Origin of the sequence: Agrobacterium sp. CGMCC 11546, assembly GCF_013365515.1 — a bacterium.
GTDB lineage: Bacteria > Pseudomonadota > Alphaproteobacteria > Rhizobiales > Rhizobiaceae > Agrobacterium > Agrobacterium fabrum.
The window spans coordinates 339930-397246 of sequence record NZ_CP047387.1 but is presented as its reverse complement, the minus strand read 5'-3'; the positions used below and the strand labels follow the sequence as shown (position 1 = coordinate 397246).

Sequence of the window (57317 nt, the reverse complement as noted above, 5' to 3'; positions counted from 1 at the left end):
ATCGGCATAGGCGATCTCCTCGCCCTTGTCGTGGGCGAGCGTGCCGAGCATCCAGCGCACCGTGTTACGCAGCTTGCGGTAGGCATCGATGTTGGTCTGGATGATGGCCTTACCCAGACGCTGGTCTTCCCAGTAGTCGGTCGTCATGACCCACAGGCGCAGGATATCCGCGCCAGATTCCTTCATCACGTCCTGTGGTGCAACCACGTTGCCGAGAGACTTGGACTGCTTGCGGCCCTGCTCGTCCATGGTGAAACCATGGGTGACGACGGCATTGTAAGGCGCGCGGCCACGCGTCGCGCAGCTTTCGAGCAGCGACGAATGGAACCAGCCGCGATGCTGGTCGGAGCCTTCCAGATAGACATCCGCCGGCCACTTCATGTCCGGGCGGTCTTCCAGCGTGAAGGTATGGGTGCAGCCGCTGTCGAACCACACATCGAGGATGTCCATGACCTGCTGCCATTTGGCATGGTCGTGGTCGTTGCCGAGGAAACGTTCCTTGGCACCTTCGGCAAACCAGGCATCCGCACCTTCAGCCTCGAAGGCCTCGAGGATGCGGGCGTTGACGGCTTCGTCCACCAGAACCTCGCCCTGCTCGTCGGCAAAAACGGCGATCGGCACGCCCCAGCTGCGCTGGCGCGACAGAACCCAGTCGGGCCGGCCTTCGATCATGGCGCGCAGACGGTTCTGGCCGGAAGCCGGAACGAAGCGGGTCTGGTCGATGGCATCGAGCGAACGCGAACGCAACGTCGTGCCGTCGCCGAGTTCCTTGTCCATATAGACGAACCACTGCGGCGTGTTGCGGAAGATCACCGGCTTCTTGGAGCGCCAGCTATGCGGATAGCTGTGCTTCAGACGGCCGCGCGCAAACAGGTTGTTGGCCGCGATCAGCGCCTTGATGACGCGCTCGTTGGCATCGCCCTTCTTGCCGTTGTCGTCCATGACGCGGGCCGCACCGCCTTCGGCCGACGGGCCGAAACCGGGGGCGTCTTCGGTGTAGAAACCGGCGTCATCGACCGGGAACGGGATTTTGGTATCGATCCCGCGTGCTTCAAGGGTGCGAACGCTGTTCGTCCAGGCATCAAAGTCCTCGCGGCCATGGCTTGGCGCGGTGTGCACGAAACCCGTACCGGCATCGTCGGTGACGTGATCGCCATCGAGAAGCGGAACCGGGAAATCGTAACCGAGCGATGCCAAAGGATGGGCGCAGGTGATGGCCGCCAGTTCTTCGCTTTTCACATCGCGAACGAACTTGAAGGTCAGCTTCGCCTTGGCTGCAGCCTCGTCAGCAAGTTTCCTGGCGAAGATCAGCTTTTCGCCCGGCTGCGGGCCAAAATCATTCTGCGCGCTTTCGACTTCGAAAAGGCCATATTCGACCCGCGAAGAGAACGCGATGGCGCGATTGCCGGGGATGGTCCACGGCGTGGTCGTCCAGATGACGACGGAGACGCCGGAAAGAGCGGGCGCAGCATCCTTCACCGGGAATTTCACCCAGATCATGTCGCTCTCGACATCGTGGTATTCGACTTCGGCTTCCGCCAGCGCCGTGCGCTCGACGACCGACCACATGATCGGCTTGGAACCGCGATAAAGCTGGCCGCTCCGGGCGATCTTCAGCAGCTCGCCGGCGATGCGGGCTTCGGCGTGGAAGTTCATCGTCGTATAGGGGTTTTCGAAGTCGCCCTCGATGCCGAGACGCTTGAACTCTTCCGACTGGACCTTGATCCAGCCGGCCGCGAAGTCACGGCATTCCTTACGGAATTCGTTGACCGGAACCTCGTCCTTGTTCTTGCCCCGGGCGCGATAGGCTTCCTCGATCTTCCATTCGATCGGAAGGCCGTGGCAATCCCAGCCGGGCACGTAATTGGCGTCGAAACCGCGCATCTGGAACGAGCGGGTGATGACATCCTTCAGGATCTTGTTCAGCGCATGGCCGATGTGGATGTTGCCGTTGGCATAGGGCGGGCCGTCGTGCAGCACGAATTTCTCGCGGCCGGCGGCGGAAGCGCGGAGCTTTTTGTAGAGGCCCATATCCTGCCAGCGCTTCACCGTTTCCGGTTCTTTTTGCGGCAGGCCGGCACGCATCGGGAAATCCGTCTGCGGTAAGTAGAGGGTGGTGGAATAGTCCAGTTTTTCTGCGGTGTCGCTCATAATCGTACCGTTGTTGCGCGCCGTATCAGTCGCGCCATCTCAATTACAAAGAGGGCAAATTCGGAAAGCGCCATGCCATATGTCACATGTCATGTAAGCGCCAAAATCCCGGACCTTCCGGCTCTCTCAGAGCGGGCGGAAGGCCGGGCCAATAATTCGGCCAATCTGAATTGCAAATTTCAACCGGTATTGGGACATGAACGGTTGTTTATGCGGTTTCCCAGCAAAAAGGAAGAGAAAAGCGACGGCAAGGCGCAGCCGGCCGAAGACGATCAGAACGCGATCTTCGCGTCCAATTGGCTGAGCGGACGCACGCCTGACAGCATCGCCCTTGCCTCTTCTTCATCACGCCTGATCTGGGCGACAAGCGGATCGAGCCCGTCGAACTTCAGCTCGTCGCGCAGGTGGCCGAAGAAGGACACCGAACAGACTTCCCCATAAAGATCGCCCGAAAAATCGAACAGGAAGGTTTCTAGCAGCGCCGCGCCGTTCTCCGTCACCGTCGGGCGGTAACCGAAGCTCGCGACGCCATCGTGGATCGAACCATCGGGGCGACGGAACCGCACGGCATAGATGCCCGCCTTCAGCTCGGTTTCCGGCGCCAGCGCCATATTGGCGGTGGGGTATCCCAATGTTCGGCCGAGCTTCTGGCCACCGATGACCTCGCTCTCCACGGTAAAGCGATAACCGAGCAGACCGGCGGCACCCGCCACATCGCCCTCACACAGAAGCGAGCGGATACGGCTGGAGGAAACGACATCCGACCCCTCGTCGCGGAAGGCGTCCACCAACGTCACGTCGAAGCCGTGACGTTTGCCGGCTGCCATCAGGAATGCCGGGCCGCCCTCGCGGCCCTTGCCGAAATGGAAATCAAAACCGGTAACGACAGCGCTGGCACCCAGCCAGTCGACCAATATGGACTGGACGAATTCGTCCGCCGAACGCTGCGAGAACTCCCGGTCGAAGGGATATTCGATGACGGAGCGGAAACCGATCGCCTCGAGAATGCGGGCTTTCAACGGCGCGGGCGTCAGACGAAAGACAGGTGTATCAGGACGGAAGACGGACCGGGGATGCGGCTCGAAGGTCAGGACCAGGGCGGGAACACCGCGGGCTTCCGCCAGTTCCAGAGCACGGTCCAGCACGGCGCGGTGGCCACGATGCACACCATCGAAATTGCCGATCGCGATAACGCCACCGCGAAGAGCTTCCGGCAACGGCTCTTTTTTTTCATTGCGATGAAAGACGGTCATGGCAGTCGATCCAATTTTTACGCCAGCTTAGGCCAGACGTTCTTAGGCGAGACGTTCTTAGGCAAGACTTTCTTAGGCAAGACGGGGCATCCACCAGCCGGGAGCAGCACCCTGCCCCTTCAGATAGGCATTCAGAAGCGCCTCGTCCGTCTGGCCGTTCAGCGTATATTCAGCGGCGTGAATGCCGCCGCTGATATAAAGAAGGTTGAGGCCACTCGCGATCGCACCCTTCACATCCGTCGGCATGCCGTCGCCGATGGCCAGCACACGATCCTTGGCGAAGGCGCCGCGCACGTCTTTGGCCGCCGCAAGGCAGGCTTCATAGATCGGCGCATGCGGCTTGCCGGCAATGCGGACTTCGCCGCCCAGCTGTTCGTAATAGGCCGCCATTGCGCCGGCGCAGGGGATGATGCGCTCGCCGCGCTCCACCACCAGGTCGGGGTTGGCGCAGATCATCGGCACCTTGCGGGCGATGAAGCCCTTCAGCATTTCCGTATAATCTTCGGGCGTTTCCGTCTCGTCATCAAAGAAGCCGGTGCAGACCACGGATTGCGCCTCAGCCTCGCCGACCCGCTCGACATCGAGACCTTCCAGCAGCGGCATGTCCCGCTCGGGACCGAGCAGGAAGACTTTTTTCGGGCCTTCGGCGATCAGGCCGCGGGTGACATCACCTGAGGTGATGATACGGTCATAGGCCTCGTCAGGCACGCCGAGAACACGCAGCTGGGCGATGACGCCTGGGGCCGGGCGCGGCGAATTGGTGATGAGCACCACCGTCTTGCCCGCCTTGCGCGCTTCATGCAGCGCAACAGCCGCATCCGGAAAGGCGCTGACGCCATTGTGCAGCACGCCCCAGACATCCGAAAGAACAACGTCGAACCCATCAGTGATTTCGCCGAGGGTGAGAATGCGATGGGCCATGATGTGCTTTCCGGGTGCGAAAAAAGAGTGTGCGTCACATCGCAAAGCGGGACGCCGATGGCAAGGAAAAAAGCGGTGCCGGGCCTGCCTGCGGCCTACCGGCCACCATCCGACCATAAAACCCCGCTATGCCGAAAACGAAGACTGCCCGCAAAAGAGCGGTTTGCCCGCACCTCGTCAGCGCGTGGAAATTTTCTGTCATGGAACGCTGGTAACCATAGGCCGTGAAATTTTTCCGGCAGCGCGTTCTTGACTCCGGGAGAGCGCCTCCTTATCTCGGCTCTGCTGGCACTCCAACAAGGGGAGTGCTAACACCCATCACGGGGACCTCCAAAAGGTTCCTGAAGTCATTTGATCGAGGGATTAGGCAATGACAAGCACCAATTTCCGTCCGCTTCATGATCGCGTCGTCGTTCGTCGCGTTGAGTCCGAAGCAAAGACCAAGGGCGGCATCATCATTCCCGATACCGCCAAGGAAAAGCCGCAGGAAGGCGAAATCGTCGCCGTCGGTTCCGGCGCGCGCGATGAGGCCGGCAAGGTCGTCGCTCTCGACGTCAAGGTTGGCGATCGCGTCCTGTTCGGCAAGTGGTCGGGCACCGAAGTCAAGCTCGACGGCGAAGACCTTCTGATCATGAAGGAAGCCGACATCATGGGTATCATCGGCTGATTTTGCCGAACCCATCGTTTCCTTAAATTTCAAGCCGGATCAGTTCCGGCCGTTCGAAACCAGGAGTTTTGAAAATGGCAGCTAAAGAAGTCAAATTCGGCCGCTCAGCGCGCGAAAAGATGCTCAAGGGCGTCGACATTCTTGCCGATGCAGTGAAGGTAACCCTCGGCCCGAAGGGTCGTAACGTCGTTATCGACAAGTCCTTCGGCGCTCCGCGCATCACCAAGGACGGCGTTTCCGTCGCCAAGGAAATCGAACTGGAAGACAAGTTCGAGAACATGGGCGCACAGCTCGTTCGCGAAGTTGCCTCCAAGACCAACGACATCGCCGGTGACGGCACCACCACCGCAACGGTTCTGGCCCAGGCCATCGTTCGCGAAGGTGCAAAGGCAGTTGCTGCCGGCATGAACCCGATGGACCTCAAGCGAGGTATCGATCTGGCCGTTGCTGAAGTCGTCAAGGACCTTCAGGCCAAGGCCAAGAAGATCAACACGTCTGAAGAAGTTGCACAGGTCGGCACGATCTCTGCAAACGGCGAGCGTCAGATCGGTCTCGACATCGCTGAAGCAATGCAGCGCGTCGGCAACGAAGGCGTCATCACCGTTGAAGAAGCCAAGACCGCCGAAACCGAACTCGAAGTCGTCGAAGGCATGCAGTTCGACCGCGGCTACCTGTCGCCTTACTTCGTAACCAACCCGGAAAAGATGGTTGCGGACCTCGAAGACGCTTACATCCTTCTGCACGAAAAGAAGCTCTCGAACCTTCAGGCCATGCTGCCTGTTCTCGAAGCCGTCGTTCAGACCGGCAAGCCGCTCGTCATCATCGCTGAAGACGTCGAAGGCGAAGCTCTTGCAACGCTCGTCGTCAACAAGCTGCGTGGCGGCCTCAAGATCGCTGCCGTCAAGGCTCCTGGCTTCGGCGATCGCCGCAAGGCCATGCTGGAAGACATCGCCATCCTGACCGGTGGTACCGTCATTTCCGAAGACCTCGGCATCAAGCTCGAAAGCGTTACCCTCGACATGCTCGGCAAGTCGAAGAAGGTTTCGATCTCCAAGGAAAACACCACGATCGTTGACGGTGCCGGCCAGAAGTCCGACATCGAAGGCCGCGTTGCCCAGATCAAGGCGCAGATCGAGGAAACCACTTCCGACTACGACCGCGAAAAGCTGCAGGAACGTCTTGCCAAGCTCGCTGGCGGCGTTGCTGTGATCCGCGTTGGCGGTTCGACGGAAGTTGAAGTGAAGGAAAAGAAGGACCGCATCGACGACGCTCTCAACGCGACGCGCGCTGCTGTTCAGGAAGGCATCGTACCGGGCGGCGGCGTTGCCCTGCTGCGTTCTTCCACGAAGATCACCGTCAAGGGTGTGAACGACGATCAGGAAGCCGGCATCAACATCGTGCGCAAGGCTCTGCAGTCTCTGGTTCGCCAGATCGCAGAAAACGCTGGTGATGAAGCTTCCATCGTTGTTGGCAAGATCCTCGACAAGAACGAAGACAACTACGGCTACAACGCCCAGACCGGCGAATATGGCGATCTGATCGCTCTCGGCATCGTTGACCCGGTCAAGGTTGTACGTACGGCTCTGCAGAACGCAGCTTCGGTTGCTTCGCTGCTGATCACCACCGAAGCGATGATCGCCGAGCTTCCTAAGAAGGAATCGGCAATGCCGCAGATGCCCGGCGGCGGCATGGGCGGCATGGACTTCTAATCAGTCCTGTCACTGGAATACGAGAGGGCGGTCTTCGGATCGCCCTTTTTTCGTTGCCGCCCACACCTTTTGAGTGGTCTGGCGTCGCAAGCGCACCAGACGGGCGGCATGGACTCCAATCAGTCCTGCCTCTGGAATACGAAAGGGCGGTCTTCGGATCGCCCTTTTTTCGTTGCCTCCCATGCAATCCCGGCGGCCCTGCACCGAAACCAACGGCCCAAATATTGTTTCTTTTTGGGACACCGATAACTTTACCCGGCTTGTGCTGGGCAAACCGTGCAATAATGACATCACGATAGGCGAATCACAGCGCCGCGAGACGGTCGATTCCCATTTTTCCTTACTTATAAGTGCGCTATTTAGTTGTGCTTTTTCATATCTCTCGCGATTTTGAAGAAGGAATACATAATATTTTTGATTTTCTCCCCGACTGGTTGTTGTCGGTAGGAAAAAATAAACTATAAGTCAGCCCCCGTAAGGGTTCCGCGACGGGACGGCGAGCATTGAAGGGGTTCGATGCTGGGCAAACACGTTCGACTGCGGATGGCGGTAAAGGTTAAACCTGGCAGGGTCGCTAGAAATGGTGGCACTGGCATGTGTTCATGCGGGGGCGCGATTTGTTTGAAATATCAAGACGCAACGATGCTCTGCCGGCGGCGGTGACGACCACGCCCGATCCCCGCACCCTGTCTCATTTCTTTATTTCGGAGGAATGGAGCAGCGAACTTTCCAGCGGTGTCATCCGGCTCGGCGAACACACTTCCTTCATGCACGGCCTGCCACCGGGCGAATGCGGGCTGCTCAGCCTTGTCCGCTGTTACGACCGTTGTGACCATGCCCGCGTGCTGGAGCTTTTCGAGCAGGTCTCTACCGAACCCTCACGGTTCTGTTTCTCGACAAGCGTCTCCATCTTGCCGGCGATGCGGCAACCGGTCATCTGCATGGGTGAATCGTCCGGTTTTGAAGATGGGCAGCAGGGGCGTATATCCGGGCTTTTCCTGTTCCCGCGTTTCGAAGATATTCGCTTCGCCGCCTAAGATTACGCACCGACACTCGCTTATCGTTCACAAAATGAAGACAATTTGTCGTCTGCCGTTCATCTTTCTGGATGAGTGATTTTCAGCCATTAGTATCTCCAGACATTGCCATGCAGCTCATCGGCGACACGCCGATCACTTACCGGAGATACTCCATGTCCAGCAGCCAGAACGCTCTCGTTCTCATCGCCCGCATTCTGCTTTCCTTCATCTTCATCTATTCCGGCTTCGGCAAACTCACCGATCCGGCCGGCACCGCCGGCATGATCGCGGGCGCCGGCATGCCTGCCGCAACTGCGCTTGCCTATCTCGCTGGTCTCTTCGAGCTGGTGGCCGGTCTTGCCATCCTCGCCGGTTTCCAGACCAAAATTGCCGCCTGGGCGCTTGCCGTCTTTTGCGTCTTTACCGGGCTCGTTTTCCACAGCGGCACCGTTGCCGTTCCCGGCTGGCCTGAGCCTGCTCTCGGCTGGATCAACACGCTGAACGGCATCATGATGATGAAGAACATCACCCTTGCCGGCGCCTATATCCTGCTCGCAACCTTCGGCGCAGGTGCCTACTCGGTCGACGCGAAGCGCGGCTTTGTTGCCGCTCGCGCCTGAGTAAACAGGCTGTCCGACAAAAAAGCCGCCGGAGCGATCCGGCGGCTTTTTTCTTTTGTGCTTTCAGACAGCCGCTTTTATCCGCGACGCTATTTCCTGAACCGCTGCATCGCCTTCATGCTCCGGTTTGCGGGCGCGCACGAAGCAGGCTTCCGAGCGAACGATGATGCCGTCGGAGAGGATTTTCAGGTGATTGGCCTTCAGCGTCGAGCCGGTGGAGGTGATATCGACGATGATATCCGCCTGCCCTGCCGCCGGCGCACCTTCGGTGGCGCCAAGGCTTTCGACGATGCGGTAAAGCTGAATGCCGTGCTGGCGTGAAAAGAACTGCTGCGTCAGCCGCCAATATTTGGTGGCGATCGCCAGTCTGCGGCCATGGCGGGCGCGGAATTCGGAGGCCACATCGCCCAGATCGGCCATGCTGTCCACATCGAGCCAGATTTCGGGCACCGCGACCACGACATCGGCATGGCCGAAACCGAGGCGGGCGCAGAACTCCACCTGCGCGTCGGCATTGGTCAACCCCTCGCGCACCAGATCTTCCCCGGTCACGCCGAAATCCACCGTGCCGGCGCCAATCTCGCGGGCGATCTCGGAGGCCGACAGATAGGCGATCTCGATATCGTCACGTCCTTCGATACGGCCGCGATAGGAGCGGTCGTTACCGACTGACGCAACCTTCAGCCCGGCGCGTTCCAGAACGGCGGAGGCGTCTTCCTTCATCCGGCCTTTTGAGGGCAATGCGATGGTGATCATGGTTTGTCGCTCCCACGCACCGCTTCGATGCGATCCAGCCAGAGCGAGAAGCCCACGGCCGGTATTTTTTCCTGTGCGCCGAGAAGCGTAAGCAGCCGGTCGTAACGGCCGCCGCCAGCCAGAACGCTGTCGCTACCCGCCTCCACCACCTCGAAAACGAGGCCGGTATAATAATCGAGCGGGCGGCCAAAGGCGGCGCCATAGGTGACGGTTTCAAGATCGACACCCGCATTGGCAAGGGCCGCAACGCGTTTATCGAAAGCGGAAAGCGCGCCGTCCAGCTTCAGCTTCGCCCTTGCGGCGAAATCGCCAAGAACCTGCGAGGCCTGCGGCAGGGGCGCCTGCAAGGCCAGGAATTGTTTGAGCAGTTCGAAGCTCTCATCCGGCAGGCGCGTCGCCGCGAGCGCGAGCTTCTCCCGCAGACGGCGGGCGATTTCGAGCGGTGAGCGGCTGGCATTGGTGGAATAGCCGGTTTCCTGCATCACCGTATCGAGATAATCGACCAGCACCGCCTCGTCGCCCGTCGCCAGAAGGCCGGCGACCCGGGCGTCCAGCCCCGTCATCGGCTTGGGATGCACGAGGCTTTCCAGCAGCGCGTCGAGCTGCGCCATGTCGCCGAAAGCCTGCACCAGCCGTTTCTGCCAGCCGAGCGGCAGGCCAAGCGCTGCGACAACGGCTTCAAACACCTGCTGGTCGCCCAGCGTGACGGCAAGCGAGCGGCCGGGCAGCAGGCGCTGCAGAATGGCGGTCGCGTCGATGACGACACGGGCATCGGCGGCGGCAATATCGGTATCGCCGAGGTCTTCGATGCCGGCCTGATAAAACTCGCTCGCGCCCTCACGGCGCTGGCGGAAGACTTCACCGAGATAGGAATAACGCTTCGGCGTGCCGGTCGCGGTCTCGATATGGCGCAGGCAGACGGGGATGGTGAATTCGGGGCGGAGGCAGAGGCTCTCACCCGTTTCGCTCTCCGTCATGAAGATACGGCGGCGCAAATCCTCGCCGGCCATATCCAGAAACGGTTCGGCGGGCTGGATCACAGGCGTGTTCACGCGGCTTGTGCGGCGCGCGGCGAATTCTTCCAGTAGCTCTCCGGCAAATTCCGGCATGTCGATCAGGGGCATGGAACGTTACTTTTCGTCACGGTTCGAGCGGCTGCATCATTTCGATGCGGTTTCCGAAGGGATCATGGACATAAAACCGGCGATATCCTTCAAGCGGCTCATCCTCAACCACATGGCAGCCCGCTGTTTCAAGTGTTTTTCGCAGGCACACCAGATCATCGACCAGAAAGGCCGGATGGGCTTTCCGCGCCGGGCGGAAATTCTGCTCGACGCCAAGATGCAGTTTCATCAGGCCGCAGATGAACCAGCAGCCGCCGCGCATGGCCAGATTTTCGGGTTTTGCCTGCTCCACGAAACCGAGCAGGTCACCGTAAAACCGGCGCGCTTCTTCTTCGCGGCCCGCCGGCATCGCCAGTTGAACGTGATCGAGCGCGAGGATCGCCATGGCTTCAGCGCCCTTCGGCGGCGCGGCGAACGTCCTCTGCCTGGTGCTCCAGAATCTCGCGGACCTTCGCCACCAGCTCGGCCTCCGGCACGCTGACCTGCGCCACACGGGCCTCGCGCCAGCTGGCATTGTCCTCGATCTCGCCGGAGAGGCGCTTGCCTTCGATCAGATCCTTGATCTGCACGATGCCTTCGGCGCGCTCGTCACCGCCCTGGATGATGGCGATGGGAGCGCCGAGACGGTCGGCATATTTCAGCTGGTTGCCGAATTTCTTCCAGTTGCCCTGGTACATTTCGGCGCGGATGCCCTCGGCGCGCAGCGCCTGGGTGAAGCGCTGGTAACGGCCCATGCTCTCCACATCGCCGTCCATGACGGTGATGAGGACGGGTGCGAGCGGCTTGACCTGCCCAAGCTTGCCGAGGTTCTTCAGCGCCGTCATCAGGCGCGAGACACCGATGGAGAAGCCCGTGGCTGGAACCGGCTGACCCATGAAGCGCGAGACGAGACCATCGTAACGACCGCCACCGCCGACCGAGCCGAACACGACCTTTTCGCCCTTTTCATTGGTGACGTCGAAGGTCAGCTCAGCCTCATAGACCGGGCCGGTGTAATATTCGAGACCGCGAACGACAGAGGGATCGATCTTGATGCGTGTTGCGTCATAACCGGCACCGGAAACCAGAGCGCCTATGGTGTTCAGTTCATCAACGCCTTCCGCGCCTTTGGATGTGCCCGCAACCAGTTTTGCGAGATCATCAGCGCTTGCCGCATAATCCTTGATACCAACGAAGAACAGCACTTTTTCGATCTGTTCATCGCCAAGACCCGCACCCTTGGTGAAATCACCGGATTCATCCTTGCGGCCAGGCCCGAGCAACAGCTTCACGCCTTCGGGGCCGAACTTGTCGAGCTTGTCGATAGCGCGCAGCACATTCAGGCGGCGGCCGGCATTGTCTTCTCCGCCGAGACCGATGGCTTCCATGACGCCGTCCAGCACCTTGCGATTATTGACGCGGATGACATAGTCGCCGCGCGCGATACCGAGCGCTTCCATGGTATCGGCCATCATCATGCACATTTCGGCATCGGCCTGCACACCAGCAGCACCCACCGTATCGGCATCGAACTGCATGAATTGCCGGAAGCGGCCAGGGCCGGGCTTTTCATTGCGGAAGACGTAACCGGCGCGATAGGTGCGGTAGGGCAGCTGTATTTCGTTGAAATTTTCCGCAACATGACGGGCAAGCGGCGCGGTCAGATCGTACCGCAGGCTCATCCATTGGTCGTCGTCGTCCTGCAGCGAAAACACGCCTTCGTTCGGACGGTCGCTATCGGGCAGGAACTTGCCGAGCGCATCGGTATATTCGAACAGAGGGGTCTCGATCGGATCGAAGCCGTAAAGCTCGTAGACCCTACGGATCTTGTCGACCATCTCATTGGTGGCATGGATATCGGCAGCCGAACGATCCACAAAGCCGCGCGGCAGGCGGGCTTTCAGTTTCTGAGGCTTTTTTGCTTTTTCGCTCATGATGCCGATCCGATATTTTCCTGAAATTATGCCGGTGTATTAGAGGATGAAGCCCGGTGCGGCAAGCCGCAAAGGCTTTGGTTCTACTGGCAGCGCAGGGCAAGCCATGCTATATGGGATGCATGTATCCCATTTTAGTCGGAAAGGACGCAAGCAATGAGCAAACAGACGGCCATCCGCCTGCCGGACGAGACCTATGAGCGGCTGAAGGCGCTGTCTGAGCGGACCGGCCGCACATCCGCCTATTACATCCGCGAGGCGATCGAGAAGCATATCGAGGATATGGAAGACCTCTATCTTGCCGAAGAGGCGATGCGGAAGCACATCGCCAATAAGGAGCGCACCTATACTCTGGAAGAAGTGATGCGTGATCTTGATCTGGAGAATTGAATTCCAGCGAAATGCCGTCAAGCAACTGGGCAAGCTGACGAAGAGCGATGCCAATCGCATCGTTTCATTTCTGACGGACCGCGTTGCCCAGGACGACAATCCGCGCAGAGCCGGCGCAGCGCTGCAAGGTTCCGAGCTCGGAAATTTCTGGCGTTACCGGGTGGGCGATTACCGCATCATCTGCGATATACAGGACCACAAGCTGGTCGTTCTGGTGGTCGAAATCGGCCATCGCCGTGAAATTTACCGTTAGGCATTCATGATCCTCGAAGCCCTGCAATATGCCGCCACCCATGCGGTCACGCCGAAAGAATTCCGGCCGCATGTCCGTTATTCCGTCAACCTCTGGGCGCGCGCCAATCGGTGCGCGAAAGCCTGGGCGGAGCATGAGAACAACAGCCGGCAATTCGTGCTGCAATCGGCGAGAAAGCTGAAGCAGCGACGGACGGCCGTCGTGCTGGGGTCCGGCCTGTTGCGGGACGTGCCCCATAATGCGCTGGTGGCGATGTTCGATACCGTCGTTATGGTCGATCTGGTGCACCTTGCCAGCGTGCAGGCGAAGCTGCGGGTCAATGCCAAAAAGAACGTCCGCATCGCCAATCGCGACCTTTCCGGCTTCGATGACCTTTTGGCCGGCCGCCCCGCGGAACCGCTCGATTTCCTGCGGCGCGTGCCCTATCTCGATTTCGTTGTCTCGGCCAACCTCCTGTCGCAGATCGGCACCGGGGCACAGCATCGGCTGGAACGGGAGAAAATTGCGAATGTGCCTGATGATCTTTTGCCAAAGCTCATTCAGACACATCTCGACGCACTGGCCGGCCTGCCCTGCAAGGTCTGTCTGGTGACGGACACCGCCTTCGACGTCATTGGCAAGGATGGTAGCGTGCAGCAGCATGAAGACCTGCTGCATGGCATCGAGATTGCGTCGCCTGCTGCCGCATGGGACTGGCCGCTCGCGCCCTTCGGGGAGGAAAGCAGGGATTATCGCATCGTGCATCATGTCATTGCGCGTGAAATGACCTGATGCACGATTGATGGTCAGGGTCATTCCTGCGGCTTACAACCCCGCAAGACCCGCCTTATAATCCTCCGACGCCGCCCGGCTGAGACGCTCCAGCTCCATCGCAGCGCGGCTGGTATGGCGCTCCTTATGGCGCAACAGAGCGAAATTGCGTGCAGGCAGATCTATGCCGGCGCGGACCAGCAGGCCCTGCCGCAAAAAAAGCGACGCAACGGAAGCGGAGACGGCGGTAGCAGCGCCGCCGGAGCGGGCCGCCATCACCACCGCCTCATTGGATGGCAATTCGAGCATGACGGACAGGTCAGCCGGATCCACCCCCATCTGCCGTACCGCCGCCTCGAAGGCGGAACGCGTGCCGGAGCCCTGTTCGCGCAGAACCCAGGAGGTGCCGTAAAGCATATCGAGCGCGGTGAGATAACGGCCGTCAGCGAAAGGATGGGCCGAACCGGTGACGACCAGAAGCTTGTCGGATACGACGGACTGCACCATCAATGCCGGCTCGTCAATCTTGCCTTCGATAAAACCAACCTCCGCCAGACCATCCAGCACCGCCTGTGTCACCGTCTTGGTATTGCCGATATCCAGCCGGACCGTCACGCCGGGATAGAGTTTCTTGAACTGCATCAGGATCGGCGGCAGCCAGTAGCTTGCAATGGTCTGGCTGGCGCAGACGGTAATTTCGCCGCGCGTCAGGCCGCCCATCTCAGAGAGAATCAATTCGGCATTGCGCACACGCGCCAGCGTCGCCTTGGCCTCGCCCAGAAAGGCCCGGCCGCTTTCGGTCAACTCGATGTTGCGGCCGACGCGGTGGAACAGCTCGACATTATAAAAGGCCTCGAGATTCTTGATGGCGGAACTGACGGCGGAAGCCGTGAGGCCGATGGCTTCGGCGGCGCGGGTCAGATGTTCGCGTTCGGCGACGGCGATGAAAATACGGAGTTGTTCGAAGGTCATTGCGTTTCATTCGATTTTATCGAACGATATATGCCATATTATTTGATAGAATAAAACAGGCGGCTACGGCATTGTCGGCCCATGGCACACCATCGCACCCTCGCTCATCCGTTTCAGTTTTCGCTCCGCTGGCTCAGCCCGCTTCTGCCGGGCATTCTCATCTGCGCGGCAGTTAGCTGCGCCGCCATTCTGGCAGAGCGTTTTCAGGTGCGGATTGCGGGTCACGCCTGGCTTGGCGATCTGGTGCTTGCCATCCTGATCGGTACGCTTTTGCGTTCGTTGGTGTCGCTGCCTGTAGTCGCGTCGGCGGGTATAAAGTTCAGTGCCAAGACCCTGCTTGAAATCGCGGTGGCGCTTCTCGGCGCATCCTTGAGCCTTTCCATTCTCAAGGGCGCTGGCGGGTTACTGATTGGCGGCATCGCGCTGATCGTGGCGCTGTCGCTGGTCTTCAGCTATGCCGCCGGGCGGATGCTCGGCCTGCCGCCCAAGCTTGCGACGCTGATCGCCTGCGGCAATTCCATCTGCGGCAATTCCGCCATTGCTGCTGCTGCGCCCGCCATCGGCGCCAAGCCGGAAGATGTCGCCGCCTCGATCGCCTTCACCGCGGTTCTCGGCGTTGTCGCCGTGTTGCTGATGCCTTTTCTGCCGCAGCTGCTTGGCCTTGATGCGACCCAATATGGCATCTTCGCCGGCCTCACGGTCTATGCCGTGCCGCAGGTTCTGGCCGCCACCGCACCGCTTGGAGCCGTGGCCGTGCAGACGGGCACCATCGTCAAGCTCATCCGCGTGCTGATGCTGGGTCCGGTCATCGCCACTCTCTCCGTCATCCACGGTCAGTCCGGCAAGGGACGCTTGAAGCTGCAACAGATGGTTCCGTGGTTCATCATCGGTTTCGTGCTGATGATCATGGCGCGCTCCTTCGGCCTCATCCCCGAGGCGCTGCTTTCCCCCGTCGCCTCGCTCTCCAACATCCTCACCATCATGTCGATGGCGGCTCTCGGACTATCGGTCGATATTCGCAGCCTTCGCCATGCCGGTGGCAAGGTCATCATTGCCGCCAGCCTGTCGCTCGTGCTGCTGGGTGTTCTGAGCTTCGGCCTGATCCTGCTGACGCAGGCGGCCTGAGCAGCCTGAACCTTGCTGCTGAGCTTTATTTACCGGTGCTGACCGTCAATACGTAATGCGCGCCGAGCCCACGCCGCGGAGAACCCAGGATCAACGTCGGGCGGATCAGCCACTCCGTATCCGCCTTCGGCGTCAGGGTTGCAACCTTGCCCTGGGAATCGCTGAAGAAGATCGCGTCCTCATCCGGCGTCGAAAAATCGAAGACCGCCATCAGCACAAACTCGCTTGACGCGGCAAGCTCGATCTTCACCGTCTGCCCCGCCTTCACCTTCAGCCGATAGACATCGCCACGCCCGCGCCGCGTCCAGCCATCCAGCGTCAGCGGACCCACCGGAGGCAGGGCCACTTCCTTCAGCCTTTCACCGTCATCGAGCCAGATGCCATCGACATTGCGGCTTTCCGCCAAAGATGGATGCGGTACGGCAGCCACGGCCATGGTGAGCGCCAGAAGAAGGGAGGTTACCTTCATGGACGTACAAACTCCCGCCGCATGACCTCTATCGGCTGGCGGCAATGACAGCCTTCAATATGGTCGTTGACCATACCCATAGCCTGCATGAATGCATAGACGGTCGTCGGGCCGACGAAGGTCCAGCCCCGCTTTTTTAGATCCTTGGAAAGGCGGATGGAGGCGGCGCTGGTCGGGTTTGCCCTTAACGTCGCATAGTCCAGCCTTTGCGGCCTTTCTGCGGCGGCGGGTTCGAAACCCCAGAAATAACGCGCGAGCGAACCGAATTCATCGCGCAGCGCCATGGCACGGCGGGCATTGTTAATGGTGGAAACGATCTTGCCGCGATGGCGGATGATGCCTTTGTCGGCAAGGCAGCGCTCGATATCGGCATCATCAAACTCCGCCACTTTTTCGAATTCGAAATTGGCAAAGGCAAGCCGGAACGCCTCGCGCTTGCGCAGGACGGTGAGCCAGGAAAGCCCGGACTGGAAACCTTCGAGGCAGATTTTCTCGAACAGGCGGCGATCGTCGGTCACTGGATAACCCCATTCCTCGTCGTGATAACGGCTGTAATCCGCAAGCCCCTGCTGCCAGAAACACCGCACGCGGCCATCCGAACCCGTCTCAAGTCCCGCTTCAATCATTCCCGCGACCACCCTTTTCCACTTCCGCCCGCAACCGGTTTGAACAACGCGCTTACCACTCATTCACCACGTTTCAAAACCGGGCGCTAACCTTAAATCCAGCTTTGCTTAATGAAGCGCTTTTTAATGAACAGCCATTTACGATTCGCTGGCGTGGAGGTGCGAACGTATCCGGCAAAGCGGGTGAATGCTCCCGCGATTTCCATTGTTGCGACATCCCGCAGAGAGAGTCCACCCGATGCCGATGAAGTCCGTTTTTCTGGCGCTGAGCCTCGTTTCCACCCTCGCCGTCCCGGCCGCGATGGCCAATGAGCGGTATCGCGAGCGCCCGCCCGTCGTCGTCAGCCCGGACCTTTCCGCCCCCTGGGTTACCCAGCTTGGCGGCCGCGGCAATGTGCGCCCCGTGGTTTATCCGCGCGCGCCTGCCGCCCGCCAGCCGCTGTTCCAGCAGCGTCAGGTCGCCATGCCGCAGCGCCCCAGTTCCGGCGTCACATCGCAGCGTCCGGCACGGGTGCAGAATGCCGCCGTGCGCCCCAACGCACCGATGCGCACGCAGATAGCGCCGCAATTCCTGCCGCAGATCGTGAGCTATCAGACCGCCGAAAAACCCGGCACCATCGTCATCGATACGCCGAACCGCTTTCTCTATCTCGTCCTCGCCGATGGCAAGGCCCGGCGTTACGGCGTCGGCGTCGGCAAGCCCGGCTTTGAATGGGCCGGAACCCACAAGGTGACCCGCAAGGCGGAATGGCCGAGCTGGACCCCGCCGAAGGAAATGATCACCCGCGAGGCGACCAAGGGACATTACCTGCCGGCCTTCATGGAAGGCGGCCCGGCCAACCCCATGGGCGCGCGCGCCATGTATCTCGGCTCGACGCTTTACCGCATCCACGGCACCAACCAACCCTGGACGATCGGCAGCAACAATTCCTCCGGCTGCATCCGCATGCGCAACGAGGATGTCACTGATCTTTACGAGCGCGTCAACGTCGGAACCAGGGTCATAGTGATATGATAGCAACGGTTCGGCCATTCCGGACGTCGTAAGGCCGGCATAAGGGCTTATCCGCTTGAATTGCTGTCTCGCAGCGGTACAATCCTCACTTGAATTAAACGAACTTGGCGGGGGACGCCAGGCGCCGGACCTCTCCGGGGGGATGATGGAACGGCCTTAAGACGGGTGGTCAGCTGACCGCCCGTTTTTCGTTTCTGTCATTCAGCTGTTATCAAAAAACGGTTTGGTGCATTTCTGATATCAATTCGGATTCTCTTAAATGTCGCGCCATACTTTACTTGTTTGCGCCCTGCTCTTCAGCGGCGTCTCCTTCTCCGCCGCAACCGCAGGCGAATTTGAAATTTCCGGTTATGGCGGCTGGCAAAGCGCGCCACACAGCGATGTGACGGTGTCCGACGGGCCGGATTTCCGCGCCGGTTGGGAAGGGAAGTCCTTCTCCAACCCGCCCTATTGGGGCGTGCGTGGCACCTACTGGTTTGATGAGGGCCAGCTGCGGAATTTCGGTATCTCGCTCGATTTCACCCATGACAAGGTCTATGCCGACGACGAGACGCTTGCCCGTTCCGGCTGGTCGCATTTCGAATTTACCGACGGCCTGAACCTTTTGACGCTGAATGCGCTCTATCGCTTTCCGCTGGAATCTCTGCCGATCACCCCTTATGTGGGCGCTGGCGTCGGCATAAACGTGCCGCATGTGGAAGTGTACCGCCCGTCAGGCAAGACCTTCGAATACCAGTTCGGCGGCGCCACCCTACAGGCACAGGCCGGGCTCAGCTACCGCATCACCGACAGCTGGTCGACCTTCGTGGAATATAAGGGCACCTATTCCTTTATCGACGTGGATATCGACAATGGCGGCTCGTTGAAGACCGACGTCATCACCAATGCGGTGAATTTCGGCGTAGCGTATAAGTTTTAAACCGAAAGCCTCGCCGGCTTCGGCCCGCCATAGGCCCAGTCCAGCAGTTCCACCGTGTGCAGGATCGGCATATCAGTGCCGGTTCCGATCTGCGTGATGCAGCCGATATTGCCCGTGGCGATGACATCCGCCCTTGTGGCTTCGATATTTTTCACCTTACGCGCCTTGAGCTTGCTGGAAATTTCCGGCTGGAGGATGTTGTAGGTTCCGGCCGAACCGCAGCACAGATGCCCTTCTGCCGGATCACGCACGGTAAAACCCGCCGATTTCAAGAGCTGTTTCGGCGCCAGCGTGATTTTCTGGCCATGCTGCATGGAGCAGGCGGAATGATAGGCGACCGTCAGCCCCTGGCTCTGCCTTTGTGGCAGATCTAGGCTGGCGAGATATTCGGTGATGTCCTTCGCCAGTGCCGAGACCAGCGCAGCCTTTTCGGCATAGGCTGGATCGAGCCGCAGCATATGGCCATAGTCCTTGATGGTGGTGCCGCAGCCGGAGGCGGTGATGATGATGGCGTCGAGACCGCCCTCTTCGATCTCCCGCATCCAGACATCGACATTCCGCCGGGCGGAGGCAAGCGCCTCTTCCTCGCGGCCCATGTGATGCACCAGCGAACCGCAGCAGCCCTCGCCTCTTGGCACCACGACCTCGATGCCGAGCCGGGCAAGCAGACGCAGCGTCGCCTCGTTGATTCCAGGATCGAGCACCGGTTGGGCGCAGCCGGTGAGGATGGCGACACGCCCGCGCTTTTCGCCTTCCGCTGGCCGTGCGCCCGGACGGGCGGATGCGGAGGCCGGCGGCACCGCAGCGGGGGCGAGAGCGAGCATGGATTGCAGCGGCTTCAGCGCCGGAGACTTGGCAAGCAGACCCGAGAAGGGCCGCGCCAGCCTTGCCAGATGCAGAGCCAGCCGGAAGCGGCCGGGATGCGGCAGGACAGCAACCAGAAGATTGCGGATCAGCCGGTCCATGAATGGGCGCTTATAGGTCTGTTCGATGTGGGCGCGCGCGTGATCCACCAGATGCATATAATCCACACCGGAGGGACAGGTAGTGGTGCAGGCTAGGCAGGAGAGACAGCGGTCGATATGGGTCACGACTTCGCGGTCGGCCGGGCGGCTGTTTTCCAGCATGTCCTTGATGAGGTAGATGCGGCCGCGCGGGCTGTCCAGCTCATTGCCAAGCGTGACATAGGTGGGACAGGTGGCGGTGCAGAAACCGCAATGCACACATTTGCGCAGGATTTTTTCGGATTCCGCCACATGCGGATCGGCCAGCTGTTCTGATGTGAAGGATGTTTGCATGGTTCAGACCGCCCCTTATACCGTTACAGCCATCTTGCCGGGGTTGAAGATGCCCGCCGGATCGAGCTTCTCCCTGATGCGCGCCGAAAGCAGCGCTTCTGCCGCAGGCCGCGGTTCGAAAGCGGCGACCGAGGCGCGCACGGCGTCGCTCGCCCTTAACAAGGTTGCATGGCCACCGCCCAGCGCCCGGATAGCACCGCGCAGCAAATCCGCCTCGGGGTCCGCTTCCATCTGCATCCAGACGAGGCCGCCCTGCCAGTCGTAAAAGGCGTCAATGCCCGCTTCCATGCGCAGCGCCGCGACCAGCCGGTGGCTGGCGGCGGGTGCGACCGAGACTTTCCAGAGCGGTTTGGCACCCTGCCCGGCATAGGGCGCGACATCACGCACCTGCCGCCACAAAAGCCTGCTTTCCTCGCCCTCCAGCAAAGTCCATGGACCGACCCGGTCCATGACCGAAAGAAGTTTGGCCGCACGCGCTTCCACCGACGCGGCGAGCCCTTCCAGCCGCAGAATGGTCGCCGGGCCTTCCGGCAGGGCGCCATCGATGAAGTGGGAACGCACGCTTTCCGGCAGGTGCGCCGCGCCAGAGACCTCGACGCTCATCGCCATCGCCGCCGCCATGATGCGCGTCGCCGCCTCGTCATCCAGCCCGGATACGACGACGGTTTTTTCCGCCGGCGGTTTCGGCAGCACGCGGAAGGTCACTTCGGTGAGGAAACCGAGCGTGCCGAAGGAACCAGCGAGGAACTTCGAAAGGTCGAGACCGGTGACATTCTTCATCACCCGGCCGCCGGCCTTGATGATCTCGCCGCCGCCATTGACGAAACGGATACCGAGCAGGCTGTCGCGCGCCGCACCGGCGACATAACGGCGCGGGCCGGAAACATTGGCGGCAAAAACACCGCCGATGGTCGACTCGCCTTCGGTTGCCATGATCGGACGGTGATCCATCGGCTCGAACGCCATCATCTGCCGGTTTTCCGCCAGCGCCGCCTCTACGGTGGCAAGCGGGGTGCCGGCCCTGACGGTCATGACCATTTCGGCGGCGTTGTAGGCGACGATACCGGCCATTGCGCGGGAGGAGAGCGTTTCAGCTGTGGCCACCGCATTGCCGAAACCGGAGCGGGTGTTGCCGCCGATGATTTTCAGCGGGGTTTTTCTGGTCGCGTGGTCGCGGATGATGTCGGCGACCTGGATTTCTGCGTAGGGGGTCAGCATGGGGTGCGCTCCGAGCAAGAGATAGCGAGGTTTGCGCAAGCGATACCCCCCTCTGCCCTGCCGGGCATCTCCCCCACAGGTGGGGAGATCGGCAAGGCGCATCTGCGTCGCTCTATCTCCACCGATAAGAAAGGCGAGACCTTGCCGCAAGTCGATCTCCCCACCTGTGGGGGAGATGCCCGGCAGGGCAGAGGGGGGTAAGCCACATCCTCCAAGGCAAGAAAGCTTGAGTATCTCAATTCCTCCCCTCCAGCGGAAACACCTTGGAAGGGTTCATTAGCCAGCCCTCGTCAAAGGCCGCCCGCACCGCCATCTGCTGGGCAAGATCGGCCTCGCCATATTGGTGACGCATCAAATCCCGTTTTTCGATGCCGACACCGTGTTCACCGGTGAGACAGCCGCCGGCATCGACGCAGAGTTTCAATATTTCATTGCCCGCCTCTTCCGCACGGGCCGCATCGTCAGGGTCATTGGCGTTGAACAGGATGAGCGGGTGCATGTTGCCATCGCCGGCATGGAAGACATTGGCAACGCGCAGGCCGAGACGGTCGGTAATTTCGCTGGTCTTTTTCAGTACATGGGAAAGCTGGGAAAGCGGCACCGTGCCATCCATGCAGATGTAATCCGCGATACGGCCGGTTGCGCCGAAGGCGGATTTGCGGCCCTTCCAGATAGCCGCAGCCTCCATGGCCGACTGACATTCCTTCACCGTCTTCACGCCGTGTTTTCTGGCAATGGTGACGATATCGGCCAGCATGGCGTCCATTTCCGCCTCGGAGCCTTCGACCTCGACGATCAGAAGAGCACCGACGTCAAGCGGATAGCCCGCCTTGGCGAAGGCCTCGCAAATCTCGATGGCCGGTTTGTCCATGAATTCGATTGCAACAGGGATGATGCCGGCGCCGATGATATCGGCTACGCAGGAGCCCGCTTCTTCAGAGGTCTCGAAACCGAACAGCACGGGCCGCGCCCCTTCCGGCCTGGCGATCAGCCGCACCGTCGCTTCCGTGACGATGCCGAGCTGGCCTTCCGAACCGCAGACGAGAGCGAGAAGATCGTAACCGGCGGCATCGAGGTGATTGCCGCCCAGTTCCAGCACCGTGCCATCCACCAGCACCATTTTCACGCCAAGCAGATTATTGGTGGTGACACCATATTTCAGACAATGCGCACCACCGGAATTCATGCCGATATTGCCGCCAATGGTGCAGGCGAGCTGCGAGCTGGGATCGGGCGCATAAAAAAAACCCTCAGCCCCGGCCGCATCGGAAATGGAAAGATTGGTGACACCCGCCTGCACCCGCGCCGTGCGATTGTAAAAATCGAGATCGAGGATCGCGCTCATCTTCGAGAGGCCGATCACGACAGCATCCTCTTGCGGAATAGCGCCACCGGACAGCGAGGTGCCGGCGCCGCGCGGCACGACGGGAATGCCGTAACGGTGGCAATATCTCATCACTGCCGCCACTTCTTCCGTCGTTTTCGGCAGTGCTACGGCCAGCGGCAGGCGGCGATAGGAGACGAAGGCATCGGTTTCGAAAGGCACGAGCTCGCGCGGCTCGTGCACAAGACAGTCCTCCGGCAGGATATCCTTAAGGTCGGCGATGATGCGGTCGCGGCTCGCGACGACCTTGGCGCGCGGCTCCAGAAACTTGATCGGCTGAGTCACCGCCCCTCCTCCATGCACGTTCCTCCAACTGGTATTCTTTCTTTACCACTTTGAAACGGCGCAATCAAATGTTATGGATTTTTTCCATTCTGGAAATAATCGGAGGCAACTGTGGCAAATCTGGGTGATCTGGAAGTCTTCGCAAGCGTTGCCGCCTCCGGCAGCATGTCGCTGGCCGCCAAGGAGCTTGGCTATTCGCCCGCCGTGATTTCCAAACGCATCAAGCGGCTGGAAGAAAAGCTCGGCGCACGGCTTTTCCAGCGCACAACGCGGCAAATCTCTTTGACCGAAGCCGGGCAGGGATTTTACGAGCGGGTGCTGGCCGTGCTGGCGGGGCTTGAAGAAGCCGAGGACTTTGTGTCCGGCCGGGCCAACACCGTCAACGGCACGCTGAAGGTTTCCGCCCCCACCTCCTTCGGGCGCATGCATATCGCGCCACATCTGAAGGGTTTCATGGAGCGGCATCCTGACCTCTCGGTCAATCTGGTGCTCAGCGACGAGTTCATCGATATTATCGAAGGCGGTTACGATCTGGCGATCCGCATTGCCGATCTCAATTCCTCAAGCCTCGTCGCCCGCAGGCTGGCGCCGGTGCGGCGTGTGCTCTGCGCCTCGGCTGATTATGTTGTCGCGCACGGTATGCCCGCGACAATCGAGGATCTGAAGAAACACCGCTGCCTGCCGGCGCACAATAATGACATCTGGCGACTGGAGGGACCGGGCGGCGCGCTCAGCATTCGCCCGGAGGGCATGCTGGTCACCAATTCGAGCGAGGTGATCCGCGAGGCGGTGATATCGGGGCTTGGTATCGCGCTGCGTTCGACATGGGATATCGGCCATGAATTGCGCAGCGGGAAACTGGTACAGGTGCTGCCCGGTTATGAGGGGTCGCGCAACGTGACGCTGTCTGCGGTCTATCCGAGCCGGCAGTTCCTGCCTGCCAAGGTGCGGTTGTTCATCGATTATCTCGCCGGGCTTTATGGGCCGTCGCCCTACTGGGAACAGGGCTAAGGCGGTTAAGTCGCGCCGTCACCACCAATCTTCCCTCATCCCTGTGCTCGTCACAGGGATCCAGCCAGCCCAAGTCCTTGGGCTGAAAAGAGTCTTCCCTCTGCGCAGACGCGCGTCGACTGGTTTCCTGTGACAAGCACAGGAATGAGGGAGGTAGGGCGTCGTTCAATGTCCACCTTCCGCATGGGAGCGGCGGATGCGGCGCACGACCCACCAGACACCAAGTACCGCGAAGGGAACGGAAATGCCGGTGACGACGGCCGGATCGACCGGCAGCACGTCATGGCTGATCGCCTTGGTGAGATAACCGATGAGCCCGACGACATAATAGGAGATCGCCGCGACCGACAGGCCTTCCACCGTCTGTTGCAGGCGAAGCTGCATGGCGGCGCGCTTGTTCATGGTGTTGAGCAGCACGGTATTCTGCCGCTCCAGTTCCACGTCGATCCAGCTTCGGACCAGCGCGGTGGCGCGATAGAGCTTGCGCGACAGGTTGGCCTGCCGTTCCTCCACCGACTGGCAGGTGCGCATGGCCGGCGCCATACGCCGTTCCAGAAAGCTGCCCATGGTCTCATGGCCCTGAACGGGCGTTTCCGCGAGCGCCCGGATGCGTTCGCGCACGATGCCGTCATAGGCGCGGCTGGCGCCGAAACGATAAAGGCTGAGCGCGGCATTGGCCTCCAGCTCGGCGGCGAGCCGGGTCATTTCGGCCAGCAGCGCATCGGCCTCGTCGCGCGCGTCGCTTTTCATGCGCTGGGTGATGCCGGTGAGGCCATCTTCGATGCGGCGAATTTCCGGCGACAGCGTCTGCGCCATCGGCAGGCCGAGCATGGCGAGCGTGCGATAGGTCTCGATATCGAGCAGCCGCTGCACCAGCGCGCCGCGGCTGTAATCACTCAAGCCCCGGTCGATCACCAATATCTGCGTCAGCCCGTCACGATCCTGACGGAAATCGGTGAGGATCGCCGCCTGCCCATCGCGCACATCGCTATGACAGAGGCTGGTCGGCTCGAACATCGCCTGCGCCTGGGAGGTGACACCGTTTTCCGGGCGGATTTCCAGTCGTACCCCCGAGATCAGCGAGCCCGGCGGCGAAAAGCTGTCGCCGAAAGGGTCGCCGGCAATCTCGCCGCCAAACTTTTCCGGCGCGGGGCCGTCCCAGAACCAGGTGGAGAATTCCGTGTGCCGCTCCCAGCGCAGCGTCCCCTGCCCCCAGGGCATGGCGTGGTGGCGGGCATCACGTTCCGGCGGCGCGACACCGCGGCTGCGCGACATTTCCGCAATGACCGAATGGTGCACGGCCGAGCCGCCATCCATCATGAAGGCAAGCTGGACGATGATGCGCGACGGGGCAAGCAACACGGTCGGCCGCGCATGAACCTCGCCCAGAGCCAGCGCTCTCTCCGGCGCGCTCGCGAATGCAAATCTACCCTTGGCCATTGCGATACCGTCCCCGCTTTTGTCGCCGGATTTCTAAAACATCGATTGCAATGAAAACACCGCAATCGACGCCGCTGTCATTGTTTTGATCCATCTGGCGGAAAAATCCACCATCATCACCCTGTCCGAGTGCTGCTTTAACAAAAGCCAATTCGAAAAGGCAGATGCCGCGTTGCCGCAGGCATTGATACAGCTGAACAGGGAACTGGATAGAATAATTGACCAGTACGATGCTTCGCTGATAATTTACCGCTCATCACATACGGGGCGGCATTTCGCCGGAGAGTTCTGCGATGGACGAAACGCTTTTTGCGCGCATCGAACACAGCCGCACATCGCAGGAGGTGATCTTACGTTTCGAGGAACTGATCCTCGACGGCATATTGCGCGACGGCGACCGGCTGCCCGGCGAGCGGGAACTGGCGCAGAAGCTGGATGTATCACGCCCGATCCTTCGGGAAGCGCTGAAGGAACTGGAAAACCGCGGTCTCCTCACCAGCCGGCATGGCGGCGGCACCTATGTGGCCGATATTGTCGGCCCGGTGTTTTCAGACCCGTTAAGTGCACTGATCACCCGCCACAGCCGGGCGACCCGGGATTTTCTCGAATACCGCCGCTACATTGAAGGCATGACCGCCGAACTTGCCGCGCAGCGGGCAACGGAACCGGACAGGCGCAACCTTGCCGCCATCGTCGAAAAAATGCGGGAGGCCCATGAGGCGGGCCGTTTCGAAGAAGAGCTCTCGGGCGATGTGGAATTCCACAATGCCATTGGCGAGGCGGCGCATAATATCGTGCTGATGCATACGCTACGATCCTGCTACCGGCTCCTGAGTGACGACATCTTCTATAATCGTCACCTCATCTTCACCATCGCCGGCGCCCATGACGAGGTGTTACGGCAGCACGTCGCCATCCATGACGCCATCGCTGCTGGCGATCCGGCAGCGGCAAGGGCGGCGGCGGAAGCCCATATCGGCTTCATCATGGAGACGACATCGAGAGCGCATCAGGCGCGCGAATGGGACCGGATTTCCCGCCTGCGACAGCAGCAGCGCAGCAGCTGAAAACGCCCTCCGGCGAAATCTGCCATCCGTTTTATTCCGGTTTTGATGGAACCTTTTGTGCTCTTCGGTCTTTTTCTCGGGTTAATTGGAAAAATTTACCAAGATGGGACCCATGACAACCACGAGCGAAACTGAACGTTATCCGCGGATAGCTCTCATATCGACGCATGGCTATGTCGCCGCACACCCGCCCCTGGGCGCTGCCGATACCGGGGGGCAGGTGGTTTATGTGCTTGAGCTTGCACGAAAACTCGGCCAACTCGGTTATACCGTCGATCTTTACACCCGACGCTTCGAAGACCAGCCGGAATTCGACGAGGTCGATGAGCGCGTCCGTGTGGTGCGCATTCCCTGCGGCGGGCGCGATTTCATTCCCAAGGAATATCTGCACCGGCACCTGATGGAATGGTGCGAGAACGCGCTACGCTTCATCAAAAAAAACGACCTCAATTACTCCTTCATCAACAGCCACTACTGGGATGCCGGCGTGGCCGGGCAGCGGCTCTCCGAAGCACTGAAAATCCCCCATCTGCACACGCCGCACTCGCTCGGCATCTGGAAGAAGCGCCAGATGGAGACCGATTATCCGGAAAAGACCGATACGTTCGAGCTTGAGTTCAACTTCAAGGAGCGTATCCAGCACGAGCTGATCATCTATCGCAGCTGCGACATGGTGATCGCCACCACGCCGGTACAGCTGGACGTGCTGATCGAAGATTATGGCCTGAAGCGCAAACATATCCACATGATCCCGCCGGGTTATGACGACAACCGCTTCTTCCCCGTCTCGGATGCGACGCGTCAGATGATCCGGCAGCGTTTCGGTTTTGAAGGCAAAGTGGTGCTGGCGCTTGGGCGGCTCGCCACCAACAAGGGTTACGACCTGCTGATCGACGGCTTTTCTGTGCTTGCCGAGCGCGAGCCGGAAGCCCGCCTGCATCTGGCCGTCGGCGGCGAGAATATGGACGAGCAGGAAACCACGATCCTCAACCAACTGAAGGAGCGGGTGAAATCGCTCGGGCTGGAAGACAAGGTGGCTTTCTCCGGTTATGTCGCGGACGAGGATTTGCCGGATATCTATCGGGCGGCCGATCTTTTCGTGCTTTCCAGCCGCTACGAACCCTTTGGAATGACCGCCATCGAGGCCATGGCGAGTGGCACGCCGACCGTCGTCACCATCCATGGCGGGCTGTTCCGCGCCATCAGTTATGGCCGACACGCGCTGTTTGCCGATCCTTTCGACAAGGAAGATCTCGGCATTACCATGATGAAGCCGTTCAAGCATGAACGGCTCTACGGGCGGCTTTCGCGCATGGGAGCCCACAAGGCACGCAGCCTGTTCACATGGACCGGCATTGCCCAGCAACTTCTCGCGCTCGTGGAAGGCAGGACCATGATGCCGGTTCTGGAAGAAGCCGACTGGGCCGAACCATGGAATGACGGCGATTGAAACCGCTTCGTCTTCTTTCCACCGATCTTGACGGAACCGTCGTCGGCGATAATGAGGCCACGCGGCGGTTCCGCGATTTCTGGCACGCCCTGCCGGATGATCTTCGCCCGGTTCTGGTCTTCAACAGCGGCCGGTTGATCAACGATCAGCTTGCCCTTTTGGAAGAGGTGCCGCTGCCGCAGCCGGACTACATCATCGGCGGTGTCGGCACCATGCTGCATGCAAAAAAACGCAGCGAACTGGAAACCGCCTATACACAGTCGCTCGGCACCGGTTTTGACCCGCGGAAGATCGCCGATGTCATGAACCGCATTGCGGGCGTGACGATGCAGGAGGAGCGTTACCAGCACGGCCTGAAATCGAGCTGGTTCCTGCATGACGCCGATGCCGCCGCGCTCGGCGAGATCGAGGCCGCGCTTCTGGCCGCCGATATTGACGCTCGTATCGTTTATTCCAGCGATCGCGACCTCGACATATTGCCGAAGGCCGCCGACAAGGGCGCGGCACTTGCATGGTTATGTGGACAATTGCGCATCGGCCTCGACGAATCAGTGGTCTCGGGTGATACTGGCAATGACCGTGCGATGTTTGAGTTGAAGACTATCCGCGGCGTGATCGTGGGCAATGCCCTGCCTGAGCTTGTCTCGCTGGCGCATCAGGACAATCGCTTTTTTCACTCGACCGCGAAAGAAGCGGATGGCGTGATCGAAGGCCTGCGGCACTGGGGACTGAACCCCCGCTAAAGCAGTACCGGCCATAATTCATAGCGGATTTGCATTCCGAATGGCTTGAAGGCAGGCAGAGAGCGCGTTACCGCATCGGCTGGCCGGCCGGGGAACCACCCGGTCGCAACTTTGTTCGCAAATCGCCCACATCCTTTGCCCAAATGCTTCATCAGCATGAAGACAGTAGTGGGTTACGGGTAAAGGGGGATTGGCGTAACTTGCAGCGTCTCTATATTAGCAATTATCACTACCCGACGAAGAGGATTTATTCGGATTGAAGATTTTGAATCGATTGGCGACAGATGTTGGCTTGATGTTGCGCAGACCGCCGCGACAGCAATATGCGGCGCTGTGCTATCGATTGTCCAAGAGCAATCCGGAGCCGGAAGTGCTGCTGCTGACCAGCCGTGACACCGGACGGTGGGTCATTCCCAAGGGCTGGCCGATGGCCAACAAAAAGGCCCATGCGGTGGCCGAACAGGAAGCCTATGAAGAAGCCGGTGTCAAAGGCACGGTTGAAAAGGCGCCTTTCGGTTATTACGAATATGAGAAGAAGCTGAACAGCGGCATCAACGTGCCATGCAAGGTTCAGGTGCATCTGCTCGAAGTTTCGGAAATGCGCGACAGCTTTCCGGAAAAGGACTCGCGACGGCTGGAATGGGTCAGTCCCAGAGAAGCTGGAAAACGCGTCAACGAGCCGGAACTGAAAGCGCTTATGCTCGCTTTCGACAAGCGGATGGCGCATTCACAATAGCGCCGTCGCCCGAAGAGTGGCAATGTGGAGTTTGGTTCTCCGACATCTGCTCTTCCCGTCTTTTCTTTTGGAAAGATGTGCGCGATGTAACAGTCTTTCTGTAAATTGCCTTCAACCTGCGACGCTGCCGGACGAAAGGGAATGCTGGCAAACGAGGTGTGAATGGCAACGAAGCCGCCATCGAACATGAAGCCGACGCTCGACAAGGATCTCGACAAGATTACCCGTGTCGAAGAAGCGACGCTGCATGTCACGCAGCAGCTTGCCGGCCTTGGCGCGGGGTTCATGTTCGTTGTGCTCGCGGCCGTCTTCGCCGGTGCTTTCGTCACCGGCACCGCGGGCTCGGTGATCATCATCGCGGCCGTTGCCCTTGGCGCCTATATGGCCATCAACATCGGCGCAAATGACGTGACGAACAATGTCGGCCCTGCGGTCGGCGCCAAGGCGATGCCGCTAGCGGTCGCGCTCATCGTCGCCGCCATCTGCGAGATCGCCGGCGCGCTGATCACCGGCGGCAATGTCGTCGAGACGATTTCGAGCGGCATCATCAACGTTGAGACTATTCCCGACAGGACTGCATTTTCCTGGGCGATGCTTTCGGCGCTTCTTGCTGCCGGCCTTCTCGTCAACATATCGACCTGGACCCGGGCGCCGATTTCCACCACGCACACGGTGGTCGGCGGGGTTGCCGGGGCGGGCATGGCCGCCTATGGGGCAAAAGCGGTCGAATGGCTATCGCTGGGCAGTATCGCCTTTGCCTGGGTGCTCGCGCCCTTCATCAGTGCCGCCATCGCCATCGCCATCCTTGCTTTCATCAAGGAATTCATCGTTTACCGCGACGACAAGATCGACGCCGCGCGACGGTGGGTTCCGGTTCTCATTGGCCTGATGGCTGGCGTTTTCATGGCCTATCTCATCTGGGTCGGATTGCGCCAGCTGATGCATGTCTCGCTTGGCCATGCCAGTATCATAGGGCTAGTGACCGGCCTTCTCGCCTGGCGGCTTTGCGTGCCGATCATCCGCAAACAGTCGGAGGGACTGGAAAACCGCAACCAGTCGCTTCGGATACTGTTCCAGTGGCCGCTCGTTCTCGCCGCCGGCCTGATGTCCTTTGCCCATGGGGCAAATGACGTGTCGAACGCCATCGGTCCTGTCGTCGCCATCGTGCGGGCCCTGCACGATGAAGCGGTGCAGACATCCGCACGCGCGCCGCTTTGGGTGATGCTGGTCGGCGCTTTCGGGCTGTCCTGCGGTATTCTTCTCTATGGCCCGCGCCTCATCCGCCTTGTCGGTGAACAGATCACCAAGCTCAATCCGATGCGCGCCTTCTGCGTTTCCGTGGCCACGGCGCTGACCGTTCTCGTCGCCTCGCGTTTTGGTCTGCCTGTTAGTACCACCCATACGGCAATCGGCGCGGTGTTCGGCGTCGGCTTCTTCCGCGAATGGTACACACAGGCGTCAAGGCGGCGGCAGGAACTCGTCCAGTCAGGCACGGGCGAACCCCGACGCACCCCTAGATATCTGGACAATCCTTCCGAGGTGCGTCGCCGTTATCTCGTTCGGCGCTCGCATTTCATGACGATCATCGCCGCCTGGGTGGTCACCGTTCCCGCGAGTGCAACACTTGCGGCGCTGCTCTACTGGCTCCTGTCCTCCCTTTTCCTCCGACCCTGAAACCGAAATCCCATGCGCGCAAATTTCCGGATGCAACGCCTGTTCATCGAAGCCTCCCTTTCCGAGGGTGTGGCGCAGGAGGCGACGGGCGAACAGTTCAACTATCTCGCCAATGTGCTGCGCATGACCGACGGCGCGGAAATCCTGCTGTTCAACGGCCGCGACGGCGAATGGAAAGCGAAGCTCTCCTTTCCGAGCCGCAAGAAGATTAGCCTCGTTCCGCTCGAACAGACGCGGCCGCAGCCGAAGGCCGCGGAGCTGCATTATCTCTTCGCCCCGCTGAAAGTCGGGCGCATGGATTATCTGGTGCAGAAGGCGGTGGAGATGGGTGCTGGCCTGTTGCAGCCGGTGATGACGCAGCATGTTCAGGGCAAGATCCACAATAGCGAAAAACTGCGCGCCAATGCCATCGAGGCCGCCGAACAATGCGGCATTCTGTTCCTGCCCGAAGTGGCAGAGCCGGTGAAGCTGAAAGAGATGCTGGAGACCTGGCCGGAAGACTGTCGCATCATCTATTGCGACGAAGGCGATGCGGGCCAAAATCCGCTGCCGATCCTGCAGGCCGTCAAGGAACGCAAAATCGCGCTGCTGGTCGGCCCGGAAGGCGGTTTTTCCGAGGAGGAACGGGCGTTGCTGCGCAGCCTTGCCTTCGTCACCCCGATCCCGCTCGGGCCGCGCATATTGCGGGCCGATACGGCCGCCGTCGCCGCACTCGCCGTCATTCAGGCTGTTATCGGCGACTGGAACTGAGGGGCACCATTGCGCTTCATGCATCTTTAAAAGAAATTCATTTGCCACCGGATACTATCCGGCCCTATCTGCCAATCATATGCCTCGCCGCAACATTGACGTCATAACAAGGTAAGCCATGGCACGCGACACGACCGACCAGACACCCCTCTCCTCCGTCACGGAGCTTACCGACTATCTGGCGGCCGGTTGCAGGGCTGAAGCGGATTTCCGCATCGGAACCGAACATGAGAAATTCGCCTTTTTCCGCAAGGATAACAGCCCGGTTCCCTATTTCGGCGAGGCCAGCATTTCGGCCCTTTTGAAGGGCATGCAGGAAAAGCTCGGCTGGGAGCCGATCATGGACGGTGAAAACATCATCGGCCTTGGCGAACAGCACGGCATGGGCGCCATCTCCATCGAGCCCGGCGGCCAGTTCGAACTGTCGGGCGCGCCGCTCGAAAACCTGCACCAGACCTGCAAGGAATCCAACCAGCATCTGGCGACGCTGCGGGAAGTGGCCGAGCCGATGGGCATCCGTTTCCTCGGCATCGGCGGCAGCCCGCTGTGGACTTCCGACGAGACCCCGCGCATGCCGAAATCGCGCTACGCGATCATGACGCGCTACATGCCGAAAGTCGGGACCAAGGGTCTCGACATGATGTACCGCACCTGCACCATCCAGGTTAACCTCGACTTCTCCTCCGAAGCGGACATGCGCCAGAAGATGCGCGTTTCCATGAAGCTGCAATCGCTGGCGACGGCGCTCTTCGCCTCTTCGCCCTTTACCGAGGGCAAGCCGAACGGTCTTCTGTCCTGGCGCGGCGATATCTGGCGCGATACCGACAATCGCCGCTCCGGCGTGCTGCCCTTCACCTTCAACGACGATTTCGGCTTCAAGGATTATGTCGAATGGGCGCTCGACGTGCCGATGTATTTCATCGTGCGCGACGGCAAATATCACGATTGCACCCATGTCACCTTCCGCCAGTTCATGAACGGGGCGCTAAAGGGCGAAATCGCCGCATGGGAACCGACCATGGGCGACTGGACGAACCATCTCTCCACGCTCTTCCCCGATGTGCGCCTGAAGCGTTTCCTCGAAATGCGCGGCGCCGATGGCGGCCCGTGGAGGCGCATCTGCGCCCTGCCCGCCTTCTGGGTCGGCCTTCTCTATAATCAAGAGGCCCTCAATGCTGCCGATGCGCTGACCGCCGATTGGAGCTTCGATGCGGTGATCGCACTTCGCGATGCCGTGCCGGCGAAGGGGCTGGCGGCCGAGATTGCCGGCAAGCCGCTTCTCGGCATCGCCCGCCAGGTGCTCGACATTTCCCGCACCGGCCTGAAAAACCGTAAGCGGCTGAATGGCGAAGGCCAGGACGAGACCGTGTTCCTGTCATCGCTAGACGAGGTTCTGGCCAAGAAGACCACGCTCGCCGAAGACCTGCTTGCACTTTATAACGGCCGCTGGGGCGGTTCGGTGCTGCCGGTGTTCGAGGAATATCAGTATTGAGGCATTGCCGGTAAGCTGCGCCGGTGAGGTAAAGCCGGGCCATAAAAAAGCCCGGCGCGGCCGAGGGGCCTGACACCGGGCAAAGGCAGGGCTATTGGCAAATCACCCTGCGGGGAAAACCTTGCGGCTGGAAGCCACGTCCGGCAGCTGGAGGTCTGCCGGAGGCGGAATTTCAAAGCGTCTTGAAACGCGTGACCGCGCGTTTGCGCGCAGCGCGGGTGAGATGGGACGTCGGATCTTCCAACAGGCCGGTATTGAGAGCATCGCTGACGTCAGACCGCACCAGACCGATATCGGCAAGAAGGCGGTCATCAAGTTCCGTGAGACCATTGGCCACGATACGATTGTAGATGCGCTGCACGAACGTTTTAACGCCGGATACACCCAGCACAGCGGCGCGACGCCAGGCGTCCCCCGGCCGTGCGGTTACAAGTTCCAGTTCCATTCTCCGTTCTGCCGTGCGCATGATACTTATCCTTCCGTAACGGCACGATGCGGCACCGCCCCCGACGCACCGCGCGCGAGAAGCTGCCTTGGGTTGGTGGCCCGACGTCTCGTCGGCCCAGGTTGATACTGATTTGCTTGGTGTCAAAATGTCGCAAGACTATTGATCAGTCCAACGAATGTTTCTAATGTGAGACATCAATCATTCTGATGGATGACACTCCATGTCCGCACCTCTCGACATCGACCAGCTGCATACCTTCATCGCCATCATCGATACGGGCAGCTTTACCAAAGCCGCTGACCGCGTTTTCAAGACGCAATCCGCCGTCTCCATGCAGATGCGGCGGCTGGAAGAGCGCATTGGCAAACAGCTTTTCGCCAAGGACGGGCGTGGCAACCGCCTGACCGCGGAGGGCGAAAAGCTGATGAATTATGCCCGCCGCATCATCCGCCTCAACAACGAGGCGATCGCCGCCTTCGATGACAACCGGCTGGAAGGCACGCTGCGCATCGGCACCCCTGATGATTACGCCGACCGCTACATGCCTGAAATCATCGGGCGTTTCGCCAAGACCCATCCGAATGTCGAGCTTTACATCGTCTGCGAACCTTCGGTCAGCCTTGCCGAAAAAATGGCGCGCGGCGAACTGGATATCGCGCTCGTTACCCATAATCCCCGTGCACGCTCCTCCGATGTGGTGCGAACCGAGCCGCTCTGCTGGGTCGCCTCCGCCAACCATCCGCTGAAGGACGACGCGCCGGTGCCGCTCGCCGTCGGGCGACGCGATTGCCACTGGCGCCAGCTTGCCTGTTCGGCGCTCGATGCCGACGGGCGGGATTATCAGGTCCTGTTCACAAGCTGGTCTTCCACCGTGGTCGCCGCCGCGGTGCTGGCGGGCATGGCCGTTTCGGTACTGCCGGAATCGGCGCTGCGCACCGGCATGAAGGTGCTGACCGCCGCCGATGGTTTCCCACCGCTGCCGCCGGTACAGATCGGCCTGATGAAGCGCCCCGGCCTCTCGCCTTCGCTGGTGAACGCCATTACCGACCACATCACCGCCTGCCTCGACAATATCTCGCCGATGAGCGTTGTCGACGAGATGGACAGTGATGTGAAGACCTACCCCAAGATGCCTCGGCTGCGCGCCGGGCATATGCTGCCGGGGTGGTGAAAGTTTCGAAGGCCGGACAAGTCCTGCCTTTCTCTCGTGTGCCTATCGTGCCCTGAGCGTTGCGACCGCCAGCAGCGTGTCGCCGCTGATACCCGCCGAGCCGCTGCCATTAAACAGCGTCATGATCGGATCGGCGACGTTCTGCTTGTTGTCATACATGATGGTGAAACGGGCAATCAGCTTCTTGACCTTATCCGGATCCTGAAAATCCTTGATATCGAAGTATTTCTTCATCATCGCCACCTGCGTATCGACATTGGCATTGCCGAGTTCGTCCGGAATGCCGAAAGTGGTCTTGATGAAGTTCTGGATCGCGGTATCGGCAAGGATCGAATAATAGGACGTCGTCCCGGCCGCCATGCGCTTGAAATAGAGCGCCAGTCGCACACCGGCGTTTTCTTCGCCGGCCTGCGATTCCAGGGTCTGGGTCAGATAATTGTCGAGCGTTTCATAGAGACCGCGCCGGGTCTGGATCGCACTGCGGTCTTCATGAAGGAGCTTGCCTTCCGTGTCGAAATTGAAGGCGGTGACAAGGCGACGGAAGACCGGGTCCATCTCCTTGTTGACGTAGCTGTTCTTGTCATCAAGGTTCGAGGTGAAGATTTTCTGCAGCTGCTCTTTGGTGACGCTCTTGGGGTCGATACCGAGCGATTCCATCGCGAATTTGGTCAGGCGGTCATTGGCCAGAAATTCACTGAGCGTCTTGATCTTCTGCATCTCGCCTGAGAAATACTTCGCCTCAGTCTGGGCGGCTTCTTTGTCCTTTTCGGTACCGAAAGCCGATTTCTTCTTGATGTAGTCGGCCGACATGGTCTGCAGCTCGATTTCCGACTGCGCCAGAATGGGTGAACCTACCGAACCGTCCTTCGTGAAGTTGAAGAGTTCGGCGAGCTTCACGTATCGGTCGTCCTTCAGCGTATAAACATAGCTCTTTTTATCCTGCAGGTCGCTGGTCAGCACTCTCTGGATATCGGAGATGTTGACCTTGGCGGGATCGAGACCGACGGCTCTCAGCGCATAGGTATAGACGGCGTTGGTTCCGAGGAAATCATTGACGCTCGTGACCTTGCCAATACTGCTCTTGAACAGCGAAAGCGCCTTTGCGTCGGCAGCATCGTCCGCATCGTTATAGTGGGTCATGTAACCGCTGGTGGTCGTGGCTGTCTGGCTCGTCGTCTGGGGCGTCGTGCCGGCCGCAAGCGTTCCATCTGGGAGAAAATTAAATGCGTTTTTCAGGGCGAGGTAACGTTTGTCGTTCTTGCCCATGATCGCGATGTAATTGTTCGGATCGCTGAGATCGCTGGTGAGGATGTTCTTGATCGTTGCGGGCACGATAGTGAGGTCATTCAGGTCGAAGGCCGTTCTGACATAATTGAGAAGCCGCGCGTCCGACATCAGTTCCTCTACCGTCGTGATGGAACCAATCTTCGATTCGAAATAATCGCGGTTCAGCGTGGCGACGGTCGGTGTCACACGCGGTGCGCTGCCAATATAGGAGTCCGTGATGGCTTTCAGTTTGTCCGCCGTCTGCGCCCCGCCGGCATCCACCGTACCGTCATTCTTGAATTCGAAAGCATTGGCGATCTGCGCCATCTTGTTATATTGCGTGACGGCGTTCGACAGCGTTGTCTGCTCCGCCTTGATCGCCGCGAGCTTCGCGTCCCATTGATCCTTTGGCGGCAGAACGGCCTCAAGCTGGGTCAGCTGGTCCTGGCGGGTCACCTTTTCCGCCTCGAGCTTCGTGCGCTCCTCGGCCGTCAGACCGGTGCCGGCAAGGTCGGTATCAATCGCCGTAATGCGGGCCGTGACCTGCGCATGCAGTTCGATATTGCCCTTCATCGTCAGCTTTTCGACCGCGTCGTTATAGGCCGCGCCGTAGTTCTGGTTGATGTAGCTATTGGGATCGTTGACGTCACTCGTCATCAATCCCTTGATATGGGCGTAGGAATAGGTCTTCTCATCGATGTTGAAGACCTGGAAGATATAGGCGCGCGTCCGATCGTTGCGCAGCAGCTGATCGGCATTCGTCACCGTTCCAATGATCGCCTTGTAATAACGCGTCTCTTCCGCAAGGCTGCCGTTCAAATTGGTGATCGACGTATCATAAAGACCGATCATCTTGTCGAGCTGCGCATCCGTCTGGACGGTCTTCGTCGACGCCGTGAAGTTGAAGGAGGCGGCAAATTCGCGATACCGTTCGTCGGTCAGCTTGTTGGCGAAACTGTTCTGGTCGTTCAGATCGCTTTCCAGCACCTTTTTCATGAAGGCCTTGGCATAGGTCATCTCGCCGAGACCGAAGGCATCCATGGCATAGGAATAGAGCTGGTAGTTACCGAGGAACTCATCGACGCTTTTCACATTGCCGATGTTCTCCTTGTAATATTTCGTCTGCCGCTCCACGAGCCCCTGCTGCGACACGCGCGAAATGCTTGATTTCATATCGCGGTTGATGAGGTCGTAGCTGAGAAAAGTCGATACCATCCGAATGCCCCCTGGAGCGCCGCGCATCCCCTCGGGACACCAGAAGCTCCGGTTTTAAATCCACCCCGCGCGCGCCCATCCGGACACACGGCAAGCCTTGGCAGGACTATGCATGACGCGCCTTGCCCGTAGCTTGAAAGAGCACAGTTTTGACGGCGATAAAAATCGCATTGTCTCGATCTGCTTTACCTAAGCGAAACCATGCCACAGTGGGTTTTGCTAACCATTTGGGAATGCAAAGTTTTCTTAACCGCGATTTTTAAGCAGTCTCGAACAGGCGGCGGATATTCTCCTGACATCAGAGGACGAAAAGTCCCAATGAGAAGACCGGAAACCGGCTCTCAGGTAAAACAAGGGTAGAATAAACATGACCAAGACCGTTCTGAAGCCCGACTGGGCCGTCGCCACACTCAGGTTAGACCCGGCACGTTTTCCGCAACAGGTCACCTATGGAAAAGCCAATGGCGCGACTGATGTCGCCGTCACTCTCGATGAACGGGGCGCCGTTCTGAGAAAGGTTCTCACCTCTTCCGGCCTGCCTTTATCCTTCGCTTTGCCAGCCCGCGCCTTCAAGGGTGTTGCCGCCCGCGCCATCGACCATGGCGACGGTCAGGTCACCGTGACGCTGGAACTGCACCATGACGATCCGGACCTCTGCGTTCCGCTGCTGGTCGCCCACGATCTCTGCGATATCGCCGCCGACTGGCGCAGCTGGTCCGAGGCCTACCGCATTCCCATGCTGATGGTGGAAGCCGATGGCGTTGCCCGCCCGCTGGAAGAACATCTCGGCAAGGTACGAACCCAGAATACCCGCCCGCGCCGTCGCCATTCCTATTTCGCGGATCGCCGCCCGCGCTTCCTCGTTCGCCGCTCCACCGGCTCGCTCGGCATGAGCATGAAGATCGAGGGCAAGGAAATCATCGCCCGCAGCTGATCTTCTTCAGTCCAGAACATAAAAGCCCGGTGCGGATGACGCGACCGGGCTTTTTCGTATTCCCTATTCCCGCAGCTTACGCCAGCAGCAGCGGCAGGATGAGACCGGCAAAAATCAGCACGCCGACACGGTTGTTGGATTTGAACAGCACGAGGCATTGGTCGACGTTGTCGATATCGAGCACCCAGACCTGCCGGAACAGCATGATGGCGGCAGCGGCAAGGCCACTATAGGCAATAATGTTAACACCCGCCGTCCAGAACGACAGGAAAATCATGACAAGGGCTGTGCCATAAAGGAAAACCAGCCAGCGATGTGTGTTTTCTCCAAACAGCAGCGCGGTCGAGCCGATGCCCACGGCCGTGTCGTCTTCCTTGTCCTGATGGGCGTAGATTGTATCATAACCGATCGTCCAAGCGATGGAGCCGACATAAAGCAGGACAGCCGGCCAGGCGAGAGAACCGAACTGCGCGGCCCAGCCCATCAGCGCACCCCAGGAAAATGCGAGCCCGAGGAAAAACTGCGGCCAGTTGGTAAAGCGCTTGGCGAAGGGATAGATCGCAACAAACACGAGCGACGCTATACCGGTGATAACAGCGAAGCCGTTGAACTGTAAAAGCACGACCAGCCCTGCAAGCGCCTGCAGCACGATGAAGAGCTTGGCCTGCCCGCGGCTCACCCGGCCCGATGGCAACGGCCGCGAGCGGGTGCGCGCCACGGCCATGTCGATCTTGTGGTCGGCGAGATCATTATAGGTGCAGCCTGCGCCGCGCATCGCCACCGATCCGATGAAGAACAACACGAGATGCCAGATCAGCGTGGCCCAAGAAAAGCCGCCCATCGCCACCGCCGCATTCGCCGCAAGGGCTGCGGCCCAGAAACACGGCCACATCAGCAATTGCCAGCCAATGGGACGATCCCACCGCGCCAGCTGCGCATAGGGCCAGAGGGGCCTCGGCAAAATCCGATAGACCCAGTTGTTGGATGGCGCGTCGGAAACGCGGTCTGACAAATCGCTGTGGTGAACCATGCGATGGTTCTACAGCATTGGCAAAAAAATCGGAATGGATTTCAGCATCCCGCCCGCATGCAAAAAAGCCCCGCTGCAGCTTCGCAACGGGGCTTCGCATGTGGTTATCGCCCGTCCCCTCAGGGCAGCGAGAAATTGAACTTGTAGCTGGCCTGAACGCCGACGATGAACTGGTTCTTCGAACCGCGTTCGCGCACCAGCGAGCTGTCGGCGGCATCGCCCATCAGGCGGCGATATTCCGCGAACGAGCCAACTTCCGCGTTTTCGGTGACCTTCCAGGTGATGGCTGCGCCAACGCCGGCGGAATGCAGGCCGCCGCCCGGACTATAGGGCGATGGCGCACCAGCCGCCGTCTGGGCGGCGCTAACGCCATAATAGCGCTCGTTATATTTGCTGCTGACCCAGGTCGCGCGCGGGCCGACGGACACCTGAATACCGGGAGCGATATCGGTGAAGACATCGGCGTTGAGATCCGCCACCACGCCGCTGTGGCTGCGGATGCCCTGACGGGCTTCGCCGCGAATGCGCAGCCAGTCGGTCGGATAGGCTTCGGCGAAACCGCCCAGCTCCCCGCCGCGCTTGATGCGGGTCATGCCCTTCAGATCGGCCGAATCGCCTTCGTCACGCGGGGAAACCAGCTTACCGGCCAGACCCATGCTGATCGGGCCATTGTCCAGAAGCGAGATCGAGGCGCTGTCGTTGCGCGAGGTGAAACGTGCACCCTGCCCCTGACGGCCAAGCGAAATGATGGGCGAAAAGCCGAATTCATTCTTGTTGTCGCCCTGATATTTCGGTGCGGTGAAACCCGCGCCGCCGAGCTTCAGATACCAGTCGCCGGAAAACCAGCCTTCAGCATGGGCATTACCCACGGCAAAAAGCGACAGGACACAGGCGGCAACGGCCGCTGATGGCTTGAACATGAAAGAACCCCAGAAACGCAATACAGACAGGTGCCCGTAGAATTAGAGGGATTGTCTTTCCATTCCATTAACCAGCGTGGGGAGAAACGTACAGCGCTCCCCTCCGTCATACCGGCCTTGAGCCGGTAGGACGGAGGGGAATACCTCCAGCGTCAGAAGGAAACCTTCTCCAGTGGCGGGCGCGTCTTTTCGAACTCCAGCAGCTTTGCCTCGTTCTGCGCGATATAATCGCGATTATGCGGCACGGCATCGCGGTCCTTGGCGAGCTGTATCTGGAAAATATGGAAGTTTTCGTGGGTGAAGGCCATTTCCGAGCCTGCCAGATAAAACTCCCACATGCGAAAGAACCGTTCGTCGTAAAGCGCGACCGCCTCTGCCTTGCGCGCCACGAAACGTTCCCGCCAATGCCGCAGCGTATGCGCATAATGCATCGGCAGGATTTCGATATCCTTCACCAGCAGCCCGGACTTCTGGATCGCCGGCAGCACCTCGGCGAGCGAAGGAATATAGCCGCCGGGGAAAATATATTTTTCGATGAAGGGATTGGTCGCCAGCGCCGGATAGGGTTGGCCGATGGAATGCAGCACCATCACGCCCTTGTCGTCCAGCACCTCCGCTACCTTGTCGAAATAATCGCGATAATGGGTCGGCCCGACATGTTCGAACATGCCGACGGAGACGATGCGGTCATATTTCTTCGAGGCCGGCAGGTAACGGTAGTCCTGCAATTCGAAGCGAACATTGCCGGCAAGCCCACGCTTTGCCGCGCGGTCGCGCGAGACGCGCAGCTGTTCTTCGCTGAGCGTGATGCCGGTCACATCGGCACCGGCGCTTTCGGCGATATACATCGCCATGCCACCCCAGCCGGAGCCGATTTCCAGAACGCTCTGGCCCGGTTCGGTCATCAGCTTGGCGGCAATGTGCCGCTTTTTCGCAACCTGCGCCTCATAGAGGCCGATATCAGGCGGATTGAAATAGGCACAGGAATATTGCCAGTCCTCGTCGAGGAAGAGATCGAACAGCTTGGCGCTCAGATCGTAGTGATGGGCGACATTGCTCTTGTTGTGATTGACCGGCAGACGCATCTTGATGCGGGCGGCGATGATGCGGGCCATGCCACGCCAGACCATGCCGAAGGACAACGCCTCGCTCAGCGTATTGCCCTTCACCAGCGCCAGGAAATCGTAAATGTCGCCTTCCGCGACCTTCGCCCGGCCTTCCATGTACATTTCAGCGAGCTTGAGCGCCGGATCGGCGGCAATCTCCTGCATGGCGGCTTCGTCAGTAAAATTCAGAACCACTTTTTTTCCCGTGCCGTCGCCAAATGTGCGGCTACCGCCCGGGCTGTTGACGGTGAGATCACCGATCTTGATTATCTTTTCGAGAAGAACATGCAGAGACGACGCCATGGCACCCCCAATTGCTAAGTCTCACTTATCAATTTTGCTGACCGTATTCCTTTCAGCACAAGTTTCAAGATAGTCTTATTTCAAAAAAATTGAACGATTTCATCAAGCAAAAAGCCCCACCGGCGTGTCCGGCGGGGCTTTTTTGTCAAAAAACAATTCAACCAGAGGTCAGCGTCGCTTCATGGCTTCGGCCAAAGCGGCGGCGAGAGCACCACCGGATTGCGACCCCTCGTTGCGTTCTTTCGGCTTGGCTGTCGCGTGGCGCATGGCGCCCGCATTGTTCTTTTCACGCATCGGCTGCGGCACTGCCTCACCGCCATCCTTACGCATGGTCAGCCCGATGCGCTTACGCTTCACATCCACTTCCACGACTCGCACCTTGACGACGTCGCCCGCCTTGACGACCTCATGCGGGTCCTTCACGAAACGGTCGGCGAGCTGCGAGACATGCACGAGGCCATCCTGATGCACGCCGATATCCACGAAAGCGCCGAAAGCGGCGACATTGGTGACGGTGCCCTCCAGAAGCATGCCAGGTTTCAGATCGGTGATCTCATCCACACCATCGGCAAAGGTCGCGGTCTTGAAGCTCGGGCGTGGGTCGCGACCGGGTTTTTCCAGTTCGGCGATGATGTCTTTGACGGTCGGCAGGCCGAACTGCTCGTCGATGAAGCGCTTCGGATCAAGCGCCTTCAGCGCGGCGCTGTCCCCCATCAGCGAACGCAGATCACGGCCGCAGGCGGCGACGATCTTCTTTGCCACGCCATAGGCCTCCGGGTGCACCGAGGAGGAATCCAGCGGTTCCTTGCCGTTCGGAATACGCAGGAAGCCGGCGCATTGTTCGAAGGTGCGCTGGCCAAGCCGCGGCACTTTCAGCAATTCCTTGCGGCTGGCGAAAGGACCGGTCCGGTCACGATGGGCAACGATGGCATCGGCAATCGAGCTGCCAAGACCGGAGACCCGCGCCAGAAGCGGCGACGAGGCCGTGTTGAGATCGACGCCGACGGCATTCACCGCATCTTCCACGACAGCATCGAGCGAGCGGCTGAGGCGGCCTTGATCGACATCGTGCTGGTACTGACCGACGCCGATGGATTTCGGCTCGATCTTCACCAGTTCCGCCAGCGGGTCCTGAAGACGCCGGGCGATGGAGACGGCGCCGCGCAGCGACACGTCGAGATTGGGGAATTCGGCTGCCGCCCGTTCCGAAGCGGAATAGACCGACGCGCCGGCTTCCGAGACGATGACCTTGGTGGGCTTTGCGCCGGAAGCGGAAGCCGGCAGCTGTGCCAGAAGATCGGCCACCAGCTTTTCGGTTTCACGGCTGCCCGTGCCGTTGCCGATGGCGATGAGTTCGACATTGTGTTTGCGGATCAGCGAGGCGAGTTCGGCCTGCGTGCCGCGAACATCGTTCTTGGGCGGGAATGGATAGACCGTGCTGGTATCCAGCAACTTGCCGGTGCCATCCACGATCGCGACCTTCACGCCGGTGCGGATGCCGGGATCGAGACCCATGGTGGCACGGGAACCTGCAGGCGCAGCCAGCAGCAGATCCTTCAGATTGCGGGCAAAGACATTGATCGCCTCTTCTTCCGCCCGCTCGCGCAACTCGCGCATCAGATCGAGCGACAGCGACATGGAAAGCTTCACGCGCCAGGTCCAGCCCGCCACCTCCATCAGCCATTGATCGGCAAGTCCGGCACTGCGGATATCGAAAGCGGCAGCAATGGTGCGCTGCGACGGCTTCACCGGCGAGGGATCATCCGCATCGACATCGATCGTCAGTGTGAGAATTTCTTCGTTCCAGCCCCGCAGCATGGCGAGTGCCCGGTGGCCCGGCACCGTTGCCCAGCGCTCGGAATGGTCGAAATAATCGGAAAACTTCTCGCCCGTCGCCTGTTTGCCATCCACGACTTTGGCGCGGAAAGTAGCGTTCTGGCGCATGTAATCGCGCAGGCGGCCGAGAAGATCGGCATTTTCCGTCATGGTTTCGGCAACGATATCGCGCGCGCCCTCGAGCGCCGCCTTCACATCGACCACCTCACCCTGCACATAGGCCTCCGCCAGTTTAGCCGGATCGGCAGCGCGGTTTTCCCAGATGGCTTCGGCGAGCGGGCCGAGACCGCGTTCGCGGGCGATTTCCGCGCGGGTGCGGCGTTTCGGCTTATAGGGCAGATAGAGGTCTTCCAGCTCAGCCTTGGTGCCCGCCTGCATGATCTTGACCATCAGCTCGTCGGTCATCTTGCCCTGGCCGGTGATGGAATCGACGATGGAGGCGCGGCGCGCATTGAGTTCGCGCAGATAGACGAGGCGTTCCGCCAGCGTTCGAAGCTGGGTGTCATCGAGACCGCCGGTCACTTCCTTGCGGTAGCGGGCGATGAAGGGCACGGTCGCGCCCTCGTCCAGCAAGGCCACCGCCGCCTTTACCTGATCGGGGCGGGCATTGATTTCGGAGGCTATGAGCGAGGCGAGGCGGGCATTGTCTGCGGTCATGGGGTTCTCTGCTGTGGCGTCTGGAGCGGCGAACATAATGTCTGATTGTGGCGTGACAACAAGAGGTATCCACGATTCCACAGGAAAGGCTGAGTTCAAGGGAAAGACAGGCATTTGCGGCGCTTTCTCCTTGACCTTTCGCCCCCCTGCCCTTAACGCCCGTGCCACAAGGTTACTGGCGAATTTGCAGGGGTATTGACCATGAAAGTTCTGTTGATCGGTTCCGGCGGACGCGAACATGCGCTGGCGTGGAAAATCGCCCAGTCTCCCCTCATCGACGCGCTTTATGCCGCACCCGGCAATCCCGGCATCGCCGACCATGCGACACTCGTTTCGCTCGACGTGGAAGATCATGCTGCCGTCATCGCTTTCGCGAAGGAAAAAGCAATCGACTTCGTCGTCATCGGCCCGGAAGCACCGCTGGTCGCGGGTTTGGCGGACGATCTGCGCGCCGCCGGCATCGCCACTTTCGGACCTTCGAAGGCCGCCGCCCAGCTTGAGGGTTCCAAGGGCTTCACGAAGGACCTTTGCGCCCGTTACGATATTCCGACCGGAGCTTATCAGCGTTTCAAGGCGGCGGAACCTGCCAAGGACTATGTCCGTGCACAGGGCGCGCCGATCGTTATCAAGGCGGATGGGCTTGCCGCCGGCAAGGGCGTGACCGTGGCCATGACCGAAGCCGAAGCGCTTGCCGCCATAGATGACTGTTTCGACGGTGCTTTCGGCACGGCCGGCACTGAGGTGGTGGTGGAAGCCTTCCTCGACGGCGAGGAAGCGAGCTTCTTCTGCCTTTCGGATGGTAAAACGGCGCTGGCGCTCGCGACCGCGCAGGATCACAAGCGTGTCGGCGATGGCGATACCGGCCCGAATACCGGCGGCATGGGTGCTTACTCCCCCGCCCCTGTCATGACACCAGCCATGGTGGAGCGCACCATGAAGGAAATCATCGAGCCGACGATCTCAGGCATGGCCAAGGATGGAAATCCTTTCTCCGGCGTGTTCTTCGCGGGCCTGATGATTACCGCCAAGGGTCCGGAACTGATCGAATACAATGTTCGCTTCGGCGATCCCGAATGCCAGGTGCTGATGATGCGCCTCAGAAGTGACCTTTTGCCGATCCTCTACGCCACGGCCACCGGCACGCTGGAAAAGGTGCAGGCGGAATGGCGCGACGATGCGGCGCTGACCGTGGTTCTCGCTTCCAAGGGTTATCCCGGCGCCTACGACAAGAACACGCCGATCGCCCATATTCCCGAGGCCAGCGAAGAAGCCAAGGTGTTCCATGCCGGGACTGCGTTGAAGGACGGCAAACTCGTTGCGACCGGCGGCCGTGTGCTTAATGTCACCGCCTTTGGCAGAAACGTGACGGAAGCGCAGGCGCGCGCCTATGCGCTGGCCGACAAGGTTGAATGGGAAAACGGCTTCTGCCGCCGCGATATCGGCTGGCAGGCCATTGCCCGCGAAAAGGCCTGATCCTTAAAGCAGATGGGCTCGGCAGCGACTATTTCGTTCAATTTTTACCAAGTTTGCTGACCCGATGGAAACGAAAGACCGGTAATACTTGCCCCATTATTGCATGGTGCATTGTGTCTCGATTGCGAGGCCGCGCCATCTTTTCGGGGGTTTCGATGCAGCGTCTTTTTCTGACAGCGATTGTCGTGCTGACCAGCGGGTCGGCGATGGCGTCCTCCATCGAATATATCAATGACGTGCATGTCACCAATGGCAGCTTCGTTCGCCTGAACTGTGCCGGCTGCCAGCCGCTGAAAAACAAACCCGCAGCGCAGGGTTATGCCGTTCCATCCATCGAGCCGGGCACGCAGCACACTGAAATGCACGAGGTCGATGGCAAACGCACGCTGGTGCGCACCGAAGCCTGGCTTGGCGGTGCGCCGGTCACCTTCGTCAGCACCAATCCCGCATGGATGACGGACCCCTCCGGCACCGCCATCGCCACCTATGACGACGCGGCACCCGAGGCACATCCCGCTGAAACGGCGTCAACGCCGGCCGGCATCGACGTGACGGCGACCACGGCAGCCGTCAAGGCAATCGCCAGCGACAATGCATCCAAGCCGGCCAACGCCTCGGTGATCGACACGCCCCAGTTCCCGGACTTCCAGTTGCGCGGCAACTGATCCGCCAGTGGCGCTTTTGATGACAAACGTCAAATAATCGCGCTTTCGCTGCATTTTCCAAGCAATGCCGCAACCATGCGGGGAATATTACTTTCTCCGCCGCTTATTCTGTCAGCCCAACCTGATAAAGCCTTCGCTAATTAAATATTTATTCAAATTTTTGGCCGCTAAGTGGATTTATAGTGCAATGCAGCACAGAAAAAGGCCATAGCGCGGGCAGTCGCTTCGGCCCTTTCATCGCGCATCATGCGCCTCTCCCCTCTCCGAAACATCGGTACCGCGCGGCGTTTCACCACGCGCGATCCCAAACCTTGTGAGCGCCCATGAAGAACCTTTCCATTTCCCGTCAACTGATCGTTCTCGTGGTGGCCCTGATGGCCGCATTCGGCGCGGCGACCTTCTACCAGCTGAAATCCGCCACCGATGCGATCTATGAGGAACGCTACGGCATGCTGCGGACGCAGGTGCAATCCGCAATCTCCATCCTGCAATCCTTCCATGACAAGGAAAAGGCCGGGACGCTTTCGCGCGACGAGGCCATGAAACAGGCTTACGCGACCGTCAGCGCCATGCGCTTCACCCCCGATGGCTATCTCTTCGGTTACGACTACGACGTGACGATGAAATTCCATCCCGATGCGAAGCGGGTCGGAGAAAACTACAAGGGCAAGCCCGACAGCAAGGGCTTTGCCTATCGTGACGAGCTGGTGCGGCTTGGTCGCAATGGCGGCGGGCAGACGGATTTCTACGGTCCGAAGCCCGGCATGGAAGGCAATGACTACGCCAAGAGCTCCTACGCGCTTGCCTTCGAGCCCTGGCAGGTGGTGGTCGTGACCGGCGTTTACATCGACGATCTGAACGCGCAGGTTCGGGGCGAGGTGATAAAGGCGCTGTCGATCGGCGCGCTCATCTTCGTGCTGGCGCTTGCCGCTGCTTTCTACGTCATCCGTGGCATTTCGAAACCGCTCGGCGACATTCACCGTGCACTCGGCGAAGTTGCCAATGAGAACGTCTCGCTCGCCATTCCCCATACCGGCCTCACCAACGAAGTGGGCATGATGGCCAAGGCCACCGCCTCGCTTCAGGACAAGGTGCGCGAGCGCCATGCCATGCAGCGCCGTGAGGAAGAGCAGCAGCAGCAGCTCGATGCCGAGCGCCAGAACAATCTCGACATGCAGCGCGACGAGGCCGCCTTGCAGGCGCGGGTCGTCGCCACGATCGGCGAAGCGCTGGAGAAGCTGGCCGGTGGTGATCTGACCGTGCGCTGCGGCGATCTCGGCAACCGTTATGCGGCGCTGCGCGACAATTTCAATGAGGCGCTGACGCATCTCGATGCCGCCATGGCCAAGGTGAACACCAAGAGCATCGATATTGGCGGCTCGAAGGACGAAATCCGCAAGGCTTCGAACGAGCTTTCGCAGCGCACCGAACGGCAGGCCGCAAATCTGGAGGAAACCTCCGCGGCTCTCGATGAACTGACGGTTGCGGTGCGCCAGACGGCGGAAGGTGCGGCTGACGCCGCCAAACGTGTCACCACCGTCAGCTCGGAAGCGACGCGCAGCGACCGGGTGGTGGAAGAAGCGATCACGGCGATGAGCGGTATCGAACAATCCTCCGACCAGATTTCCAACATCATCGGCGTGATCGACGTCATCGCCTTCCAGACCAACCTTCTGGCGCTGAATGCCGGCGTGGAAGCAGCTCGTGCGGGCGAAGCGGGCAAGGGTTTTGCCGTGGTGGCGCAGGAAGTGCGCGAACTGGCGCAGAAATCCGCCGCCGCCGCCAAGGAGATCAAGGACCAGATCGCCCGCTCTTCCGCCCAGGTGGAAAACGGCGTTCGCCTTGTCGGCGAGGCTGGCGACGCGCTGAAACGCATCTCGGACCAGATCAAATCCGCCAACGAGATCGTCAGCAAGATCGCCCATTCGGCCGCCGAACAGGATACGACCCTGCGTTCGATCTCCACGTCGCTGAACCAACTCGATGTCGCCACCCAGCACAATGCGGCGATGGCGGAAGAGACCACGGCTTCAGCGGAAGCGCTGGCGGTGGATACTGAAGAGCTGCTGAACCTCATCCGCGGCTTCCGCGTCTCCTCCGGCCATCAGCTGCACGGCATGGCGCGCGAGATGCGCATGGCGGGGTGATACGCCCCGAGGCTATGGATGAACAACGACGCCGGGGGAAACTCCGGCGCTTTTGTTTCAAGGGGTTAGCGCATCGAGCCGATCGATATCGGCCGGGGAAAAGACCGCAATACCGGCTTTTTCGAGCAGCGCCGCCGTCACACCATTGCCTGCGTGTTTGATGCCGGAGAACGAGCCATCGTAAATCGCAACCGATCCGCAGGACGGACTGCCGTCGATCAGCAGCGCGTGGGTGCAGCCATTGGCCTTGGCGAAGGCCAGTGCCTTTTCCGCACCGGCAATAAATTCCGCCGTGACATCGCCGCCGCTCACTTCCAGCGCCCGGGCGCGGCCTTCCAGCACATCGAGACCGGAGGCCCCCTTCTCGATTTCCGCCGGCGGGCGCGGCACGGGCATGCCGCCCGCCATTTCCGGACAGATAGTCACCAGCCTGCCCTCCTTCCGCCAGCGTTCGATTGCCGGGTGGGATAGAGGTTTGCCTTTGCCGTCATAGCGGACGGGCTGGCCGAGGAGGCAGGCGCTGATGAGGATTTTGGGAGGTGTGTGGGTCAATGGGAGCTCATCCTGCGGGAGTCGAGACCGTGGCTTACCCCCCTCTGCCCTGCCAGGCATCTCCCCCTCAAGGGGGGAGATCGGCGAGAGGCATGCTCCCCGCTCTTCCCGAAACGTTCAATGTGGCTAAGAGGTCGCGACTGGTCGATCTCCCCCCTTGAGGGGGAGATGTCCGGCAGGACAGAGGGGGGTGAACCAAGCACGCTGACATACCTAGTCAACCCAAACCCCTCACCCCGTGATCTTCGAGAAATCCGCAACCGTGCCGGTCGCCTCGCGAATGGCCTTCAACAGCGCCAGACGATTGGCGCGGATGGCCGCATCTTCGTCATTGACGAGCACATCCTCGAAGAACTTGTCGACGGGCGCGCGCAGCGTCGAAAGCGCCTGCATGGCGGAGCGGAAATCCTCACCCTCGACGGCCTTTGCGGCATCGGCAGAGGCGGTCTTGATCGCGGCGTAAAGCGCCTTTTCGGCGTCGAGCTTCAAGAGCTCTTCCGAGACGCCATCGGCCACCACGGTGCCCTTCTTTTCCTCGGCGGCCAGAAGCTGCGTGGCGCGCTTGGCGCCTGCCAGAAGGTTCCTGCCATCTTCACCGGTAATAAAGGCGGTGAGCGCCTCGACCCGGCGGGCGATCATCAGGAGATCATCGGATTCCGGTGTGAGGACGGCGTCGATCAGGTCATAACGGGCGCCGAGATCGCGCAGATAGACCTTCAGGCGGTCGTGGAAGAAGGAGAGAAGGTCAGCCCTAATATCTTCATTACCAACGTCTCTTGCAGAGGTTGGCGAGTATCTTACGAGTTTCGAAATATCAGCCTTATCTCTTAGATACTCTGGATACTGCTCTACTGCGGCGACAAGCGTACTTTTGCCTTCTTCTGCAACGGCCTCAAAGCGTCGCCCGACTATCTCGATCGCATGCAGTTCGAACAGTCTTCCAAGCGGAAGCCGCACATTCCGCTCCAGAATAATCCTCACCACGCCCAGTGCCGCACGGCGCAGCGCGAAAGGGTCCTTCGAACCCGTCGGCTTCTCATCGATGGCCCAGAAGCCGACGAGCGTATCGAGCTTGTCGGCGAGAGCGACCGTGATCGCCACCTTGTCGGCCGGTAGGCGGTCCGATGGGCCTTGCGGCTTGTAGTGGTCTTCGATGGCGGCAGCGACGCTTTCGTTTTCGCCCTGCAGCATCGCATATTTGCGGCCCATCAGGCCCTGAAGCTCGGGGAATTCGCCGACGGCCTCGGTGCGCAGGTCGGCCTTGGCCAGCACCACCGCGCGGTCCACCAGCGCTTCATCCGCGCCGACGACGGGGGCCAGCGCCTTTGCCAGTTCGCGGATGCGGGCCACACGTTCACCCTGCGTGCCGAGCTTGGCATGGAAGGTGACATCAAGCGCATCGAGCTTTGCCATACGCTGGTCGAGCGGCTTTTTCAGATCGAGGTCGAATTTTGCGGCCGAATCTTTGAGTGTTTCCAGATCGGGCAGATCGCCCTGATCGCGGTTCCAGAAATGGCGGGCATCCGAAAGACGCGCGCGCACGACCTTGCCGTTGCCATGGATGATTTCCTTGCCGCCGTCACTTGCCTCGATGTTCGAGATCAGGATGAAGCGGTTGGAAAGGCCCTCTTCCGCACCCTGATTGCGGGTAACGAAACACTTCTGGTTGGTCTTGATGGTCAGCCGGATGATTTCCGCCGGGATTTGCAGATAATCCTCCTCGAAAGTACCCATCAGCACCTGCGGCCATTCGACGAGGCCGGAGACTTCTTCCAGCAGGCCTTCGTCTTCCACCAGCTCAAGACCGTTGGCGAAGGCTAGATCCTTGGCATCGTGCAGGATGATATCCTTGCGGCGATCGGCATCGAGAATGACCTTCGCCTTTTCAAGGTTCGAGACATAATCCTCGAAACGGCGCACGGTGATCGGGCCGGGCGCGTGGAAACGGTGGCCATAGGTGATGTTGCCGGCGACGATGCCATCGATCACGAAGGGAATGATCTGGGTTTCGTCATGTTCGGGGCCGAACAGGCAGACGATGGACTGCAGCGGGCGCACCCAGCGCAGGCTTTCCGAACCCTTGCCTTCGATGCCGGCATAGCTGGAACCCTTGGGCATGGAGGCCGGGCCGGAGCGCATGGATTTCGGCCAGGGGAAGGAGCGGATGATGCCGGGCATCACCTCGGCGATGATCTCTTCCGCCGGGCGGCCGGGCTTGTTGATGATGGCGATGTAGAAATCGCCCTTCTTCGGATCGGAAACGACCTGCGCTTCCGAGATATCGTTCAGGCCGGCACCGCGCAGAAAGCCCTCGATGGCCTTTTCATTGGCATCGGTGCGCGGGCCCTTCTTTTCCTCGCGCACATCGGCGGAGCGGGCGTTGAGGCCGCGAATATCCAGCGTGAGGCGGCGCGGCGTCCAATATTCGCGCCCCCCCTCATAGGTCAGCCCTCTCTCCACAAGCGCATCGGTGACGAGTTTCTTCAGATCGCCCGCCGCCTTGCGCTGCATGCGGGCGGGGATTTCCTCGGAGCGAAGTTCAAGCAGAAGATCGGGCATGGGATAAGGACTTTAATCTGTTGCAAAAGAGTGTCGCGGACTTAGCAAGACCAGCGGCAAAAGTCACCAGCTATCGGTTAAATTACCGCCTGCAGGCGTTACCAGCCGCCACCACCGCCCCCGCCGCCGCCGGAACCCGACGAACCGCCGCCACCGCCGCTCGAAAAGCTGGAGTTGGACGAACTGACAGGCTGGGGAATGGTGGAGGCGATTGTACTGGCCATGGAGGTGGAAAATCCACCGATCCTGTCGCCAAAGCTGCCGTAATTGCTGCCCAGGTACCAGCCGGGCGCATAACTTGCCGCGGCGGCACCGGCGGCGGCGGTTGCGAGCCAGGTCTCGAAGGTACGGCTCCAGGGTTTTTCGACGCCAAGCGCCACGGCATAGGGCAACAGCGTTTCGAAATGTTGCGGCGACATGGCCGGCGCGCCCGCCATGTTCATCCGGTCGTTTTCGGCGAGCGTCAGATAGGTTCGGAGGCCTTCAATGCCATCCATCAGCTTGCGGCCGAGCGGCGTCGGCGCGCCCATCAGGAACAGGAACAGCGCATTGGTGAGAATGATGCCGCCGATGGCGGCCAGCGCCAGCGATTTTGTATCATGCGTCACGTCCAGCAGGATTTGCGATGCGATGCCGCCGATGACCGAAAAAGCCACGAAACCGGCAAAGGCCAGCATGACGATGCCGCCGATACGCTTGCGCAACGGCGCGCCACGCGAAAATTGCCGGCCTATGCCAATCGACAGGACGCTGAAGAAGAAGCCAAAGAAACCGAATATCACCACGGCGACAATGGCGTTCTCATCGAGATCGCCAAATACCAGCGTCGCGACGATGATGGCAATGCTGAACATGATACCGAACACCGTGTAACCGGCGTTACTGCGGTAATATTTGCCGCGATGTTCCTTCTCTATCGCCGCGCGGAACTGCGTTCCGACCTTTTCGACCTCCGCCCCATGGGCCTTGTCGATGATCAGCGTCTCACCCGGACCGCCGATAGAGGAAAGCAGCGTTTTCTGGCCGGTCGGCAGATCGGCAGCGGTCGCCTTTTCCGTGCGCCTGATGACAATGGAATTCTTCAAATCTTCCAGAACGACGAACCCCTTCACCGCAAGATCAAGCGCGGTAGCGGAGAGCGCCGTCCAGCCCGCGCCGGAAAAACCCCTGTTATCGACATAATTGACCAGAGCCGGAGAAAGTCCCTCCGGCGCATCCCAGCGCGGCACGACCACGCCGCGGGCCGGATCGCGGCCCACCGCAAACCATGCCCGCAGATAATAAAGCAGCACGACAAATAGCCCGCCGCCGGAAAGCAGGATGGCCATATTATCCCGCAGCCACCAACCCGCCTCCTCAGATGCATCAGGCACGGCAATCGCACCCTTGGGCAGCTTGACGGCAACCGTCATGCCCTCGCCCACCGAAAACGGGCGCGTGGAGGCGAAGAACACCTCGTTGCCTTCGCTGAGGATGCGGGCGTCCTTGCCTTTCGCACCGAGAGGGCCGGTAAAGACGGCTGTATCCGTGGCTTTTACGCCCTGTGGCAGCGTGATGGTCGCGGAAATCTCGCCCATCGGGAATTGCCAGCCATTGCCGGTGACGTTCCAGGTCAGCTCGTCATAATCGCTGAAAAAGCGGATTTGCCGGGCGGTGGTGTAGGTGATCTGGAAGATGTGTTCGCCGGTCGGCAGAAAACGCTCGGCGCTGCCCGTATAGATGCGGATGCCGCCATCGATATTTTCGGTGCGCCAGCTCTCCGGCGCACCATCGCGCTCCACGGATACGACGTTGAAATCCACCCTGGTGCGGCGGTTGTTCGCATCCAGCGCATAAAGCGGAAAATCGCGGAAGATGCCGCGCTTGATGTTCTGGCCTTCGGCACGAGCGGTAATGGTTTCCGTCACCGTCAGCTTGCCATCCGCCGCCACCTCGACGACGGAGTGGTAGGAGCGGATGAATTCCTCGGCAAAGGCCGGGAAGGCGACGCCCAGGAAGACGAACAGCGCGAGAAGTCTTGCGGCGATAGTCTTCACGGGTGATCCCTCCCTAATGGCTTCAGTGCTGCGGCTCGGCAGCGCTTTCCTTTTCGGTATAGTCGACGCCGAGCGAGGCAAGCGCTTTCCAGTAGCCCGGATAGGTCTTGGCCACGCAGGCGGGATTCTGGATGGCGATGCCTCCGATCTTGAGCGCCGCCAGTGCAAAACTCATGGCGATGCGGTGATCGGCAAAGGTATCGATGGAGGCATCGACCGTCTGCCCGGCGAGCGACGGATCGGCATGTACGATCAGGTCGTCACCCTCTTCATGCGCCAGACCCTCGCGGATTTCGTTGAGGCCGAGCGAGACGGCGCGGATGCGGTCGCATTCCTTGACGCGCAGGTTGGCGATGCCGACGAAACGCACCGGCGTCTCGTTGAAGGCGGCGAGAACCGCGATGGTTGGAATGGCGTCCTGCATCTGCGAACCGTCGATTTCGGCGGGCAGATGTGGAAACTGCGCCATGACCTCATAAGCCTTGGCATCCGGCTGAGTGAATTTGTCAGCGGGCGTGCCGATATCGATAGCACCGCCGGTCAGAAGCTCCGCGCCCCAGAGATAGGTGGCGGCGGAGGCATCCGGCTCGATGTGGAAATCGGTTGCCGTGTAACCGGTCGGATGCACGCGCCAGATGGCGTTGCTGACCCGCTCCACCTTCGCTCCGAAGGCTTCCATGGCGGATGTGGTGAGGTCGATATAGCCCTTCGCGCCGATTTCCTCACCCTTCAGGATTATATCCACGGGCTTGTCACCGCAGGCGGCGGCCATCAACAGTGCCGACACATACTGGCTGGAGAGATTGGCGTCGATGGTGACGCTGCCCTTTGGAAAACCCATACCCTTGCCACGGACGGTGACAGGCGGGCAGCCGGTTGGCGCATCCGCTTCCACGCCGAGAGCCCGCAGCGCCTCCACCAGCGGCAATATCGGGCGTTTGCGCATATGTTCGTCACCATCGATGATGACGGCGCCATCGACTAGCGCCCCGGCGGCGGTAAGGAACCGAGTGGCGGTGCCGGCATTGCCAAGGAAAAGCGGCTTTTCCGGCTGCTGCAAAACGCCCGTGCCTTCCACCACGAAAGTGGTGGCATCAGGCTCGGTCACTTTCACGCCCATCTCCCGCAGAGCTTCGGCCATATAAAGCGTATCATCGCTTTTCAGCGCGCCTGACAAGTGGCTTTTGCCCTTGGCGAGGCCGGCCAAGAGAAGCGCGCGGTTGGTGATGGATTTGGAGCCGGGCGGCTCCACCTTGCCGGAAAGCGGGTGGGTGGGCGGGGTGATTGTCAGTTCGATCATGATCGTCGTCTTGTCAAGAATGCGGCACGGAGCCGGGCTATCGGAATATCGGCGGGAGATTGGGAGCCGGTGCTTAGAATTTCACGGTCGGCACGGCGCGGTCGGCCGGGTTGTCGATCTCGAAATACGGCGCCTTGGCAAACCCGAACTGGCCGGCAACCAGATTGGACGGGAAGCTCTCCACCTTGACGTTGAGATCGCGGGCGGCACCATTGTAATAACGGCGCGACATCTGGAGTTCGCCTTCGATGGTTTCCAGCGACCGCTGCAATTCCAGAAAGTTCGTGTTGGCTTTCAGATCGGGATAGGCTTCAGCAAGCGCAAAGAGCTTGCCGAGCGCCTGCGACAGCAGGCCTTCCGCCTGGGCACGGCCTTCAACATCACCCGCCGGCACGGCCTGCGCCCGGTTGCGCATGGCGATCACCTCCTCGAAGGTGGTTTTTTCATGCGCGGCATAACCTTTGACGGTCTCGATGAGGTTGGGAATGAGATCGGCGCGGCGTTTCAGCTGCACGTCGATGCCCGACCACGCCTCTTCCTTCATCTGCCGCGCCTTGACGAGGCCGTTATAGATGAAGACGACATAAAGCGCGATTGCCGCGATGATTGCCAGCGTGATGAACATGAATTGCGATTCCCAGCTTCGATGCGCGCACGATAGCGGCTCATCGCCGCAAAGTCATGGGGCTTCGGTCATTCTCTCCCTTTTTGCGAGGAAGAGAAAACCGCACCAGCGCGCCACGTCATTTATTGTAGACGGCGCAATATAATCGCAGACCGGATGTCTTCCTTACAAAAACGGTGTGAGAGGCAAGCGTTTAGCCGCGTTCCGCCCAATAGTCCTTGTTCTCCTGCAGATGGTTCCAGCCGTCTATTCTCCAGTCGAGCATCTTCGTGTTACGCGTGTAGTGCATGCGGACGAGCGCGCTATCGACATCAAGCGATCGCTGGCCGCTGTCCTTGCAATCCATACGAGTAACGATCATCCCGAACGTCCGCAGCTTATCTGCTCGCGGAAATGCATCCTTGCCGCTCATCCATTCGGTTGTTTCGGCAGCCGCCGCGTTACTAAGAAGACATCCGAGCATCAATACGGGCAAAAAGCGTAAGCTTCTAATATTCATAATCAAATCCATGCTGATTTTTCCCTGGAACAATCAACACAAAATAAAAGGCCGTCAAGAACGGCCTTTCAAATTTATTGAAACTTTGGCGTGAAACTGCCCTCGAAAATCAGGCGGCCCTGTTCCAGTTCAGCCCGCCGGCATCCGTCAGCAGGAAGGCTTCGCCGCAGGCTTTCGCCAAGTCACGTACCCGCGCGATATACCTCTCACGCTCCGTGACCGAGATCACGCCCCGAGCATTGAGAAGATTAAAAATGTGGCTGGCCTTGATGCACTGGTCATAGGCCGGGAACACGCATTTGTGCAGGCGCTGATTATCATTGTCACCAGGCGCGCCGGCAGCGAGAAGCGCCAGGCATTCCTTTTCCGCATCGATGAAATGGCGATGCAGCATTGATGTATCGGCAAATTCGAAGTTGTGACGGGAATATTCCTGCTCGGCCTGTAGGAAGACGTCGCCATAGGAAATCTTCTCTTCGCCCTCGCGACCGTTGAAGTTCAAGTCGTAGACATTGTCGACGCCCTGAACATACATGGCCAGACGCTCCAGACCATAGGTCAGCTCGCCCGCGACCGGCGAGCATTCGATGCCGCAGACCTGCTGGAAATAGGTGAATTGCGACACTTCCATGCCGTCGCACCAGCATTCCCAGCCAAGACCCCAGGCGCCGAGTGTCGGGCTTTCCCAGTCGTCCTCAACGAAGCGCACATCATGCAGCAGTGGATCGAGGCCGATCGCCTTCAGCGAGCCGAGATAGAGTTCCTGCAGGTTGGACGGGTTGGGCTTCAGAATGACCTGATACTGGTAATAGTGCTGCAACCGGTTGGGGTTTTCCCCGTAACGACCGTCAGAAGGACGACGCGACGGCTGCACATAGGCGGCCTTCCACGGCTTGGGGCCCAGCGCGCGCAGCGTCGTGGCCGGATGAAACGTGCCCGCACCCACTTCCATATCGTAGGGCTGCAGCACCGCGCAGCCCTTGTCGGCCCAGTAATTGTGCAGCGTCAGGATCAGTGCCTGAAAGGAACGCTTCGGGTTCATATGGTCGGGAATATCGGTCATTTCAGTCATCGCGGCGTTAGGAGGACAAGTAAGCAGTGACTTACTTCGGATGCGGACTGGTGCCACGGCATGGCGTGGGGGTCAAGGTTTTATGCGTAAAGCCGCAGCCTTACGCCTCATCCTCGCGCTTCACCCGGTATTCGCCGGTATCCGGGTCCTTGATCAGCGTGCCGATGGCGCCGGTCTCGCGTTCCTTTTCGCGCTGTTTCGATTTTGCCGACAGCTTTTCCGCATCGCGAACAAAGCGGCGATAGAGGATGATGGACCCCACCAGCAGAAGAAGAATTGTAATGAGCTGCGCCATAAGGCCTT

The 57317-nt window shown here is 60.0% G+C and carries 51 protein-coding genes (1 of these 51 only partly in view); 23 read left to right on the top strand and 28 right to left on the bottom strand.

Features of this window, described 5'->3' with window-relative positions; genetic code table 11:
* From ileS to GSF67_RS02000, 3 genes are all read right to left on the bottom strand, one after another.
* Positions 1–2151 carry the 5' portion of an isoleucine--tRNA ligase gene (ileS, locus tag GSF67_RS02010; protein ID WP_006313166.1) on the bottom strand. It extends 753 nt beyond the left edge of the window, so 2151 of the gene's 2904 nt are visible here — the first part of the coding sequence; it begins with the start codon at positions 2149–2151; the stop codon falls past the left edge of the window.
* Positions 2152–2423: 272 nt separating this feature from the next.
* Positions 2424–3404: a bifunctional riboflavin kinase/FAD synthetase gene (locus tag GSF67_RS02005; protein WP_121650360.1), complete on the bottom strand. Its 981-nt coding sequence runs from the start codon at positions 3402–3404 to the stop codon at positions 2424–2426.
* 72 nt (positions 3405–3476) lie between these two features.
* Positions 3477–4325 carry a TIGR01459 family HAD-type hydrolase gene (locus GSF67_RS02000; RefSeq protein WP_006313164.1) on the bottom strand — a complete coding sequence of 283 codons (849 nt, stop codon included), beginning with the start codon at positions 4323–4325 and terminating at the stop codon, positions 3477–3479.
* 370 nt (positions 4326–4695) lie between these two features.
* Here GSF67_RS02000 and groES point away from each other — a divergent pair, with 370 nt between their 5' ends.
* From groES to GSF67_RS01980, 4 genes are all read left to right on the top strand, one after another.
* Entirely contained in the window at positions 4696–4992 is a 297-nt protein-coding gene (gene groES, locus GSF67_RS01995; RefSeq protein WP_003494080.1) for a co-chaperone GroES, read from the top strand.
* A 74-nt stretch (positions 4993–5066) separates the two neighbouring features.
* A complete protein-coding gene (gene groL / locus GSF67_RS01990) occupies positions 5067–6701 on the top strand; it encodes a chaperonin GroEL (protein WP_006313163.1) in 1635 nt (544 codons plus the stop codon).
* A 602-nt stretch (positions 6702–7303) separates the two neighbouring features.
* On the top strand, positions 7304–7738 hold the full coding sequence (locus GSF67_RS01985) for a hypothetical protein (protein ID WP_006313162.1): 435 nt from the start codon (positions 7304–7306) through the stop codon (positions 7736–7738).
* Between the two features lie 155 nt (positions 7739–7893).
* A complete protein-coding gene (locus tag GSF67_RS01980) occupies positions 7894–8340 on the top strand; it encodes a DoxX family protein (RefSeq protein WP_006313161.1) in 447 nt (148 codons plus the stop codon).
* Positions 8341–8403: 63 nt separating this feature from the next.
* On the opposite strand, the gene hisG is transcribed toward GSF67_RS01980, so the two are convergent.
* From hisG to hisS, 4 genes are read right to left on the bottom strand one after another with little or no spacing between them, the layout of a single operon-like run.
* Positions 8404–9096 (bottom strand): ATP phosphoribosyltransferase, encoded by a 693-nt coding sequence (gene hisG, locus GSF67_RS01975; protein WP_006313160.1) that lies wholly within the window; start codon positions 9094–9096, stop codon positions 8404–8406.
* On the bottom strand, positions 9093–10220 hold the full coding sequence (locus tag GSF67_RS01970) for an ATP phosphoribosyltransferase regulatory subunit (protein ID WP_006313159.1): 1128 nt from the start codon (positions 10218–10220) through the stop codon (positions 9093–9095). Before GSF67_RS01970 ends, hisG begins: the two co-directional genes overlap by 4 nt.
* A gap of 16 nt (positions 10221–10236) precedes the next feature.
* Positions 10237–10605: a VOC family protein gene (locus GSF67_RS01965; RefSeq protein ID WP_006313158.1), complete on the bottom strand. Its 369-nt coding sequence runs from the start codon at positions 10603–10605 to the stop codon at positions 10237–10239.
* 4 nt (positions 10606–10609) lie between these two features.
* Positions 10610–12133: a histidine--tRNA ligase gene (hisS, locus tag GSF67_RS01960; RefSeq protein WP_006313157.1), complete on the bottom strand. Its 1524-nt coding sequence runs from the start codon at positions 12131–12133 to the stop codon at positions 10610–10612.
* A gap of 156 nt (positions 12134–12289) precedes the next feature.
* On the opposite strand from hisS, the gene GSF67_RS01955 reads away from it, so the two are divergent.
* From GSF67_RS01955 to GSF67_RS01945, 3 genes are read left to right on the top strand one after another with little or no spacing between them, the layout of a single operon-like run.
* On the top strand, positions 12290–12523 hold the full coding sequence (locus GSF67_RS01955) for a DUF6290 family protein (RefSeq protein ID WP_006313156.1): 234 nt from the start codon (positions 12290–12292) through the stop codon (positions 12521–12523).
* Positions 12507–12776, top strand: coding sequence for a type II toxin-antitoxin system RelE/ParE family toxin (locus tag GSF67_RS01950; RefSeq protein ID WP_035215419.1), 270 nt, complete (start codon positions 12507–12509; stop codon positions 12774–12776). The genes GSF67_RS01955 and GSF67_RS01950 overlap by 17 nt, the downstream gene beginning before the upstream one ends.
* 6 nt (positions 12777–12782) lie before the next feature.
* The gene (locus tag GSF67_RS01945; RefSeq protein ID WP_006313147.1) at positions 12783–13547 is read left to right on the top strand and encodes a hypothetical protein; all 765 of its coding nucleotides are present in this window, start codon (positions 12783–12785) and stop codon (positions 13545–13547) included.
* 33 nt (positions 13548–13580) lie between these two features.
* Here the strand turns inward: GSF67_RS01945 and GSF67_RS01940 are convergent, their stop codons facing one another.
* Positions 13581–14498, bottom strand: coding sequence for a LysR substrate-binding domain-containing protein (locus tag GSF67_RS01940; protein ID WP_006313146.1), 918 nt, complete (start codon positions 14496–14498; stop codon positions 13581–13583).
* A gap of 81 nt (positions 14499–14579) precedes the next feature.
* Here GSF67_RS01940 and GSF67_RS01935 point away from each other — a divergent pair, with 81 nt between their 5' ends.
* Positions 14580–15623 carry a YeiH family protein gene (locus tag GSF67_RS01935; RefSeq protein WP_006313145.1) on the top strand — a complete coding sequence of 348 codons (1044 nt, stop codon included), beginning with the start codon at positions 14580–14582 and terminating at the stop codon, positions 15621–15623.
* A gap of 25 nt (positions 15624–15648) precedes the next feature.
* Here GSF67_RS01935 and GSF67_RS01930 read toward each other — a convergent pair whose 3' ends face one another.
* Complete coding sequence (locus GSF67_RS01930) at positions 15649–16092, bottom strand: hypothetical protein (protein WP_006313144.1); 444 nt, start codon at positions 16090–16092, stop codon at positions 15649–15651.
* Positions 16089–16718 (bottom strand): DNA-3-methyladenine glycosylase I, encoded by a 630-nt coding sequence (locus GSF67_RS01925; protein ID WP_006313142.1) that lies wholly within the window; start codon positions 16716–16718, stop codon positions 16089–16091. The genes GSF67_RS01930 and GSF67_RS01925 overlap by 4 nt, the downstream gene beginning before the upstream one ends.
* A gap of 238 nt (positions 16719–16956) precedes the next feature.
* Between GSF67_RS01925 and GSF67_RS01920 the strand changes: the two genes are divergently transcribed.
* Positions 16957–17733, top strand: coding sequence for a L,D-transpeptidase (locus GSF67_RS01920; RefSeq protein ID WP_006313140.1), 777 nt, complete (start codon positions 16957–16959; stop codon positions 17731–17733).
* Positions 17734–17992: 259 nt separating this feature from the next.
* A complete protein-coding gene (locus tag GSF67_RS01915) occupies positions 17993–18652 on the top strand; it encodes an outer membrane beta-barrel protein (protein WP_006313139.1) in 660 nt (219 codons plus the stop codon).
* On the opposite strand, the gene glcF is transcribed toward GSF67_RS01915, so the two are convergent.
* From glcF to GSF67_RS01900, 3 genes are all read right to left on the bottom strand, one after another.
* The gene (gene glcF / locus GSF67_RS01910) at positions 18649–19950 is read right to left on the bottom strand and encodes a glycolate oxidase subunit GlcF (RefSeq protein ID WP_006313138.1); all 1302 of its coding nucleotides are present in this window, start codon (positions 19948–19950) and stop codon (positions 18649–18651) included. The genes GSF67_RS01915 and glcF overlap by 4 nt on opposite strands.
* Positions 19951–19965: 15 nt before the next feature.
* A complete protein-coding gene (gene glcE / locus GSF67_RS01905; RefSeq protein ID WP_006313137.1) occupies positions 19966–21168 on the bottom strand; it encodes a glycolate oxidase subunit GlcE in 1203 nt (400 codons plus the stop codon).
* Between the two features lie 235 nt (positions 21169–21403).
* Positions 21404–22837, bottom strand: coding sequence for an FAD-binding oxidoreductase (locus tag GSF67_RS01900; protein WP_006313135.1), 1434 nt, complete (start codon positions 22835–22837; stop codon positions 21404–21406).
* Between the two features lie 111 nt (positions 22838–22948).
* Between GSF67_RS01900 and GSF67_RS01895 the strand changes: the two genes are divergently transcribed.
* The gene (locus tag GSF67_RS01895; RefSeq protein WP_006313134.1) at positions 22949–23848 is read left to right on the top strand and encodes a LysR family transcriptional regulator; all 900 of its coding nucleotides are present in this window, start codon (positions 22949–22951) and stop codon (positions 23846–23848) included.
* Positions 23849–24013: 165 nt separating this feature from the next.
* Here the strand turns inward: GSF67_RS01895 and GSF67_RS01890 are convergent, their stop codons facing one another.
* On the bottom strand, positions 24014–25288 hold the full coding sequence (locus GSF67_RS01890; RefSeq protein ID WP_006313133.1) for a DUF3422 family protein: 1275 nt from the start codon (positions 25286–25288) through the stop codon (positions 24014–24016).
* Positions 25289–25581: 293 nt separating this feature from the next.
* On the opposite strand from GSF67_RS01890, the gene GSF67_RS01885 reads away from it, so the two are divergent.
* The 7 genes from GSF67_RS01885 to GSF67_RS01855 all read left to right on the top strand — a co-directional run bounded on the left by GSF67_RS01885 (position 25582) and on the right by GSF67_RS01855 (position 33200).
* Positions 25582–26355: a FadR/GntR family transcriptional regulator gene (locus GSF67_RS01885; protein ID WP_006313131.1), complete on the top strand. Its 774-nt coding sequence runs from the start codon at positions 25582–25584 to the stop codon at positions 26353–26355.
* Positions 26356–26458: 103 nt separating this feature from the next.
* Positions 26459–27805, top strand: a complete 1347-nt coding sequence (locus tag GSF67_RS01880; protein WP_006313130.1) for a glycosyltransferase family 1 protein — start codon at positions 26459–26461, stop codon at positions 27803–27805.
* Positions 27802–28548 (top strand): HAD family hydrolase, encoded by a 747-nt coding sequence (locus GSF67_RS01875; protein WP_006313129.1) that lies wholly within the window; start codon positions 27802–27804, stop codon positions 28546–28548. The genes GSF67_RS01880 and GSF67_RS01875 overlap by 4 nt, the downstream gene beginning before the upstream one ends.
* Before the next feature lie 295 nt (positions 28549–28843).
* Positions 28844–29284 carry an NUDIX hydrolase gene (locus GSF67_RS01870; protein WP_006313128.1) on the top strand — a complete coding sequence of 147 codons (441 nt, stop codon included), beginning with the start codon at positions 28844–28846 and terminating at the stop codon, positions 29282–29284.
* A gap of 162 nt (positions 29285–29446) precedes the next feature.
* The gene (locus GSF67_RS01865) at positions 29447–30958 is read left to right on the top strand and encodes an inorganic phosphate transporter (protein WP_006313127.1); all 1512 of its coding nucleotides are present in this window, start codon (positions 29447–29449) and stop codon (positions 30956–30958) included.
* Between the two features lie 12 nt (positions 30959–30970).
* Positions 30971–31708 carry a 16S rRNA (uracil(1498)-N(3))-methyltransferase gene (locus GSF67_RS01860; RefSeq protein ID WP_006313126.1) on the top strand — a complete coding sequence of 246 codons (738 nt, stop codon included), beginning with the start codon at positions 30971–30973 and terminating at the stop codon, positions 31706–31708.
* Between the two features lie 118 nt (positions 31709–31826).
* Complete coding sequence (locus tag GSF67_RS01855; RefSeq protein WP_006313125.1) at positions 31827–33200, top strand: glutamate--cysteine ligase; 1374 nt, start codon at positions 31827–31829, stop codon at positions 33198–33200.
* Between the two features lie 172 nt (positions 33201–33372).
* Here GSF67_RS01855 and GSF67_RS01850 read toward each other — a convergent pair whose 3' ends face one another.
* Positions 33373–33666 carry a DUF1127 domain-containing protein gene (locus tag GSF67_RS01850; protein ID WP_010972641.1) on the bottom strand — a complete coding sequence of 98 codons (294 nt, stop codon included), beginning with the start codon at positions 33664–33666 and terminating at the stop codon, positions 33373–33375.
* Between the two features lie 202 nt (positions 33667–33868).
* On the opposite strand from GSF67_RS01850, the gene GSF67_RS01845 reads away from it, so the two are divergent.
* Positions 33869–34819, top strand: a complete 951-nt coding sequence (locus GSF67_RS01845) for a LysR substrate-binding domain-containing protein (RefSeq protein ID WP_006313123.1) — start codon at positions 33869–33871, stop codon at positions 34817–34819.
* Positions 34820–34861: 42 nt separating this feature from the next.
* On the opposite strand, the gene GSF67_RS01840 is transcribed toward GSF67_RS01845, so the two are convergent.
* A complete protein-coding gene (locus GSF67_RS01840) occupies positions 34862–37300 on the bottom strand; it encodes a DUF1217 domain-containing protein (protein WP_006313122.1) in 2439 nt (812 codons plus the stop codon).
* Positions 37301–37667: 367 nt separating this feature from the next.
* Here GSF67_RS01840 and GSF67_RS01835 point away from each other — a divergent pair, with 367 nt between their 5' ends.
* Positions 37668–38234, top strand: coding sequence for a DUF6101 family protein (locus GSF67_RS01835; protein WP_006313121.1), 567 nt, complete (start codon positions 37668–37670; stop codon positions 38232–38234).
* 76 nt (positions 38235–38310) lie between these two features.
* On the opposite strand, the gene ubiA is transcribed toward GSF67_RS01835, so the two are convergent.
* The 4 genes from ubiA to GSF67_RS01815 form a co-directional block, all read right to left on the bottom strand.
* Positions 38311–39264 carry a 4-hydroxybenzoate octaprenyltransferase gene (ubiA, locus tag GSF67_RS01830; RefSeq protein ID WP_006313120.1) on the bottom strand — a complete coding sequence of 318 codons (954 nt, stop codon included), beginning with the start codon at positions 39262–39264 and terminating at the stop codon, positions 38311–38313.
* Positions 39265–39383: 119 nt separating this feature from the next.
* The gene (locus GSF67_RS01825) at positions 39384–40184 is read right to left on the bottom strand and encodes a MipA/OmpV family protein (RefSeq protein WP_010971039.1); all 801 of its coding nucleotides are present in this window, start codon (positions 40182–40184) and stop codon (positions 39384–39386) included.
* A gap of 152 nt (positions 40185–40336) precedes the next feature.
* Positions 40337–41593: a cyclopropane-fatty-acyl-phospholipid synthase family protein gene (locus tag GSF67_RS01820; protein ID WP_006313118.1), complete on the bottom strand. Its 1257-nt coding sequence runs from the start codon at positions 41591–41593 to the stop codon at positions 40337–40339.
* A 168-nt stretch (positions 41594–41761) separates the two neighbouring features.
* Positions 41762–44086 carry a Tex family protein gene (locus GSF67_RS01815; RefSeq protein WP_006313117.1) on the bottom strand — a complete coding sequence of 775 codons (2325 nt, stop codon included), beginning with the start codon at positions 44084–44086 and terminating at the stop codon, positions 41762–41764.
* 201 nt (positions 44087–44287) lie between these two features.
* Between GSF67_RS01815 and purD the strand changes: the two genes are divergently transcribed.
* The 3 genes from purD to GSF67_RS01800 all read left to right on the top strand — a co-directional run bounded on the left by purD (position 44288) and on the right by GSF67_RS01800 (position 48371).
* Positions 44288–45559: a phosphoribosylamine--glycine ligase gene (gene purD / locus GSF67_RS01810; protein WP_006313116.1), complete on the top strand. Its 1272-nt coding sequence runs from the start codon at positions 44288–44290 to the stop codon at positions 45557–45559.
* A 155-nt stretch (positions 45560–45714) separates the two neighbouring features.
* Positions 45715–46224 (top strand): plant virulence effector HPE1-like domain-containing protein, encoded by a 510-nt coding sequence (locus GSF67_RS01805; protein WP_006313115.1) that lies wholly within the window; start codon positions 45715–45717, stop codon positions 46222–46224.
* A 323-nt stretch (positions 46225–46547) separates the two neighbouring features.
* The gene (locus GSF67_RS01800; RefSeq protein ID WP_006313113.1) at positions 46548–48371 is read left to right on the top strand and encodes a methyl-accepting chemotaxis protein; all 1824 of its coding nucleotides are present in this window, start codon (positions 46548–46550) and stop codon (positions 48369–48371) included.
* A gap of 57 nt (positions 48372–48428) precedes the next feature.
* Here GSF67_RS01800 and GSF67_RS01795 read toward each other — a convergent pair whose 3' ends face one another.
* The 8 genes from GSF67_RS01795 to GSF67_RS01760 all read right to left on the bottom strand — a co-directional run bounded on the left by GSF67_RS01795 (position 48429) and on the right by GSF67_RS01760 (position 57309).
* Positions 48429–48923, bottom strand: coding sequence for a DUF523 domain-containing protein (locus tag GSF67_RS01795; RefSeq protein ID WP_006313112.1), 495 nt, complete (start codon positions 48921–48923; stop codon positions 48429–48431).
* Positions 48924–49154: 231 nt separating this feature from the next.
* The gene (gene glyS, locus GSF67_RS01790) at positions 49155–51482 is read right to left on the bottom strand and encodes a glycine--tRNA ligase subunit beta (RefSeq protein WP_006313111.1); all 2328 of its coding nucleotides are present in this window, start codon (positions 51480–51482) and stop codon (positions 49155–49157) included.
* A gap of 98 nt (positions 51483–51580) precedes the next feature.
* The gene (locus tag GSF67_RS01785) at positions 51581–53518 is read right to left on the bottom strand and encodes a DUF2207 domain-containing protein (RefSeq protein ID WP_006313110.1); all 1938 of its coding nucleotides are present in this window, start codon (positions 53516–53518) and stop codon (positions 51581–51583) included.
* 22 nt (positions 53519–53540) lie between these two features.
* On the bottom strand, positions 53541–54818 hold the full coding sequence (gene aroA, locus GSF67_RS01780; RefSeq protein WP_006313109.1) for a 3-phosphoshikimate 1-carboxyvinyltransferase: 1278 nt from the start codon (positions 54816–54818) through the stop codon (positions 53541–53543).
* Positions 54819–54891: 73 nt separating this feature from the next.
* Positions 54892–55443 (bottom strand): LemA family protein, encoded by a 552-nt coding sequence (locus GSF67_RS01775; protein ID WP_006313108.1) that lies wholly within the window; start codon positions 55441–55443, stop codon positions 54892–54894.
* 193 nt (positions 55444–55636) lie between these two features.
* The gene (locus GSF67_RS25990; protein WP_236762256.1) at positions 55637–55804 is read right to left on the bottom strand and encodes a hypothetical protein; all 168 of its coding nucleotides are present in this window, start codon (positions 55802–55804) and stop codon (positions 55637–55639) included.
* Positions 55805–56051: 247 nt separating this feature from the next.
* Positions 56052–57014, bottom strand: a complete 963-nt coding sequence (locus GSF67_RS01765; protein ID WP_006313104.1) for a glycine--tRNA ligase subunit alpha — start codon at positions 57012–57014, stop codon at positions 56052–56054.
* Between the two features lie 100 nt (positions 57015–57114).
* Complete coding sequence (locus GSF67_RS01760; protein WP_006313103.1) at positions 57115–57309, bottom strand: NfeD family protein; 195 nt, start codon at positions 57307–57309, stop codon at positions 57115–57117.
* Positions 57310–57317 lie beyond the last annotated feature (8 nt).

Excerpts from the sequence above, each read along its gene's own strand:
- GSF67_RS01845 (WP_006313123.1), top strand. The coding sequence starts at position 33,869 with ATGTCCGCACCTCTCGACATCGACCAGCTGCATACCTTCATCGCCATC.
- GSF67_RS01955 (WP_006313156.1), top strand. The coding sequence starts at position 12,290 with ATGAGCAAACAGACGGCCATCCGCCTGCCGGACGAGACCTATGAGCGG.
- GSF67_RS01940 (WP_006313146.1), bottom strand. The coding sequence starts at position 14,498 with ATGACCTTCGAACAACTCCGTATTTTCATCGCCGTCGCCGAACGCGAA.
- GSF67_RS01935 (WP_006313145.1), top strand. The coding sequence starts at position 14,580 with ATGGCACACCATCGCACCCTCGCTCATCCGTTTCAGTTTTCGCTCCGC.
- GSF67_RS01800 (WP_006313113.1), top strand. The coding sequence starts at position 46,548 with ATGAAGAACCTTTCCATTTCCCGTCAACTGATCGTTCTCGTGGTGGCC.
- GSF67_RS01870 (WP_006313128.1), top strand. The coding sequence starts at position 28,844 with ATGTTGCGCAGACCGCCGCGACAGCAATATGCGGCGCTGTGCTATCGA.
- GSF67_RS01880 (WP_006313130.1), top strand. The coding sequence starts at position 26,459 with ATGGGACCCATGACAACCACGAGCGAAACTGAACGTTATCCGCGGATA.
- GSF67_RS01890 (WP_006313133.1), bottom strand. The coding sequence starts at position 25,288 with ATGGCCAAGGGTAGATTTGCATTCGCGAGCGCGCCGGAGAGAGCGCTG.
- GSF67_RS01885 (WP_006313131.1), top strand. The coding sequence starts at position 25,582 with ATGGACGAAACGCTTTTTGCGCGCATCGAACACAGCCGCACATCGCAG.
- GSF67_RS01945 (WP_006313147.1), top strand. The coding sequence starts at position 12,783 with ATGATCCTCGAAGCCCTGCAATATGCCGCCACCCATGCGGTCACGCCG.
- GSF67_RS01930 (WP_006313144.1), bottom strand. The coding sequence starts at position 16,092 with ATGAAGGTAACCTCCCTTCTTCTGGCGCTCACCATGGCCGTGGCTGCC.
- groL (WP_006313163.1), top strand. The coding sequence starts at position 5,067 with ATGGCAGCTAAAGAAGTCAAATTCGGCCGCTCAGCGCGCGAAAAGATG.
- GSF67_RS01775 (WP_006313108.1), bottom strand. The coding sequence starts at position 55,443 with ATGTTCATCACGCTGGCAATCATCGCGGCAATCGCGCTTTATGTCGTC.
- GSF67_RS01925 (WP_006313142.1), bottom strand. The coding sequence starts at position 16,718 with ATGATTGAAGCGGGACTTGAGACGGGTTCGGATGGCCGCGTGCGGTGT.
- GSF67_RS01840 (WP_006313122.1), bottom strand. The coding sequence starts at position 37,300 with ATGGTATCGACTTTTCTCAGCTACGACCTCATCAACCGCGATATGAAA.
- ubiA (WP_006313120.1), bottom strand. The coding sequence starts at position 39,264 with ATGGTTCACCACAGCGATTTGTCAGACCGCGTTTCCGACGCGCCATCC.
- GSF67_RS01920 (WP_006313140.1), top strand. The coding sequence starts at position 16,957 with ATGCCGATGAAGTCCGTTTTTCTGGCGCTGAGCCTCGTTTCCACCCTC.
- glcF (WP_006313138.1), bottom strand. The coding sequence starts at position 19,950 with ATGCAAACATCCTTCACATCAGAACAGCTGGCCGATCCGCATGTGGCG.
- GSF67_RS01805 (WP_006313115.1), top strand. The coding sequence starts at position 45,715 with ATGCAGCGTCTTTTTCTGACAGCGATTGTCGTGCTGACCAGCGGGTCG.
- glyS (WP_006313111.1), bottom strand. The coding sequence starts at position 51,482 with ATGCCCGATCTTCTGCTTGAACTTCGCTCCGAGGAAATCCCCGCCCGC.
- GSF67_RS01835 (WP_006313121.1), top strand. The coding sequence starts at position 37,668 with ATGACCAAGACCGTTCTGAAGCCCGACTGGGCCGTCGCCACACTCAGG.
- GSF67_RS02000 (WP_006313164.1), bottom strand. The coding sequence starts at position 4,325 with ATGGCCCATCGCATTCTCACCCTCGGCGAAATCACTGATGGGTTCGAC.
- GSF67_RS01965 (WP_006313158.1), bottom strand. The coding sequence starts at position 10,605 with ATGGCGATCCTCGCGCTCGATCACGTTCAACTGGCGATGCCGGCGGGC.
- GSF67_RS01985 (WP_006313162.1), top strand. The coding sequence starts at position 7,304 with ATGCGGGGGCGCGATTTGTTTGAAATATCAAGACGCAACGATGCTCTG.
- GSF67_RS01760 (WP_006313103.1), bottom strand. The coding sequence starts at position 57,309 with ATGGCGCAGCTCATTACAATTCTTCTTCTGCTGGTGGGGTCCATCATC.
- GSF67_RS01860 (WP_006313126.1), top strand. The coding sequence starts at position 30,971 with ATGCGCGCAAATTTCCGGATGCAACGCCTGTTCATCGAAGCCTCCCTT.
- GSF67_RS25990 (WP_236762256.1), bottom strand. The coding sequence starts at position 55,804 with ATGATCGTTACTCGTATGGATTGCAAGGACAGCGGCCAGCGATCGCTT.
- GSF67_RS02005 (WP_121650360.1), bottom strand. The coding sequence starts at position 3,404 with ATGACCGTCTTTCATCGCAATGAAAAAAAAGAGCCGTTGCCGGAAGCT.
- hisS (WP_006313157.1), bottom strand. The coding sequence starts at position 12,133 with ATGAGCGAAAAAGCAAAAAAGCCTCAGAAACTGAAAGCCCGCCTGCCG.
- GSF67_RS01815 (WP_006313117.1), bottom strand. The coding sequence starts at position 44,086 with ATGACCGCAGACAATGCCCGCCTCGCCTCGCTCATAGCCTCCGAAATC.
- GSF67_RS01820 (WP_006313118.1), bottom strand. The coding sequence starts at position 41,593 with ATGGCGTCGTCTCTGCATGTTCTTCTCGAAAAGATAATCAAGATCGGT.
- GSF67_RS01980 (WP_006313161.1), top strand. The coding sequence starts at position 7,894 with ATGTCCAGCAGCCAGAACGCTCTCGTTCTCATCGCCCGCATTCTGCTT.
- groES (WP_003494080.1), top strand. The coding sequence starts at position 4,696 with ATGACAAGCACCAATTTCCGTCCGCTTCATGATCGCGTCGTCGTTCGT.
- hisG (WP_006313160.1), bottom strand. The coding sequence starts at position 9,096 with ATGATCACCATCGCATTGCCCTCAAAAGGCCGGATGAAGGAAGACGCC.
- GSF67_RS01765 (WP_006313104.1), bottom strand. The coding sequence starts at position 57,014 with ATGACTGAAATGACCGATATTCCCGACCATATGAACCCGAAGCGTTCC.
- GSF67_RS01855 (WP_006313125.1), top strand. The coding sequence starts at position 31,827 with ATGGCACGCGACACGACCGACCAGACACCCCTCTCCTCCGTCACGGAG.
- GSF67_RS01850 (WP_010972641.1), bottom strand. The coding sequence starts at position 33,666 with ATGCGCACGGCAGAACGGAGAATGGAACTGGAACTTGTAACCGCACGG.
- purD (WP_006313116.1), top strand. The coding sequence starts at position 44,288 with ATGAAAGTTCTGTTGATCGGTTCCGGCGGACGCGAACATGCGCTGGCG.
- GSF67_RS01915 (WP_006313139.1), top strand. The coding sequence starts at position 17,993 with ATGTCGCGCCATACTTTACTTGTTTGCGCCCTGCTCTTCAGCGGCGTC.
- GSF67_RS01825 (WP_010971039.1), bottom strand. The coding sequence starts at position 40,184 with ATGTTCAAGCCATCAGCGGCCGTTGCCGCCTGTGTCCTGTCGCTTTTT.
- aroA (WP_006313109.1), bottom strand. The coding sequence starts at position 54,818 with ATGATCGAACTGACAATCACCCCGCCCACCCACCCGCTTTCCGGCAAG.
- GSF67_RS01865 (WP_006313127.1), top strand. The coding sequence starts at position 29,447 with ATGGCAACGAAGCCGCCATCGAACATGAAGCCGACGCTCGACAAGGAT.
- glcE (WP_006313137.1), bottom strand. The coding sequence starts at position 21,168 with ATGCTGACCCCCTACGCAGAAATCCAGGTCGCCGACATCATCCGCGAC.
- GSF67_RS01970 (WP_006313159.1), bottom strand. The coding sequence starts at position 10,220 with ATGCCCCTGATCGACATGCCGGAATTTGCCGGAGAGCTACTGGAAGAA.